Here is a 56,463-nt window from a genome sequence, read left to right as displayed (position 1 = left end):
TCCACAATGGTTTCGCGGTAGTACTTGCCCAGGCCGTCCAGCGTATGGCCGCGCTGCACGGTGATGCCGGTGTGAGGCACATCCGCAATCTTGATGGTGTTGTTCTCGCTGGCGCCGATGGCGTCGGCCAGATCCAGGCCCACCTTCTTGCTGTCCACGTCAAAGGCGGCCACAAACTGCACGTCATTGACGTGGTAGGGGCCAAACTCCACGTGCATCAGCCCGGGAACAGTCAGATCCGGGTCTGCATCGCGGTAGTACTGCACGCCCTGTACCAGGGACGCTGCGCAGTTGCCGACACCAACGATTGCCACCCGAATGGGGTTCTTAGCCACGGTTCTCCTTTGAAGAAAGTTTTCTTCTGCCGCACCTGATGCGGCAGGACCGGCCCAGTCTACGGCCTCAACCCGGATGCTTCGTGTGCTAGATCACACTGTCCCCGGCATGTATTCCGAAAATGGTGATGGGTGACAGACACGACTTCGACTCCGAATTCAGCCCCGGCCCCGTGCCCTCCCGGCCGGCCCGCTCTACCGTGGAAGGTACGGAACGGCAGGCCTAGCAGGGAGAGCAACGGATCAACCGGACCGGTGAGCGAGAGCAGCGGCTTGGCGTCGCCGTCGGCCTCCGCTGCCGCAGGCCTCAATGCAGCCGTCCTCGTCTCCAACGGGAGTCAACTGCTGCTCGAAGATGCGACACTCGACGCTTCTGGGACAGGAGCAGCTGGGGTGGACGGAGCCTCGGTCAAGAGTGTCTTCAACCTTGTCACTGGCCGACGAAGCGAAGCTTTCGGCCGGCTCCGGAACACTGGTGAGTGTCACCGGGAAAGGCGGGGCCGCGGCCAGATCAGCAACATCACCGGAAACGGCTTCCACCTGACATGCGACGCCTCAGCCGCCGCATATGCTTACCTGGCCGGGGACAGGTATTCCCTGATCGGAGGAGGAGACCTGACCCCGGAACAATGACGGGGGCCCGCAGGGCTGGGCGGCATACTGGTAACCATGGAGCCTAAGCCCAAGCCTCGACGCCTGCCGTTGCGGATAGTGGTGCCCAGCCGCAATGACCCGCTCCTCAAAAACCTGACCGAAGGCATCGGCGGTCCGCTGGGCCGGTACACCGCGCCGGGCCTCGTCACGCCGGGATTCTTCACGGTGGAGCGGGTCTTGATTCTGCTGACCACCGCCGCCGCGTTGCTGGCCGTCCTGGTGAAAACCCCGTGCCGGATTAACGGCTGGAGTGCCCCTGACCACTTTTATCAGGCCTGCTATTCGGACTGGCCGGTCCTTTTCGATTCCCGCGGGCTGGGGCAGGGCGTTTTCCCCTTCCTCACTCCGGACGCCGGCTTTGAGTATCCGGTGCTGCTGGGCCTGCTCGCCGGCGCCACCGCGCTCCTGGTGCCCGGTGACGGGGTGTCCGCGGAGCGGGCGCTGGGCTACTTTGATATCAACGCCGTCCTGGCCGTCCTGGCCTGGCTCGCCACAGTGCTGGCGACCATGCGCATGGCCAACCGCAGGCCGTGGGATGCGGCCATGGTTGCGCTGGCCCCGGCCCTGATCCTGTCCGTCTTCATCAACTGGGACATCTGGGCCGTCCTGCTGGCCGCTTTGGGCATGCTGGCGTTTGCCCGCAACCGCCCCGTCCTCGCCGGCGTGCTCCTGGGGCTGGGAACGGCCCTGAAGCTGTATCCGGTGCTGATCCTTGGCGCGGTCCTGGTCCTGGCCCTGCGGACGCTGCGTCTGCGTCCGGCGTGGCAGGCGGTCGGAGCGGCCGCCGCCGTCTGGCTGGCGGTGAACGTTCCCTTCATGATCGCCGACTTCACCGGCTGGAAGTATTTCCTCACCTTCACCGGTGAGCGCCCGGCGGGCTATTCCTCGGTGTGGTTTGCCTGGAATATTGTGGCCGACCGGTGGGGTCAGGCCGCAGCGGAGGCGCAGTTCATCAACTTCTGGGCTTATTTCCTCTTTGCCGCGGCCTGCGCGGGCATCGCCCTGCTGGGACTGGCCGCACCGCGGCGCCCCCGGCTGGCACAGCTGGCTTTCCTGATTGTGGCGGCGTTCATCCTGACGAACAAGGTCTATTCCCCCCAGTTTGTCCTGTGGCTGATTCCGCTGGTTGCCCTCGCCCGGCCCCGCTGGCGCGACTTCCTGGTGTGGCAGTTCTTCGAGGTGCTGCACTGGTGGGCCATCTGGATGTACCTGGGCGGGCTCACCTCCGGCGGCTCCGACCGGAACAACATTGATGCCGCCATCTACGTCTGGGCCGTGGCCGGTCATGTCCTGGCCACGGCGTGGCTGATGGCCAGGGTGGTTGGTGACATCCTGAACCCGGCCCGTGATCCGGTGCGCCGGCTCGACGTCGATGATCCCCAGGGCGGTCCCTTTGACCACGCGCCGGATCGGTTCCGGCTGCATCGCAAACTCTCAGGCACCGGCCGTTCCCGGCGCCCGGCACAGGAAGCAGAAACCCCATGACGGATGTTTCAGTGGTCGGCTCCGGACCCAACGGCCTGGCGGCCGCCGTCATTATGGCCCGGGCAGGGCTGTCGGTGCGTGTTTTTGAAGCGGCCGCCACGGCCGGCGGCGGCACCCGCACCAAGGAACTGCTGGAGCCCGGGTACCGCTACGACGTTTGCTCTGCCGTGCATCCGATGGCGCTGGCTTCTCCGTTTTTCCGCCGGTTTGGCCTGGCGGAGCGCATCACGCTCACCGTTCCGGAGATTTCCTACGCCCACCCGCTCGACGGCGGCGACGCCGGGCTGGCCTACCGGGACCTGGAACGCACCGTTCAGGGGCTCGGACCCGACGGTCCCGCCTTCCATGCGCTGATGTCCCCGCTGGTGCGGCGCAGCGAGGACATCACGGAGCTGCTGATGTCCCCGTTGATCCGCGGCTACCGCAAGCCGGCGGCGGCGCTGGCCTTCGGCCGGGCCGCCCTGGACCAGGGAACTCCACTGTGGAACCGGCGTTTCTCCACCGACAAGGCACCGGCCCTGCTGACCGGCGTCGCGGCTCATCCGGTGGGGACCATGCCGTCACTGCCCTCCGCCGGCGGCGGGCTGCTGCTGTCCCTGCTGGCGCATACCGTGGGATGGCCGGTGCCCGAGGGCGGTTCGCAGGCCATCGCCGATGCCATGGTCCGGGACCTGCAGGCGCATGGAGGTGAGCTGGTGACCGGCCACCGGGTGGCCTCCCTGGAGGAAGTCCGCAGCTCCAAGACGGTTCTGCTGGATGTGTCCCCGGCAACACTGCTGGACCTTGCCGGGCCCCGGCTGCCGGAATCCTACCGGAAGGCACTGGAACGGTTCCGGTACGGCAACGCGGCCTGCAAGGTGGACTTCATCCTCTCCGGCCCGGTGCCCTGGGCCAACAACGAGGTGAACCGGGCCGGAACCGTGCATCTGGGCGGACGCCGCGCCGAACTGGCCGCGGCCGAAGCGCAGGTGGCAGCCGGCCGGCATCCGGAGAAGCCCTATGTGCTGCTCTCGCAGCCGAGCAGCTTCGATGCCACCCGTGCCCCGGCGGGCCGCCACATCCTGTGGACCTACTGTCATGTTCCCGCCGGCTCCACGGTGGACATGACTGAAGCCGTCACTGCGCAGATCGAACGTTTTGCGCCCGGCTTCCGTGACGTCGTCGTCCGCTCACAGGTGACGACGGCGGCGGACCTGGAACGCTACAACGAAAACTATGTGGGTGGAGACTTTGGCGGCGGTGCCGTGAGCCTGTGGCAAATGGCGGCCCGGCCTGTGCCGGCCCTGAATTCGTGGCAGACTCCACTTCCCGGCGTCTATCTGTGCTCAGCGTCCACGCTGCCCGGGCCGGGTGTTCACGGCATGGGCGGATTCCATGCCGCCGGACTGGCGCTGCGCCGGGACCACGGACTGGGGATGCCGGAGCTGGGGGCAGGAAACTAGCCGGCGTCGGGGCCGCGGGCGGGGGAGGGCGCCGGAAGCTTGTATGTTGGAATCCGGCGCAACGCCGCTCACGCTCTGCAGGGGGAATGGACGATGCACAACCAGGACGGCGGTATGCCGGAAAATCCGGATACCCTTGTTCCGCCTGCCCGCCCCGCCCATCGCAATCCGCGGTGGTGGCTGGCAGCGCAGTCCGCACTGTTTGCCTACGGCCTGACCCTGGGCGCAGCACTGGTGATGATGGCGCTGCTGGTCCTGGGGTTCTTCCTGGGCGGCGCCGGTGCCCTCAACGGCATGAATGATTCCGCGTCCAGTATGGGTGCCAGGCTGGACGGCCCCTCCGCGCTGCTGATTTACCCGTTTTTCCTGGCCGCCATGGCGCTGGGCAGCACAACGGTCCTGACGGTCTCGCCGGCGGTGTTCAGCGACGCCGCACTGCCTCTGACCAGTGTGTGGATCGGCGTTCTCCCGCTTTTGCTCACGGTGGTGGCAGCCGGCGCGCTGTGGCACCTGGGCCGCCGGGCGGAGCGGAAGTCAGCGCTGGAGTCCGATGGGCTCCGCTGGCTGTATTCCGGCGGAACCGGGCTGGTGCTGGCCGTCGTGTCCGTGCTGCTGAGCCTGGCTTCTTCACTGCGTTCGGACACCGAAGCCGGCGCTGTGTTCCTGACCGCGGCATCACCGAGCCTGGTGGCAGGTTCGATCCTGCTGGGCACTGTGGCCAGCTGGGCGGGACGCAAGAAGGAATCGGGAACTGCCCTGCAGTGGTTCGGCCGAGTGGAGCGCATCCTGCCGGGATTACGTGCGGCCCTGCGCATTGCCGGCTGCCACTACCTCGCCTATACCGCCGTGGCCGGAACTGCACTGCTGGTCACCGCCCTGGTTCGAGGTGGAGCAGCCATTGCCTTCGCCTCCCCGCTCTGGCTGCCGACGGCGTCAGCCTGGGCCTACGCTGTGGGTCACCTGTCCCCGGTAACAGACCAGGGGCTGATGCTTTCCTGGCAGCTTCCGGCCTCCGTGGCCGACCTGAGCGGATGGGGAAGCGCGCTGATTGGCGGCTTGGGGCTGCTGCTGGCAGCAGCGGCCTCGGTGGCCTGGTCCCTGATTCGCAACCAAGATTCCCAAGCGGTCCCGGCGCCGTCCCTGCCGAAGGCCTCCTGGCTGACCCTGCCGGTGGTCTTTGGTCTGGCCGGCGCAGCCGTGTCGGTGTTGAGCCTGATCGCGGCAGGAGAGGGCGCAACCGGCGGCGGCATTGGGCCGGGAATCGGTACTTTGGGGCCGGCCTGGTGGACGTTCCTGGTGATGGCGGTGTGGGGTGCTGCGATCGAGTTGGGGGCGCGGACGCTGGCGCCGCATGTGGTGCACCTGGTGCCGGCGCGGGTGGGCGCGTTCTTCACCGGCAACGCTCCGAAGTAGCCCGGCGGGGCCGGGAGGAGACCTGCTTCCCTTGCGCTCCGCGCGTCGGCGTGGCGAACTGGAAACAGGAGGTGTGCCGATGACCGAGCACCTGAACAACCACCACCGGGACACGCTGGATCAGATCCTGCGCCATCCCACCAGTTCCAACATCGAGTGGAAGAGAGTGCGGTCCCTGCTTGAGGCAGTGGCCGACACCACCCGGGAACACAATGGGAAATACGAGGTCACCCTCGCCGGGCAAACGGACTATTTGGAGCCGCCGAAGGGTAAGGACATTGACGAACAGACCGTGGTGGACCTGCGGAAGATGCTGACCAGGGCCGGCTACACCCTGGACACCAAGTAACCCCGGACACCAAGTAAGCCGGACACCACGTAACACCGGGAAAAGCAAGGGGACCGGCATTCGCTGCCGGTCCCACCCCCTCGCCTACTCGACGGTGAGTTCACCCATGCGTGACCAGTCTTCGCCCTCGATGACCGTGTTGATGATCTTTGGAGTCTCCACCAGAGCCTGAACCATGTCCTTCATGGCCTGCTGGAAGTGATCGCTTTGCACATGGGCGCCAGCGGCGTCGTCCTTAAAGGCCTCCACGAGGACAAACTCATTGGGGTTCTCCAGACTGCGTGACCAGTCGAACCACAGATTGCCGGGCTCGGCGCGGGTGGCGGCGGTGAAGTCCGCGGTCAGTTCCGGCCAGCGCTCCACCCATTCCGGCTTGACGTTGAATTTGACGGTAATGAAGATCATGGTCGCTCCTTCTAAGCGGTATGGCTGCGGTGCCCCGGGCAGGGCAGGCGCGGCCTTCATCGTAGGCAGGTCCGGGCGGCGGCTGGTCATCCCGCCGGCTTTGATCCGGGCAGCAGACTATTGCTGTGGCCGGGCGGGCTTCAGCGGAAGCTGTGAGAGCGGAACGTCATCGACTTCCAGGGATTGAAGTGCATCTCGGCGTACCAGGTCAAGGTAGGACACATGGTTCTTAAGTGCTGCGCGCGCCGCAGCGGGGTCGGCATCGATAATCGCCTGAGTTATCGCGGAGTGCTGATCCAACACCTGCTGCCGGTCGAGAAGGTCAACAAAAACGGTATTCGTTGCCGGACGGCTCAGATGGACTGACATCATTGCGAGCTCAAGTATTGGGTTCTTTGCGGCACGCGAGATTGCTGTATGGAAGGCCAGATCCCAATCAAGCCACTCGTCGATGCTCATGGCTGGGTCCTGGGCGGCTTCCACCGCCGACTGGATGTCGCCGATATCCTCAGGAGTGCGCCTGCTGGCAGCTAAACCGGCACAGATCGTTTCGAGGACTTCACGCGCTTCATCCACGTTCTGGACGGTAACGTTGCCAGCGCGATACCAGAGCTGAATGGCCTCGCCGAGCTGGGTGGCCACCTGTTCGGCGACGGGCACGGATACAAAAGTACCGCCCTGGGCGCCGCGGGCGGATCGGACAAGTCCGGTCGCTGAAAGCAACTTGAGCGCTTCCCGCGCCGTGGCGCGTGAAACCTCGAAGGTATCGGCGAGGTCCTGCTCAGTGGGCAGCCGCTCCCCGGGGACCCAGACCCCTGCCGCAATCGCTTCACGAAGCTGACGGGCTATCTGACCCGAGGCATCCCGCCGAACCAGGGCGACGGGTTGGAACGGTGGGCGAGACATCCAGATGGTCCCCTCGTCTAGGTAACGCGGATGTGGAATTCTCCACACCTCTTCCATAGAACCACGTGTTCGAGTACATTCATTGTCTAACAATGAATGTTAGACAATCGATGACAGGTGAACGGTGAAGAACATGGGGCAGGTTTTTGAGATTCCTGAGACAACCATTGCAGCGGTGCAGCGCGCGTACCGCAATGGGGCACTCACGGTGCGCGACCTGGTGCAGGCGTACCTCGACCGGATCCAGGACCTGGACCGCAGCGGGCCTGAGCTGAATTCGGTTATCGCGCTCTCACCAGGAGTTCTGGAAGAGGCAGAGCGACTGGACCGGCATTTTGCTGAGCAGGGTGAATTGGTGGGCCCGCTCCACGGTGTGCCAGTGCTCGTCAAGGACCAGATTGAAGTGGGCGGGATGCCTACCAGCTACGGCAGTGAGATTGCCTCAGGCCACGTTCCGGATGAGGACTCGACCGTGGTTTCACAGCTTCGCAAGGCAGGTGCTGTCATTCTGGGAACCACCACGATGCCTGACTTCGCCACGTCATGGTTCAGCACCTCATCGCGGAGCGGGCTCACGAAAAACCCCTACGACCTTTCCCGGGACCCGGGCGGCTCGTCATCGGGAACGGCAGCTGCGGTCGCAGCGAACCTGGCTCTCGTTGGAATTGGCGGCGATACCGGTGGATCCATTCGGCTTCCGGCATCCTTCTGCAACCTTGTAGGAGTGCGCGTGACCCCGGGACTCATCAGCCGGGAAGGTATGTCGAGCCTGGTGACGCCGCAGGACACCCCCGGACCCATGACACGGACGGTTGAGGATGCTGCCCGGCTTCTCGATGTACTTGTGGGCTTCGATCCCAGCGATCCTTACACCGCCGTGAATCGCATTGCCCGGCACGAGGGATCATTCGTGGATGGCCTGGCCGAGGCTACTTTGGCTGGACGGCGCATCGGAGTGCTTCGCGAAGCATTCGGGGACCCCGCAGATCCGGACGGAGCACGCGTCAACGCGGTTCTGGAAGACGCACTTAGCAAGATCCGCGAGTCCGGTGCGGAGACAGTTGATGTTCACATCGATGAGCTCATGCATCTCGTCGGATTCACGTCGCTCTATAACACTCGTTCCCATGAGGATATGGACGCCTTTTTCGCATCCCGCCCCGGCAGCGGGGTGAAGGGTATGAGTGAAGTCATTTCGAGTGGCCGCTTCCACCCTAAGCTCGACCTCCTTGTGGGCATTGCGCAGTCTCCGGCTAGTCCAAGGGATGATCGAGACTACGCCGAACGGATACTCGTGCAACAGGACTTTCAGCGCAGCGTGATGAGCATGCTCGCCGACCTCAACCTCGATGCAGTTGTGTTCCCTGATGCCAAGCTTCCGGCACCGACGCATGAAGACGTTATGTCTGACAAATGGACGTGCCTGACCTATCCCACCAATACGGTCATTGCCTCCCAGCTGCATTTTCCCGCGGTTACTGTGCCAGCCGGTTTCACGGACAACGGTCTCCCCGTCGGGATCGAGATCATGAGCGCGCCCTATGATGAGAAACGCCTGCTGCTGGTTGCGTCGGCGATTGAGAGAGCCACCTCAGCGCGACGGAAGCCACAGTTCTGACATGGGGAAGCAGCGTCGCAATGTGCCGGTAACCCTGAACGCCGATATGGGCGAGGCCGTGGGAATCCACAGCTTCGGCCATGACGAGGTGCTTCTGGAATTTGTAGACACCATCAACGTGGCCGGCGGAATGCATGCCGGTGACCCTTCGGCGATTTCCCACATTGTCACCCAAGCGATTGGGCGCGGGGTTACTGTCGGTGCGCACCCCGGGCTTCCCGATATCGCCGGTTTTGGACGAAGGGAAATGGTGCTCAATGCCGAGGAAGTTCGAGACCTGATCAGATACCAGACTGGAGCCGTAGCAGCGTTTGTAGAAGCGGCTGGGAGCAGGCTTCATCACATCAAGCCGCACGGCGCTCTTTTTGGAATGCTCTCCCGCGATGAAGAACTGATGGACGCGGCGTGCGATGTTGCACTTCAGTATGAGGTACCCGTTTTTGGATTGCCGGGGACGGCACACGAACGCGTCGCGCTTCGACGCGGCGTTCCGTTTGTTTCCGAGTTTTACGTCGATTTGGACTACAACGATGACGGAACGATCATCGTGAACCGCAGCGGGAGGATGCGCGCGGTTGAAGAAGTTGAAGAACGGGCCAGGCAGGCGCTCATCGAAGGAACAACCTTCAGCATTACCGGCAAGGAAATCGAAGTGCGGCCAGAGAGCTTTTGCGTCCATTCGGATGTACCCAACGCACCGGAAGTCGCAGCTGTCATTCGTCGTGTAGTTCAGCTAGCTGAATAGGGGAGCGCGGACTGCGGCTGTCCCGCGAGGTTCGCCGCACCCCTTTCTCCCTGCATAGACTGCTCCTGTCGGATGGGAGGATGGATGCGTGGCACATCTCGACGTATCCAACATTGACTATTTCCTCTCCGACGGCCGGCAGCTGCTCAACGGCGTCAGCTTCAAAGTGGGCGACGGGCACAAGACCGCCCTGATCGGTCCCAACGGGACCGGAAAGACCACTCTGCTGCGCATCATTGCCGAGGACATCAAGGCTGATGAGGGCACCGTATCCAAGTCCGGGTCCATGGGCATCATGCGCCAGTTCGTGGGCCAGGTCCGTGACGACAGCACGGTCCGGGACCTGCTGGTTTCCGCCGCCCCGCCGGCGCTCGCCGCCGCCGCCAAAGCCGTGGACGACGCCGAGATGGCCATGATGGAGCACGACGACGAACCCACCCAGATGCGCTATGCCACCGCCATTGCGGACTGGGGTGATGCCGGCGGCTACGAGCAGGAGACCGTCTGGGACGAAGTCACCATGGCCGCGCTCGGCATGCCCTTTGACCGCGCCCAGTACCGCAGGGCCTCCACCCTTTCCGGCGGAGAGCAGAAGCGCCTGGTCCTGGAGGCACTGTTTTCCGGTCCCGACGAGCTGCTGCTGCTGGATGAACCGGATAACTACCTGGACGTGCCCGGAAAGCGCTGGCTGGAAGCCAAATTGGCCGAATCCAAGAAGTCGGTGCTGTTCGTCAGCCACGACCGGGAGCTGCTGGACAACGCCGCCACCCGCATCGTCACCCTGGAGCCGGGCATCAACGGTGCCTCCGCCTGGATCCACGGCGGCGGCTTCAGCAGCTACGTCACGGCGCGCGAGGACCGCAATGCCCGGTTCGAGGAACTGCGCCGCCGCTGGGACGAGGAGCACCTGAAGCTCAAGGAACTCGTCAACATGTACAAGAACAAGGCCGCCTTCCGCTCCGACATGGCCAACCGCTACCAGGCCGCCCAGACCCGCCTGGCGAAGTTCCTCGAGGCAGGTCCACCCGAGGCGCTGCCCATCGAACAGAACGTGAAGATGCGACTGCGCGGCGGGCGGACCGCCAAGCGCGCCGTCGTCGCGCAGAAGCTGGAGCTGACCGGCCTCATGAAGCCCTTCAGCACCGAAATCTGGTTCGGCGACCGGGTGGGAGTGCTCGGCTCCAACGGATCCGGAAAGTCCCACTTCCTGCGGCTGCTGGCAGCCGGCGGCACGGATCCGGAGAAGGAACACGAACCGGTGTCCGAGGTGGAGATCGCTCCGGTCCCGCACGAGGGATCGGTGAAGCTCGGCGCCCGGATCCGGCCCGGCTTCTTCGCGCAGACCATGATGCGCCCGGACCTGCTGGGCAAGACCCTGCTGGACATCCTGCACCGTGGGGATGACCACCGTTCCGGTCTGGGCCGCGAGGCAGCCGCCGGAGCCCTGGACCGCTACGGCCTGGCCGCGTCCTCGGAGCAGAAGTACGATTCGCTCTCGGGCGGGCAGCAGGCACGGCTGCAGATTCTCCTGCTGGAACTTTCCGGCGCCACACTGCTGCTGCTGGATGAGCCCACTGACAACCTGGACCTGCACTCCGCCGAAGCCCTGGAAAAAGCGATCGACGCGTTCGAGGGCACCGTCCTGGCCGTCACTCACGACCGCTGGTTTGCCCGCAGCTTCGACCGGTTCCTGGTGTTTGGCTCCGACGGCTTGGTCTATGAGTCCCAGACTCCGGTCTGGGACGAGAAACGTGTTGTGCGGGCGCGATAAGAGACAATGGTGCCGTGACCGAAAAGAACCCGACTGACGCTGCCCTGCAAGACACCGTACTCAGCAAGGCACTTATCGCCGTTTTTGTGGTTTTCGGCCTCAACGGCCTGGTCTTCGCCAGCTGGGCTGCCCGCATTCCGGCCGCAGCCCAGGACCTCGGCATCGGGGCCGCCGGTGTGGGACTGCTGCTGCTCTTTTCGGCCATCGGCTCCGTGGCGGCACTTCCGCTGGCCGGGTCGGTGGCACAGCGGATCGGCACCGCCGGGACCGTGCGCGCCGGGGGAGTCACGACGTCGGCCGCCTCCCTGATCATCGCCGCGGGCCTGTATCTGGGGTCGATTCCGCTGACCGCAGCTGGCCTGCTGGTCTTCGGCGTCGGCATTGCCGGCTGGGATGTCGCGATGAACCTCGAGGGCTCGGACGTGGAACGCCGGCTGGGCCGGAATATCATGCCCAAATTCCATGCTGCGTTCTCCGGTGGTTCCTTTGTGGGCGCCCTGATTGGCGCCGGACTGTCGTCGCTCGGCGTCTCGCTGTCCCTGCACCTGCTGGCCATCCTCACCATTGTCTGCATTGTGGTGCTCATAGTGCCGCGCAACTTCCTGCAGGTTTCCCACGCGGTTCACCGCACCGATGCCGCCGGCGCGCCCGTGAAGCCTTCCCGCTTTGGCGCCTGGAAGGAAGGACGCACGCTGCTGATCGGCGTTGTGGTCCTGGGCGCCGCACTGACCGAGGGCGCCGCCAACGACTGGGTGGCCAAAGCGACCGTGGACGGGCTGGGAACCAGCGAATCCGCCGGTGCCGTCATGTTTGCGGTCTTTGTGGCCGCTATGACCCTCACTCGCTGGTTCGGCGCCCGGCTGATCGACCGGGTGGGCCGGGTGCCGGCGCTGCGGATGTGCATGAGCGCCTCCCTAGTGGGGCTGCTGCTCTTTGTCCTGGCGCCCAACCTCCCGCTGGCCGCCGTCGGCGCCGTGCTGTGGGGAATCGGGGCGGCGCTGGGCTTCCCTACGGGAATGTCCGCCGCCGGAGAGGACCCGGCACACGCTGCCGCCCGGGTCTCCGTGGTCTCCACCATCGGCTACTCCGCCTTCTTTGTGGGTCCGCCGGTGCTGGGCTTCCTCGGCGAACACTGGGGGATCCGCAATTCCCTGCTGGTGGTGGGAGCTGCCATGCTGCTGTCGATCATTTTTGCCCCGGCTGCCGCAGAGCAAAAACACGTGCCGGCCAAAATGTCTTGACCCGGTCCGGGCCCACGGACCCGCGGACCGGAACTGTCCGCAATGGGGGTTCCGGTGGCTTGGCGCACGGTCTACGTTCGGACGATGTTCATTTCCTCAACTCCTCCTTCGGGGCGCCCTGCCCCCGCCTCCGCGCTGATCCAGGCGCAGGGGGTCACTAAGGTCTATAAGTCCAAGTCGGGGCCGGTGCGCGCGTTGGACGGCTTGGATATTGCCGTGCCGGAAGGCACCGTCATGGCGCTGCTGGGTCCCAACGGCGCCGGGAAAACCACGGCCGTTAAGGTCCTCACCACCCTGATCAGGCCGGATGCCGGCACGCTCATGATCGATGGCATCGATGTGCTGCAGGAGCCCAAGGAAGTGCGGCGGATCATCGGTGTCTCGGGCCAGTACGCCGCAGTCGATGAGAATCTCACCGGCCAGGAAAACCTCCGGATGGTGGGCCGGCTCTACCATCTGCCCGCCAGGCAGGCACGGACTCGCGCGGCGGAACTGATCGACATGTTCGAACTCACGGACGCCGGCAACCGCCCGGTCAAGGGGTACTCGGGCGGTATGCGCCGGCGCCTGGACCTGGCCGGCGCGCTGGTGAACAGCCCGCGGGTCCTGTTCCTGGATGAACCCACCACCGGTCTGGATCCGCGCAGCCGCCTGGCCCTGTGGCAGGTCATCAAGGACCTGGTGGCGGGCGGAACCACGCTGCTGCTGACCACCCAGTACCTGGAGGAAGCGGACCAGCTCGCGGACAGCGTTGCAGTCATTGACCACGGCGTCGTTATTGCCGAGGGCACCTCGGACCAGCTGAAGTCCCGGATTGGCGGCCACAGCGTTGCGGTGGCACTGATGGACGGGAACGACGCCGATTCGGCACGGCGGATTCTTGCCCGCCACGGTTCGGGTGCACCGCACACCGCCGACGACGGCCGGACGCTGGAGGTGGCCGTCCAGAACGGCCCGGCGTCCCTGCAGCTGATTCTGGCTGACCTGCAGGCCCAGGAGATAGCGCTGCACGACGCCGGGATCCGTCGGCCCACGCTCGATGACGTGTTCCTGCAGCTCACCGGCCGCCCCGCCGAGGAAGAGCCGGAGCCACAGGCAGCCAAGGACACTGAAGGAGCCCGCCGATGAGCGCCGCAGCCGTACGAATTCCCGCCGCCGCCGGCGGCACATCAACCGCAGCCAACTGGGCCGCTGACGGCTGGACCGTCACCAAGCGCAACCTGATCAAAATCAAGCGCTCTCCGGACATGATCATCTTTGCCGTCCTTCAGCCCATCATGTTTGTGCTGCTGTTCAGCCAGGTCTACGGCGGATCGATTAACGTGGCCGGCACCGACTACACCCAGTACCTGATGGCCGGTATCTTCGCCCAAACGGTTGTCTTCGGATCCACGTTCTCCGGCGCCGCCATGGCGCAGGATCTGAAGGAAGGCATCATCGACCGGTTCCGCACCCTGCCCATGAGCCCTTCGGCGGTGCTGATCGGGCGGACCAACTCGGACCTGGCCCTCAACGGCATCTCCATGCTGATCATGATGGGCACCGGCCTGCTGGTGGGCTGGCGGGTCACCACCAATTTCCCCTCCTTCATGGCCGCCGTTGGACTGCTGCTGCTTTTCTCCTACGCCTTCAGCTGGGTCATGGCCCTGCTGGGCATGAGCGTCCGGACGCCGGAAACCATCAACAACGCCTCCTTCATCATCCTGTTCCCCATCACCTTCATTTCCAACGCTTTTGTGCAGAGTTCCACGCTGCCGGAGCCGCTGCGCACCTTCGCGGACTGGAACCCCGTCTCCGCCCTGGTGCAGGCAGTGCGGGAATTGTTCGGCAACCTGGGTACCACTCCGGTGCCCGACACCTGGCCGATGCAGCACGCCATTGCTACCGTTCTGATCGGATCGGCGGTGATGCTGCTGGTCTTTGTTCCGTTTGCCGTGCGGAAGTTTGCGTCGGTGAGCTCCAGGTAGGCCCGTCCGTTCCCTTGTGAGGACATCCCATGATCGAGGCACACGAACTCACTAAACGCTTTGGTGAGAAAACCGCCGTCGACGGCATCACCTTTTCTGTTCAGCCGGGTAAGGTGACCGGATTCCTGGGGCCTAACGGTGCCGGAAAATCCACCACCATGAGAATGGTTGTCGGCCTGGACCACCCCTCCGCCGGCACGGTGATTGTCAACGGGAAACCGTACGCCCGACACCGGGCACCTCTGCATGAAGTGGGTGCCCTGCTGGAGGCCAAGGCTGTCCATCCCAAGCGGACCGCCTACAACCACCTGCGGGCACTGGGCGCCACCGAAGGCATCTCCACCGCCCGCATCAATGAGGTTATTGAGCTGACAGGTCTCGGGCCGGCGGCAAAGAAGCGGGTGGGTGGTTTCTCCCTGGGCATGGGCCAGCGGCTGGGCATTGCGGCAGCACTGCTGGGAGACCCGCAGACCCTGATCCTGGATGAACCGGTCAATGGGCTGGATCCGGAGGGAGTGAAGTGGGTGCGGTTCCTGGTCCGGGGCCTGGCGGCCGAAGGCCGCACCGTTTTCATCTCCTCGCATTTGATGAGCGAAATGGCTGTCATGGCGGACCACCTGATTGTGATCGGCCGCGGCAGGATCCTGGCTGACGCCCCGATTGAGCAGGTCCTTGCCGGCAGCAATCAGGAACGCGTCCTGGTGCGCGCGGACGACGCCGGGGGGCTGGCGGCCGCCATCGGGTCCCCCGGGGTGGACGTGGAGAGGGCAGGGCCGGACGTCCTGCAGGTGGTTGGCCTGGCCGCCCGCACCATTGCCGAAGCGGCGCAGGCCCGCGGCATTCTCATCACCGAGCTCACCCCGCAGCAGGTATCCCTCGAGGACGCGTACATGGAGCTGACCCGCGGCGAGGTTGAATACCAGTCGCAGCAGATGAACCAGCCCACCGGATCCGCGCCGGCGCCGGAAGGACGGACCGCATGAGCACCTCCGCAGCTTCCCCCGCACCCCCGGCCGACAGGCCGGAATCCGGCCGCGTGACATTTCCCCGGGTCCTGCACTCGGAGTGGATCAAAACGGTCACGGTGCCCTCCAGCGTCATCCTTTTGGCCGTGAGTTTTGTGGTGATGGTTGGCCTGGGTGCCCTGGTTGCCTGGGGTACGGCCCAGCTGGTGAGTGACCCCGCCGCGGGCCCGCCCGGGGGATTCGATTCCTCCGTGCAGAGCCTGGCCTATGACGTCCCGGCGTCAGGGCTGCCCTTCGGGCAGCTGCTGATTGCTGCCCTGGCCGTGGTGCTGATGGCAAGTGAATACACCACCGGAATGATCCGCACCACCATGGTGGCCGTGCCGACCCGCACTCCTGCCCTTCTGGCCAAAACTCTTGTGATTGCAGTGGTTTCTTTTGTTGTGGGAGCCCTCTCGGCGTTTGCCGCGTATCTGGTGGCCCAGCCGATCCTGAACACGCAGGATCTGGGCTTTGGGCTGGACACTGAGTGGGTCCTGCCGTCCATTGTGAACACCGGATCGGTCCTGGCGCTGACTGCGATTATGGGTGTGGCCATCGGTGCCCTGCTGCGCAGCACCGCCGGGGGAGTGGTGACGCTAGTGGGTGCGCTGTTTGTCCTTCCGATCATTGCCAGCCTGCTGTCCGGGCTTGCGGACTGGGTAGACGATGCTGCTCGTTTCCTGCCGAGCAATGCTGCCATCCAACTCGTCGCGACGCGGATCCAGCCGGGCCAGTTCAACCAGGGCGAAGGCGGGCTGATCCTCGCCGGCTGGGCGCTGGTGCTCCTGGCTGCCGCCGTCGTCGTCCTCAAAAAACGGGACGTCTAAGCGCTGCCGCGGATATGACAAACTCAGGGTCATCCCTGAGTCATCCCCAAGGGGGACCCCGGAAAAGTCCTGAAATCATCCTCTGGTAGGGTCCTTGCAACCCGGCGGTCCCCTAGGGTGGGAGAACCCCAGCATCCACTTCCGCCCCAATGTGAGGATCACCATGATCGAGGCACTCGGCCTCTCGAAACGCTACGGCGCCAAAACGGCCGTCGATGACGTTTCCTTTACCGTCCAGCCGGGCAAGGTCACCGGCTTTCTAGGTCCCAACGGGGCCGGAAAATCCACCACCATGCGCATGATCGTCGGCCTGGACCGCCCTACTCACGGCAAAGTCCTGGTCAACGGCAAGCCGTACGCCCAGCACCGAGCCCCCCTTCGCGAGGTTGGGGCCCTTCTGGACGCGAAGGCAGTGCACACCAAGCGAAGCGCGTACAACCACCTGCGGGCGATGGCCGCCACACATGGCATTTCCACCAACCGCGTCAACGAGGTTATTGAACTCACCGGCCTGACTCCGGTGGCGAAAAAGCGCGTGGGCGGCTTCTCGCTCGGTATGGGCCAGCGGCTGGGCATTGCAGTGGCGCTGCTGGGGGATCCGCACACGGTCATCCTGGATGAACCGGTCAACGGGCTGGATCCCGAGGGTGTGCTCTGGGTGCGCCATCTGGCCCGGGGACTGGCCGCTGAAGGCCGCACAGTCTTCCTTTCCTCGCATCTTATGAGCGAAATGGCGCAAACCGCGGACCACCTCATCGTTATCGGCCGCGGCCGCATCATTGCAGATGCTCCCATCACGGAGATCATTGACGGAGGCAACAGGCATCGGACCCTGGTTCGGACCGATCAGCCCGATGAGCTGCGCCGGGAACTGGAGAACCGCGAAACCACGTTCACACAGCTGGAACCGGACCTGCTGGAAGTCACCGGCAGGGATCCGCGCAGCATTGCCGAGGCCGCCCTGGCCCGGCAAATCCTGATTTATGAACTGACGCCCCGGCAGGTTTCCCTTGAGGATGCCTATATGGAACTGACCCGCCACGACGTCGAATACCGGTCCCAGGACCTGCCGCTGGATCCCGTTCCTGCGGGAACCGTCTCCGGGAAGGGGAACTAGAACCGTGAGCACCGCTACAACAACCCATAAGCACACCGCATCTCAGCAGGCCGCGGCGGCCGGCTCCGGACTGAACTTTTCCCGGATCCTGAAGTCCGAATGGATCAAGGTCACTACGGTCCCCTCCACCGTGATCCTCCTGGCGATCACCGTGGTGGTGATGGTTGGGCTGGCGGCCCTGGGCGCCTGGCAGATCGTTTCCATCCTGGACATGATTGGCTCCTCGGACTCGCCCGAGGATGCAATGGCCTTCGGTGATCCGCAGATCTTCCGTGAGATGGTGACCGAAATTCCTGCCAGCGGCCTGTTTTTCGGACAGCTGCTGATCGCCTCCCTGGCCGTGGTGCTGATCGCCTCGGAGTGGGGCACAGGCATGATCCGCTCCACTTTCAGCGCCGTACCCAAGCGAATCCCTGCACTGCTGGCCAAGGCCCTGATCCTTGCCGTGATCTCCTTTGTCATTGGGGCCGGCGCCGCGTTCATTTCCTTCTTCGTAGCTCAGCCGATCCTGAGCAGCGGCGACCTCAACCTCGCGATGGGCGACGAAGGTGTGCTCGCCAGCATCCTGAACACCGGCACTTGTCTGGCGCTGATAGCCGTGTTCTCCATGGCGATTGGCACGCTGCTGCGCAACACTGCCGGGGGAGTGGTGACCGCGATTGGCATCATCTTTGTGCTGCCGCTGGTGGTCCAGCTTGTCGGAGGTATCGCCGACTGGATTCCTGACGCTGCACGTTTCCTGCCGAGCAACGCCGGAACCCAGCTGGTGATGGCCAATGCCACCGCCGAGGGCGACCTGACCCAGCTCCAGGGCGGGCTCGTCCTAGCCGCCTGGGCCGCCGCGCTGCTCATCATCTCCCTGATCGTCACCAAGCGCCGCGACGTCTAGGGACCCCATCCTTCGGGCAGGGAGGCCGCGGAAGAACGGCCGCAGCCTCCTTCCCGGAACCCTTTGCGGGACATCGAAACTCCTCCACAGCGGGGAGTTTCCGTGTTTAACCGGCCGGTTTTGCATGGTTTCTGACAGCTATTACGCTCGCAGAGCCGGCTCTGGTTGAATCGGAGTATGTCTGATGCAGCGGATCACATCCATGACCTTGGCGCCTTTGTCAGCGCCTCCCCCTCCAGCTTCCATGCGGCCCGCGAGGGCGCGAGCCGCCTCACGGCGGCCGGTTTCACCGAACTCAGCGAGGACCGGCACTGGCCGGTCGAGCCCGGAAAGTACCTGGTGGTTCGGGACGGAGCTCTCATCGCCTGGGTCGTTCCGGCGGAGGCAGGCCGCGGAACGGGTTTCTCCATTCTGGGCACCCACACCGATTCGCCGTCCTTCAAGCTCAAGCCGCGTCCCACCACCGGGCGGCTGGGCTGGCTGCAGGCCGGTGTGGAGGTTTACGGCGGGCCGCTGCTGAACTCCTGGCTGGACCGTGAGCTGCAGCTGGCCGGCCGGCTGGTGACCCTCGACGGCGAGGAACACCTCGTGGAAACCGGCCCACTGATGCGTTTCCCGCAGCTGGCCATCCACCTGGACCGGGCCGTGAATGAGGGCCTAAAGCTGGATAAACAGCAGCACATGAACCCGGTCTGGGGGCTGGGGGACCCCTCGGCCGCTGACCTGCTGGAACTGCTGGCCGCCCGCGCCGGACTCTCCGCGGAGGACGTTGGCGGGTATGACATTGTCGCTGCGGATACCCAGGAGCCGCGGACCTTCGGCGCCGAGAATGAGTTCTTCGCCTCGGGACGGCTGGACAACCTGTCCTCGGTCCACGCCGGACTGGCGGCCCTGATCGCCGCCGCGGAGAAGAAGACGGACGGTTCCATCGCCGTGCTGGCTGCTTTTGACCACGAGGAGGTGGGCAGCGGAAGCCGCTCCGGAGCCGCGGGGCCGTTCCTGGAAGACGTCCTGAAGCGGATCTCCGGCGGGCTGGGTGCCTCGGACCTGGACCGGCAGCAGGCCTTCGCTGCGTCCTTCTGTATTTCCGCCGACGCCGGACACGCAGTCCATCCGAATTATGCCGAACGCCACGATCCGGCCAACCATCCGGTGCTCAACGGTGGTCCGCTGCTGAAGATCAATGCCAACCAGCGGTACACCACGGATGCCCCCGGTGCTGCCCGCTGGGCCCGGCTGTGCCGGCAGGCCGGCATTCCGTACCAGGAGTTCGTCTCGCACAACTCAATGCCCTGCGGCTCCACGATCGGGCCGCTGACGGCTACCCGCCTGGGTATCCGCACAGTGGACGTTGGCATTCCGCTGCTGTCCATGCATTCCGCCCGTGAGATGGCCGGCGTGCAGGATCCCTTCTACCTGGCCCGGGTGAGCGAAGTGTTCTTCACCGGGTAAAGGTTCGCCACGGACGGGATGCCGGTGCCGGCGGGAGCGTCAGAATCACCTGCCGGTGTCCGGTAGACTAGTTAAGTCTGTGCTGTCGGCCTTGCCGACGCTTTTCCTGCCCCCTGGTCACCCAGGGCCGGCGGGACGACAACGCAAAAGAACCTCCTGTTACGGAAATGCCGTGACCGTATAGCCCAAAGGAGGTGGGTTCACAAATGCGTGCTTATGAACTGATGGTTATCATCGACCCCGAGGTAGAAGAGCGTACAGTCGAGCCTTCGCTCGACAAGTTCCTCAATGTTGTCCGCAACGATGGTGGAACCATCGACAAGGTGGACATCTGGGGCCGTCGCCGCCTCGCCTACGAAATCCAGAAGAAGGCTGAAGGCATCTACGCAGTGGTTAACTTCACCGCGACGCCTGCTGCTGCTGCTGAGCTTGACCGCCAGCTGAGCCTGAACGAGACCATCATGCGCACCAAGATCATCCGCCCGGAAGAGCAGAAGATCTCGAAGAAGGATGCCAAGAAGGCCGCAAAGGCTGAAGCTGCAAAGGTTTCCGCAGAGTAGTTTCTGCAAACCAAACCGATATCAGGAGGCAACATGGCAGGCGAGACAACTATTACCGTCGTCGGCAACCTAACGAATGATCCGGAACTCCGGTTCACGCCGTCAGGTTCGGCAGTGGCTAACTTCACCATTGCCTCGACTCCGCGGACCTTCGACCGCACGTCAAATGACTGGAAGGACGGCGAAACGCTGTTCCTCCGCGCATCTGTCTGGCGCGAAGCTGCTGAGAACGTGGCCGAATCCCTGACCAAGGGGACGCGTGTTGTGTGCCAGGGCCGCCTGAAGTCGCGTTCGTATGAAACCAAAGAAGGCGAAAAGCGCACCGTGATGGAGCTTGAGGTCGATGAAATCGGCCCCTCGCTCCGGTACGCCTCCGCAAAGGTCACCCGCACCCAGCGCTCCGGCGGCGGTGGCGGCGGCTTTGGCGGTAACAGCGGAAACTCCGGGAATGGCGGCTTCGGCGGCAATTCCAACCCTGCATGGGGCGGAGGCCAGCAGCAGCCTCAGGCTGCACCGGCCGAAGATCCCTGGGGTGCTCCGGCAGGCGGCGGCAACGCCGGCGGTTGGGGTAACGGACCGGATTCCAACGATCCGCCCTTCTAAATCTCCACCGAAGAGCGGCGCCTCCCTTCACAGGGAACGTGCATCTCTTCACCCTGCGCCTCCGGGTGCAACCTCAGACGGCATTCGCCGTCGAGCCCATCCCGTGGAATGATCCACGGGCTCCACTAGACATAAGGAGCTCCACGATGGCTAAGGCTGAACTTCGCAAGCCCAAACCAAAGTCCAATCCCTTGAAGGCCGCTGACATCACTGTCATCGACTACAAGGACGTAGCATTGCTGCGCAAGTTCATTTCCGACCGCGGAAAGATCCGCGCTCGTCGCGTAACTGGCGTAACCGTGCAGGAACAGCGCAAAATTGCACAGGCAATCAAGAATGCCCGTGAAGTTGCTCTCCTGCCGTACTCCGGCGCTGGCCGCGGCTAAAGGAAAGGAACCTAACTCATGGCAAAGCTCATTCTGACCCACGAAGTAACCGGTCTCGGCGCTGCCGGCGACGTCATCGAGGTAAAGGACGGTTACGCACGTAACTTCCTGCTGCCCCGCGGTTTCGCTCTGACCTGGACCAAGGGTGGCGAGAAGCAGGTTGAGTCCATCAAGGCTGCCCGCGCCGCCCGCGAGCACGCTTCCTTGGAAGATGCTCAGAAGCAGGCTGCTGCACTCTCCGCCAAGCCGGTCACGCTGACCGTCAAGGCCGGCGAGTCCGGACGCCTCTTCGGTACCGTCAAGCCCGCCGATGTTGCCGCTGCTGTTGAAGCTGCCGGTCTCGGCGCCATCGACAAGCGCAAGGTTGAACTGCCGACGCACATCAAGTCGGTTGGTTCCTTCCAGGCCAACGTCCGTCTGCATGACGACGTCGCTGCTGTCATCGACCTCAACGTCGTAGCCAGCTAGCACGGTCACTGATACGCCTTTGAGCGTATCCGGCTGATGCGCCCTCCGCCCTTAGTGGCGGGGGGCGCTTTTGCGTCTCTGGAGGGCACACAAGCGGTTACAGCAGGTCCAGTGGGCTCCTTGTGGATATCAGCTGTGGAAAATCCCCCCAAACCCGGGGATAACTCCCCTCCATAGGCGTGTTTCCGGCATCTGTCAACCTGTAGGTATGGGCTGAATGTTGGGAAAAATTACTAGATATACACAGGTGTGGATGAACGTTTACGCACGTCAGAGCCATATTGGACTCAGAATCAATAGTTTATCCACACCCTTATACCCAACCTGTGCACAAGACACGCCCAGTTATGAACATCTTGTCCACAGGGGCTGTGGATAACTCGTTTGGGAGGAGGCGGATTCGCGACTACGGTTGCGGGTGAATCCCTTCTGCTCGACTCCGTGCCCGTTACCGGGCAGGTGTCGATGTACCGGCGGCCGCCGCACCTCAAAGTGTCACCGCGGCGGGATAGAACTGAATCAGCTGCCCACCGGGCAGGGATCGCACCACAGCAGTACCTTGGGAAAGGGATAAACAGTGTCGCTCACGCATACTGACTCACCGGTATCGAGCTCGGGCTCCGACTTCACACGGACGCCCCCGCAGGATTTGGTTGCCGAGCAGTCCGTCCTGGGCGGCATGATGCTTTCTAAGGACGCCATCGCCGACGTTGTCGAGGTGCTGCGTGGAATCGACTTCTACCGTCCGGCCCACGAATCCATTTTCGAAGCCATCATCGATCTTTACGGCCGCGGCGAACCGGCTGACGCCGTCACCGTCTCCGATGAACTGACCAAGCGCGGCGAGATCGGCCGCATCGGCGGCCCGGCCTATCTGCACACGCTGATCCAGTCGGTGCCCACCGCCGCAAACGCCGGCTTCTATGCGGAGATTGTCCGCGAACGCGCCGTCCTTCGCCGGCTCGTGGATGCCGGCACCAAGATTGTCCAGCTGGGCTACTCCAGCGACGGCATGGAAGTGGATGACATCGTCAACGCCGCTCAGGCCGAGGTGTACGCCGTGGCGGAACGCCGTACGGCAGAGGACTACGTTCCGCTGAAGGACATCATTGAGGGCACGGTGGATGAGATTGAATCCGCCGGCCACCGCGGCGAAGGCATGACCGGCGTGCCGACCGGCTTCTATGAACTCGACGAACTAACCCAGGGACTGCACCCCGGCCAGATGATCGTTATCGCCGCCCGTCCCGCCGTTGGAAAGTCCACCTTCGCCCTGGACTTTGCCCGCTCCGCGGCAATCAAGAACAATATGACCACTGTCTTTTTCTCGCTGGAAATGGGCCGCAACGAAATTGCCATGCGCCTGCTCTCCGCTGAGGCGACCATCGGACTGCAGGACCTTCGCAAGGGAACCATCAAGGACGAACAGTGGGGCAAGATCGCCACCACCATGGGGCGGATGAACGACGCTCCACTGTTCATTGACGACAGTCCGAACATGTCGCTGATGGAAATCCGGGCCAAGTGCCGGCGACTGAAGCAGCGTCACGGCCTCAAACTGGTGGTGTTGGATTACCTGCAGCTGATGTCCTCAGGCAAAAAGGTGGAGTCCCGCCAGCAGGAAGTCTCGGAGTTCTCCCGCGCCTTGAAACTACTCGCGAAGGAGCTTGAGGTTCCGGTTATTGCCCTCTCGCAGTTGAACCGTGGTTCCGAGCAGCGCACCGACAAAAAGCCCATGATCTCCGACCTGCGTGAATCAGGCTCTATTGAGCAGGACGCCGACATGGTGATCCTGCTGCACCGCGAGGACATCTATGACAAGGAATCCCCGCGCGCCGGCGAGGCCGATGTGATTGTGGCCAAGCACCGTAACGGCCCCACCAAGACCATCACCGTGGGATTCCAGGGACACTATTCCCGCTTCTCCAACATGGCGGTGGAGGGCGGCTCGGGCTTCTAGGTTCCCGGCGACTAGAATTGGTGCTGCCGGTCTGCGCCTTCATGGTCCGTCACGGCCGCTTCCCCTGAACAGCCGTATCCAAGGAGTCCCGTGCCCACGTCAAAGCCCCGCAAGAAGGCAGCCGCCAAGAAGAAGCAGGCCCGCCGCACCGAGCACGAGACCAACCTGCTCTTCGCCAACACTGAAAGCTTTGTCAGCGACGAAGGGGAGGCGCTGCTCACGGCCCGCGGCTGGATCAGCGAGCGGAGCCAGCCCGGCGGCGCCGACCAGGGCGATGCCTGGTACTGGATGCCCTCGCAGCTGTCCGCCTACCTGGAGGAAGGTGAGCCGGTGCCAACCTCCGTCTTCCCGCTGGAGACCGGATTCGTGAGCCAGCTGGCGACGCCGGACGGCTCCGTTCCGCCCGAGGCCCAGACCGAGTACGGGTCCCTCGAAGAACTGGAAGCGGACCTGGAACGGCTGGAGGCCTACCGTGTTCCGCAGGAGGCGTGGACCGTTCTCGGCGGCGGCCCCGGACCGGAGGAAACCCCCGCTGACCTCATTGACAGCATCGCCGAGGAATGGGAACTGGTCGCCGAGCTGATCCACTTCCCCTACAGCAGCGAACCGGGACCCCGCTCCTTTGAAGAAGTGGTTCGGGCCCGCGCTGAAGGCCGCCTTACGGACTACGCCTACCGGTCAGTCCTTGCTGGCCGCGGCCAGCCGTCCGACCCCGCACTGACCACCGAGGCCCGCACCGATCCGGACGGCTGATCCTTTGGGGTTGCTCCTGCATCGCCCGGCAGCATGGCCTTTGTAGCGGTGCCTGGCGCCGCTACAGCCCGGAACCCGGCGTGGGTGTGGCGTCCCGGTCCCTGCTGGAGGCCAGCTGCCAGGGAACGCTGGCCACCATGATGCCCGGCTCAAAGTGCAGGCGGGCCTTAATCCGCAGGGCTGTTTGGTTGTGCACCAGCTGCTCCCACCAGCGCCCCACCACGTACTCGGGGATATAGACCACAAAGAGCTCGCGGGGAGCGTGCCGCCGGGCCTCGCGCAGATACGTAAGCACGGGGGACACAGTCTCGCGGTACGGGGAAGACAGAACGGTCAGCGGTACCGGGATCTGCATCCGCTCCCACTGCTCCATCACCCGCTTGGTGTCCTCGGGGTCGATATCCACAATGATGGCGTTCAGGCTCGAAGGACGCGATGCCCGGGCATAGGCAAGCGCCCGGAGAGCCGGTTTGTGGACCTTGGACACCAGGATCACGGCATTGACCCGTGAGGGCAGCGCAAGGCCCTGCGCACCGTCATCCACGGCCAGCTCCCGGGCCACTGAGTCATAGTGCGAACGGATAGAGAACATCAGCAGATACAGCCCGGCCATGGCCAGCAGGGCAATCCAGGCGCCGTGGGTGAACTTCGTGACCAGGACGATGGCCAGGACCAGCGCCGTCATGCCGAATCCCACGGCATTGATGACCCGGGAACGTTTCATTCTGTGCCGCGCGTCGCGGTCTCGTTCCGTGCGCAGCCGTGCTGTCCAGTGCCGGATCATGCCGAACTGGCTGGCGGTGAATGAGACGAACACCCCCACAATGTAGAGCTGGATCAGGCGCGTGACGTCGGCATCAAAAACGAGAATCAGGACCAGCGCGCCCACGCCAAGGGCCACGATGCCGTTGCTGAACGCGAGCCGGTCCCCGCGGGTGCGCATCTGCCGCGGCAGGAAACCGTCCTTGGCAAGGATGGAGGCCAGCACGGGGAATCCGTTGAAAGCGGTGTTTGAGGCGAAGACCAGGATCAGGCCGGTGGCGGCGATCACGATGTAGAAGGGCAGGCTGCCGTCGCCAAAGATGGTCTCCGCGAGTTGGCTGATGACCGGGTGCTGCACATATTCAGGGCCCACCGGGCTGCCGTTGAAGGTCAGCTGGGTGGTCGGATCCTGGACCACACGGACATCGGTGGCGGTGGCCAGCGCCAGAATGCCCGCCAGCATCGCCGCGGATATTCCGCCCAGAAGCAGCAGTGTGCTGGCCGCGTTGGTGCTCTTGGGCTTGCGGAAGGTGGGAACTCCGTTGCTGATGGCTTCCACCCCGGTCAGGGCCGCCGCACCCGAGGAGAAGGCGCGCAGCAGCAGGAACGCTCCGGCCAATCCCACCAGCCCGCTGTCCAGTCCCGATTCCGGCACCAGATCAAAGCCGGCCGACGGGGCCTGGGCCAGGTTGCCGGTGGCCGCCTGGAAGGCGCCAATGGCACACATACCCAGCACCGAGGCCATGAAGACATAGGTGGGGACAGCAAACACTGCTCCGGCCTCCCGGATGCCGCGCAGGTTGACCAGGACCAGAACAGCCACGCCGACGGCGGCAACGGGTGCCTGCTGTCCGTTCAGGGCAGGAACCGCTGTCACTAAATAGTGGGAGGCGGAGGACATGGATACGGCGACCGTCAGCACGTAGTCCACCAGTAGCGCCGAAGCAACAGTCAGCCCGGCCGGCTTACCCAGATTGGTGCTGGCAATTTCATAGTCACCGCCGCCGGAAGGATAGGCATGCACGTTCTGCCGGTAGGAGGCCACCACTGTGAGGAGGACGACAATAACAGCCAGTCCGACCCAGGGTGAGAGCGTCACCGCAGTGACGCCGGCCAGCGCCAGGGTCAGCAGAATTTCGTCCGGGGCGTAAGCCGCAGACGAGAGGGCGTCGGAAGCGTAGACCGGCAGCGCGATGCGCTTGGGAAGCAGGGTGTGCGCCAGCCGTTCGTTGCCGTAGGGTCGCCCGACCAGAATGCGTTTGAGCGCATTGAAGAATGTGAGCACGAGGTCAAACCCTAGACCCGCCGGTGGGTGCTGTCCACAAGGGGTGCTGTCCGTGACCTCCGACACGGCTCTCTGCGCGTCCGGTGGGCAGGAGCCCCTCTATAGCAGGCATGTGACTGGATTTTGGGGGCCACGCCACACGATGGTGTGATCGATACCTATTTGTTATCTAGCGGGACTTGTTTTAGCGTGGTTAACGGTTCGGAAAACGGACCCCGCCGGGTATCGAACTCCCGGTATGGAGGCTAGCACCGTTCCAGGTGCAGCCGCAGAACGCTCGGTGCCTCGAGCCACCACACGTCGCCACATCGTCAGGCACCGGAACCATGACCTCTAAGTCAAGGGGTTGGCGACGGCGTTGCGAAGCCCTGGGAAGGGTGGAACGCAGGTGGGCCCTGGGAGCAGCTCATCCACATGACCAAGTCTAAGATCAGCCGAAACGTTCGCCGCGGACTCGCTATTGCAGCAATCTCCGGTGCGGGCGTTGCCCTGACCGCAGTACCGTCCCAGGCCGCTGACGCGAGCACCTGGGATGCACTTGCACAGTGTGAAAGCGGCGGTAACTGGAGCACCAGCACGGGGAACGGATTCTCCGGCGGGCTTCAGTTCACCCCGGAGACCTGGGCTGCCTTTGGCGGCACCGGCGATCCCACGTCCGCCAGCCGTGAACAGCAGATTGCTGTGGCCGAGAATGTACTCGCCGGCCAGGGCTGGGGCGCCTGGCCTGCCTGCTCCGCCAAGCTCGGCCTGTCCGGCGGTGCCACCGGTTCGGTGAGCACCCAGAGCCAGACCACCGTTCCGGAGCAGACCCAGCAGTACACCGCTCCGGAAACCACTCAGGAATACGTTGCTGAGGCTCCGGTACAGGAAGCTGAGGCTCCGGTACAGGAAATCGTTCCCGCCGAGACCTACACCGTGCCTGAAGCCCCGGCTGCCCCCGAGGTTACCGTGCCGCAGACGCAGGTGCTGCCCGAGGCGCAGGTCCAGCAGACCGCGCCTGTGCAGACCACTGCGCCAGCCGTGAGCGGTGAGACCTACACCATCCAGGCCGGCGACACGCTCTCCAGCATCGCGGAGAAGCTGGGCATTGAAGGCGGCTGGGAGGCCCTCTACAACGCCAATGTTGGCACGGTTATCCATCAGGATCTGATCTTCACCGGCCAGGTTCTGCAGCTGCCGGCCTAACGACGGGCTACAGCGGATCTGCAGCACAACCGCGGAACGGAAATTAAGTGTGCAGGCGCCCCGCCATCGGCGGGGCGCCTGCCGCGTTAACGCAGCTGCCGTTCAACCGCCGGCCACGGACTGCAAGACCAGGACTTCGCAGCCCGGGGGCACCGCGCTGGCCAGGCCGTCCAGGGTGCGCAGTTCCTCACCGTCGATGTACACGTTCACGTACCGGCGCAGCCGCCCCGCCTCGTCCCGGATCCGGCGCTCAAGCCGCGGATAGTCAGTGGCCAGCCCGTCCAGGAGCGCGCCGGCCGTCAGCCCCGGGTCCGCAGGGCGGACCAGCTCGCGGTGTCCTCCGGCTACGGCTGACAGCGCAGCGGGCAGAACCATGCGCACCGGGTCGGCGGCCATCAGAGTGCTCCGGCCGGCACAATGGCCGCCCGTACGCACAGCACGTCGGGGAGGTTGCCGGCAACCAAGGAAAAAGTGTTCCCCTCGTCTGCGCTGCCGAAGACCTGTCCACCCCGGGTACCGAAATACACACCGGCAGGCTCGGTGCTGTCCACCGCGGCGGCGTCGCGGAGCACGGCATTGAAATCCGTTTCGGGGAGCCCTTCGTCGAGCCGCGTCCACGAATCTCCGGCGTCTGTGCTGCGGTACACCGCCAGATGCCCCTCCGGGGCAATGCGCTCACCGTCGGCCTTCAGCGGGATGGTCCAAATGGTGCCGGAACGGGTGGGATGCGCCAGCATGACGAAACCAAAATCGGCTGGCAGCCCCTCGGCAATGGAGGTCCAGGAATCACCGGAGTCGTCGGTGCGGTACACGCCGTGGTGGTTTTGGGCATACAGGCGCCGGACGTCGCCGGCGTCCCGGGCCACCTTGTGCACGCACTGGCCGTACTCCGGGTTGGGGTCGGGCAGGAAGTACGCGCTGATGCCGGTGTTGCGCGGGGCCCAGGACTCTCCGCCGTCGTCCGTGCGGTAGACGCCGGCGGCGCTGATCGCCACGTGCACGGTGTCATCATCCGGACTGGGCAGCACGGTGTGCGCGGCGGCGCCGCCAAAACCGGCACCCCAGCCGCTGCGGTGCGGATGGTCCCAGAAAGGCTGGTTCATCTCGAAGTGCTCGCCGCCGTCGATGGACTTCCACACGGAGATGGGTTCGGCGCCGGCCCAGACCACCCCGGGCCGCCCGGTGCTGTCCGGCTGCAGCTGCCAGACCCGGGCGAGCGCCTCTCCGGTGTCTGCCGGAAACCGGACGGCGCCGTCCTCCGGCTCGCTCCAGGTCTGCCCCAGGTCATCGGAATGGACCACGCATGGTCCCCAGTGCCAGTTCATGATGCCGGCGAGAATCCGCGGAACTGCCCCCCTGGTGTCAATCGCCACAGAGGCAACTTCATCCATCAGGAAATGCGGCCCCTCAACGTTCCATGTGCGCCGTTCTGTGCTGGTCGCCAGCCACAGGCCCTTGCGCGTGCCGATGGCCAGGACAGCGGTGTCCCCTTCATTCATGCAGGTATTCGACCACGGGTACAAGGTGTAGGCAAGGTCCGCCGGAAATTTCCGGCGTGGAAATACCGGCTTCCGTCCGGTAGGTATGGAATATGTCTTTCGAGTTTCCGTTCGGGTGTGTGGCCCGATGATCTACATCGACCCGCCGCTGTGGCCGGCCCACGGCACGATGTTCTCCCACCTGGTCTCCGACACGTCGCTGGCCGAGCTGCATGGCTTTGCGGCTGCTGCAGGAATTGCGGCCCGCGCCTTCGACCTGGACCACTATGACGTGCCGGTGCGCCGCTACCGCGATCTGGTGGTCGGGGGAGCCGTGGAGGTTGACGGCGGTACGCTGGTGCGCCTGCTGATCCGCAGCGGCCTGCGGGTCAAGGCGCGCGAACGCAGCGCATCACTGGTGCATCCGCTGCTGGCGCGCTGGGAGGCGCTGCTGCCCGGCGCCCGCGGGATCGGGGCTGAGCTGCTCAACCGCTGGGGAGAACCGCACCGCCGGTATCACGACCGCCGCCACCTGCTTGCTGTCCTGGAGGCAGCGGAGCTGCTCTCGACGGGACCGCCGCCGAGAACGGTGCTGCTGGCCGCCTGGTTCCACGACGCCGTGTACCGCGGAACCGCCGACGACGAGGAGAGCTCTGCTGTGCTTGCCGGCACCCTGCTCGGCGAGGCCGGGAGTCCGGATCGTGAGATCCGCGAGGTCCAGCGCCTGGTCCGGCTGACGGCAGGACACCGGCCGGAGCCGGAAGACGCCGCCGGAGCACTGCTCTGCGACGCAGACCTGTCTGTTTTGGGCCGGAGCCCCGAAGCCTACCGCCGCTACCTCGCCGATGTCCGGCACGAGTACGCACATCTGGACGACGACTCCTTCGCCGCAGGCCGCCGCCGTGTGGTGGCACAGCTCCTGGCGTTGGACCCACTGTTTTCCTCCCCTGCCGCCCGCGACCGCTGGGGCGAGCAGGCGCGCAGTAATCTGCTGTCCGAAGTGGTGCTTCCACAACGGACCTGAGCCGGTTTGGGCCTAGAGTTTGAGGGTGCAAAAGGGGACAGCAGGAGCGGACGGCAACGCGGATCAGCCCTGGGCCGGGCATCCGAAGGGCAGCCGTGGCTACCGCGGCGTGCAGGTTGGCCTGGCCGCGGCGGGCATGGCAACCTTCGCGCAGCTCTACTCAGTGCAGGGTGTCCTGCCCGGGATGGCCAGGGACCTGGACATCAGCGCCTCGTCGGCCGCACTGGCGGTCTCGGCGGCAACTCTGGGCCTGGCCGCCGCCGTCATTCCCTGGTCCGCCGCAGCAGACCGTTTTGGCCGGCTGCCGGTGATGCGACTGGCAGTTATCGCCGCCGTCGTGCTGGGACTGCTGGTCCCGTTCAGTCCGGACCTGCCGGTGCTGCTGATACTGAGGTTCGCCGAAGGCGCAGCGATGGGCGGAATCCCCGCCGTCGCCCTGGCCTACCTCAGCCAGGAAGTTTCCCGGGTCCATGCCGCCGTCGCCGCCGGCAGCTACGTCTCGGGTACCACGATCGGCGGTTTGGCCGGGCGCATCGTCGCCGCCCCGGTGGCCGACGCCGCCAACTGGCGGATCGGCGTGGGCGCTGTCAGTCTCCTGGCCGCGGGAGCCGCCGTCGTCTTCATGCTGACCGCACCGAAACAGCAGGGTTTCTCGGCGCTGCGCCGCTCCGATCCGGGGCCCGGGCTTGGCGGGCGGCTGCTGCTGAACCTGCGCGATCCGCGGCAGGTCAGCCTATATCTGCAGGGGTTCCTGCTGATGGGCGGATTCGTGGCGGTGTACAACTACTTGGGCTTCCGGCTGGGCGGTGCGCCGTTCTGGCTGCCGCAAAGCGTGGCCAGCTTCCTGTTCCTGGCCTACCTTGCCGGCACCTGGTCCTCGCGGGCAGCGGGGACCCTGGCCGGCCGGCTGTCCGCTCGCGGGGGCCGCAGGACGGTGCTGCTGGTTTCGATCGCCGTCATGGCTGCAGGACTTGCCCTGACGCTCGCAACCTGGCTGCCCGCGGTGATCGCCGGGCTGGTGGTGTTCACGGCCGGATTCTTCGCTGCACACTCCATTGCCTCCGGCTGGGCTCCGTTTCTGGCGACGACGGGGCGGGCCCAGTCCTCGTCGCTGTACAACCTCTTCTACTATGTGGGCTCGAGCGTGCTGGGCTGGGTGGGCGGCATCTTTTTCCAGAACTGGGGATGGGCCGGGCTGAGTGCCTTTGTGGGGGTGCTGATGATTCTGGCTGCCGCCGTGGCCACAACCGTGCTGGCGTCGAACTCCGGCACGCTTCCGGCGCGGCTTACGCTCCGGCCGGACCGTAAGCTGTGAAGGTGGGCACTTCAGCACGAACTTCCGAGGCGGCCCTGGGCCGACGAATCCTGGCTCTGGCCGTCCCGGCACTGGGGGCGTTAATAGCCGAGCCGCTGTTCCTGATCGCGGATTCCGCCATTGTCGGCCACCTGGGTGTTAATGAACTGGCCGGCGTGGGGCTGGCCTCCACAGTGCTGCAGACCGCCGTCGGGCTCATGGTTTTCCTGGCCTACTCCACCACCGGAACTGTGGCCCGCCATCTGGGCGGGGACCGGCACGCCGAGGCCGTAGCCGCGGGGCGGGACGGCATTGGCCTGGCCCTGATTCCGGGCGTGCTCCTCTCCACTGCCGGCATTCTGGCCGCACCGGCCCTTGCCACGGCCATGGGAGCCACCGGCGAGGTGCACACCTTCGCCGTGGACTACCTGCAATATTCGATGCCCGGGCTGACGGCCATGCTGGTGGTGCTCGCGGCCACGGGTGTGCTCCGTGGACTGCAGGACACCCGGACACCACTGGCTGTGGCCGCCGTTGGTTTCGGGGTGAATATCGGTCTGAATTATCTGCTGGTGTACGGCTTCAACCTCTCAGTTGCGGGCTCGGCTCTTGGCACCAGCATCACCCAGTGGGGAATGGCCGCCGTCTATCTGGTGCTGGTGGGGCGCATGGCGCGGGAGGCGGGGATTCCGCTGCGTCCCGCAGTCCGCGGTATCCGCGCCACCGCGGGGGTGGGTTCCTGGCTGATGCTGCGTACGCTGAGCCTGCGTCTGGCGGTGCTGGCAGCGGTTTTGGTAGCCACCGCACAGGGGGCACAGTCCCTTGCCGCCCATCAGCTGGTCATGACCGTTTTCACTTTCCTCGCCTTCGCCCTGGATGCGCTGGCCATTGCCGCGCAGGCGCTCATCGGCAAGGAGCTCGGTGCCGGCAACCGGACCGTGGCGCGGGAACTCACCCGCCGGATGATCCGCTGGGGCGTGGGCTTTGGGGTCATCACCGGAGGGCTGCTGGCCGCCGCGGCTCCCTTCGCCGGCTGGATCTTTACGTCCGACGCCGGTGTGCAGTCCGCGCTGACCGCCGGATTGTGGGTGCTGGCGGCCTCGCAGCCGATCTGCGGACTGGTATTTGTGCTCGACGGCGTGCTCATTGGCGCCGGTGACGCACGGTACCTGGCCGTTACGGGCATGCTGAACCTGGCGGCCTATCTGCCGCTGTTGTGGTGGGTGCATGTTTCGGGACTGGAAGGTCCCGGCGGCATCGCCTGGCTGTGGGCCGCCTTCGCGCTGGCCTACATGAGCGCACGGGCGGTGACACTGTCCTGGCGTATCCGTCAGGATGTGTGGATGGTCACGGGGGCGGCGCCGGGCACCGCGAGCGACTAAGCTGGTGGGTGGCCAACCGGCCACACGATTTTCAGACACGAAAGCGGAGGCTCGGCAGTGGGCGATTCCAACCACGGCACCCCGTGGGTACCCATCCTCCTACGTTCCGCCACGGCGGCTGCGTTCGGCATCCTGACCGTTTTCTGGCAGTCGCCGGGCGTCGGCGTTCTTTCCGCGGCCGGCGGCCTGTACCTGCTGGTAACGGGCTTCGCCGTCTCACGGATGGCTGTCCTTGCGGGCACCGGCTCAGAAGCGCGGATCCGCAGCCTGCAGCTGCTGGAAGCCGCCGTCTACGCGGCAGCCGGTGTAGCAATCCTCGCCCTGCGGTCCGTTGAAGTCTTCTGCGTGGCAGCCGGCCTTGCCCTGGTGGTGGGCGGCGCCGTCGAACTCTATCTCTGGACCACGGCCCGCAAAACGTTCCTGCCAGCCCGGGACTGGCTGATCACGGGAGTTGTGAGCCTGGGAACCGCCATCATCCTAGTGGTGGTGCAGCTCATGGGCCTCGGTGCGCACGCCATGCTGGGAGTTACCGGCGGTTCAGCCATCATCATTGCCGTCATGCTGGCAACCTCGGGCCTCGGCGCCCGCTGGGACGCCCGTTCGCAGGGCCGGTCACAGCCGGCAGCGGCGGCCCGGCAAAAGCCGTAAACTGGAAAACTCCGGTTCTACCTACTGTAGAACTGGGAACAACAACGCAGCAGGAGGAAAATCAGTGGCGAACAGCTCATCCGGTGGGCCGCAGAAGCGGAACTCCGTGAAGGCCCCGCTCATTTTTTCTGCCGTGCTGGCTGTGATTGCGGGCGTTGCCACGATGATCTTCGCCACCGGCGGGGCCGAGAAGGAACTGCGGGTTGATCTGGCGCTGATAGCAGCCGGCATTGCGTTTATAGCTTCCGTCCTGATCTGCTCACTGCTCCTCATGACGGAAAAGCCCAATCCGGAACACCTCAGCGAAGGCTCCGGCATTCACCGCAGTTCGGCCAATATTCCCGGCGGTGCCGGCTCTGTAGGCGGCCGCAGCGCCGGTGCAGCCGCAGCATCCACGCCCGGGGAAGCTGCGGACCGTACCGTGAACACCTCGGACGCGGCCGACGGCGACTCCCTTCCCACCGACCCCCGCCCCACCGACCCCACGGTCTAGCCGTCCCCCCAGTGCGAACAGCTATCGGCGGCGTTTGCGGGATTTAGGTTTTGGTGGTGTTGGCTTCAATGATCTGGCCTCAGGAACCGGATGCGAGGGCATCTGGACCGGCTCCTGAACCGGGTTCGCCGGGTGCCGTCCGGGCTCAGCCGCGGCACCGGCGAGGTTTTCGGGATCGTCGAGTATGCGGGCGAGTCCTGCGAGCTGGTCGCGGCCGGCGTTGTCCGCCCCCGCCGGAGGCGCGGCAGCTAGGGCAACGGCCGGATTCCGCCGCCGCATGAGAAGCAGTGCGGCAGCGCAGACGGCGGCAACACCGGAGGCCAGGGCCAGCATCAGCATGGAGTAGAACCAGAGAAGTGACCAGTTGGGCGGAGCGGACACCGGTGGAGTTAAGCCCCCGGTGAGGCAGATAAGCCAGTACGCGATACTGCTGCCGATAATCACCCATGCGGTACGGGACGAGACTGAATACAGCAGGTTCTGCAGCTTCTGGTCCTGAATGGGTCCTAGGAAGAGGCCGTGGTGCCGTCTGCTCGACGTCCTCAAGTCTAGGTAGCCTGTTCCGGGGCCGGACAGCCCTTGGTGCGTTTAGGGTGCGTTTGTGGCCAAGGGGGTTGCCGGGCCGGTGGACTCCTCCACAATGACCTTCACTGAGCCTGTGGGCTGCTGATCGGCGATGGCATCGCTCAGGGGCTTTACCTGATCTCCAGGCACGCGGACCGTGATGCTGGCCGTACGCCCGCTGGTGCTGAGCCAATGAAGTTGAACCTGCGGAGCCGAATCGGAGCCGAGCCAGGCTTTGAATGCGTCCGTTGCGTCTCGGAGCTGCTGAGCAGTGAATTCTGCAGTGAAGGGAACGGCGCCTGCCGCAAGAACTGCGGCTTCGGCTTCGGGGGTGGTCACCGCCACGTGGAGTTGGTTGTTCTCGATCCAGGCATCGGAATAGGCGGGGCCGAGGTCGGTTTTTAACTGGGTATGCAGTTGCAGGAGCTGGGTCATGTTTTCATCCATAGCTGTGTCAGGGTCGGAGGGTGTGGCCGGAACAGCTCCGGTGGTTCCTGCGCCAGGGTTCTCCGGTCCGGCCGGTGCCTCAGGGGCGTCGGGGTTCGCTGACGACCCTGCCTCCGCAGATTCGGCGGTAAGCGGGGCAATTCCCGGCAGCTGCTGGTCCTGGCCGCAGGCACTCAGAACCAACAGGACAGCAGTTGCCAGAACGGCAACCGGTGCTGCGGTGTGCGTCTTCTTTGGGCTGGACATCAAGGCCTCCTGAGGTTGTTAAGCAGGTAATACCAAAGCGGGCCCCGGCACAAGGCTGGGACCCGCTTCGGTTTTTTACGCTAGCTGCAGATTAGGCATCCTGCATCTGGCGGCGACGGTTGATCAGCAGGGCGCTGATGCCACCGGCCGTGAGCAGTGCGCCTGCTCCGGCGAAGAGACCCATGCCGGCAACGCCGGTGTCGGGCAGGCCGTCACCATTGTTGTCCGGTGCCGGAGTCGGCGTCGGGGTGGGGTCGCCCGGCTGCGGTGCCGGCGTGGGGCCGGGCACAACGGGCGGTGCTTCGGGAGCAATCTCCACGGCGGTGACGCTGAAGACCAAGTATGTGTCCTCGGAAGTTGCTCCGCTGAGGGTCTGAGCGGCACGCAGCGAGTAAGAGCCCGGAGCCAGGGCGGGGGCCGCAACGCTCCAGCTGCCCTCGTCTGTCACCAAGGCGCTAAAGGGAGTCTCGCCGACAGTGAGGTTTACTGTGGCGCCGGCGGTGCCGGTGCCGGAGATCTTGTCAGGCGTGGAACCTTCGGCGAAGTCCTGTCCGTCTACAACCGAGGTGATGACCGGCTTGTTCAGGATGACCTTGAAAGCAGAGGCAGCCTCAGGGGACTTCGACTTGCCGGCAATGCCGTCCTGTGTTGCGGCCACGGAGTACTCGCCGTAGGACAGTGCGTCCTCGAGCTTGTATTCCCAGTTGCCCTTGTCATCGATAGTGGCGGTGCCGGTTTCTTCAACGGCAGCGGTTGCCTGCGCGGAGTCTGACGTATCAGCCGCAGAGGTACCTGTGATGTCCACAGTGACCTCGGCATTGGCAACGCCGGTGCCCTTGATGGTCTTGACGGAGTCAGCAATCTGCGCGCCGGCACCCGGGTTAGTAATGACCGGAGCGGCCAGGGGAGCTTCCTTCACAGACAGCTCGTAGGAGGAAGTCTTGGACTTATTGAAGCCGTTGACGGCCTGAACCGTGAACTCCAGCGTGCCGCCTTCCGGAATGGTGGACGGGGCCGTGAAGCTCCATGCACCGTCCACGACGTCAAGGTCGGTGGTCTCGCCGTTGCGGGTGAGCTTGACCGCGGTGCCGGCCGGAGCAGAGCCGCTGATGGCGGCGTCCGTCAGGACGGTTGCCTTGTTCTCGTGAGAGGTCAGCTTCGGTGCGTCGACGAACATTGCAACGGTGTAGCCGCCGGTGTGACTGAGACCGTCGGACAGCGAGGTGGAGAACATGAGCTCGTCGGTTCCACGGGTACCAATGGCACTGTTGATGCCAACGGCGATGGTTCCCGACACCGTGGGTCCACCGGAGTCGCCCGGTGCGGCGTTCCCCTTCATCGTGGATTCGAAACCCATGACGCCGCGCAGGTCCTTGGGATCCGCGGCTTGGTTGTGCCCGCCGACGGCGAACCAGCCTACTCCGGTCACCTCGCCACAGCTCCAGCCGGTGGTACGGCCGGACTTGCAGATTGCAGCACCAACAATGGCGTCCGCTGTGCCCGTGACCTGGACAGCATCCGCGGTGAGGTCCTTAGCATTCGTCCATTTGGTGACCTCTGGCAGAAGATCGAGATCCTCGTTTATTTTGTCGATAACAGCAATATCGGTGCCAGTGCCCTCAGGCGGGTTGTTGATGTCGTACTCAGCGGGAATATTCGGGATCGGCGCGTTGCTCGGGCCGCCGAACTGGGAAAAGCCCCAAGTGCCGAGTTCGGCCAGGAGGGACGGATTGTCGGTTCCGCTGGCCGGGTCACCGGTGGGATCGGTCAGGAGTGCTTCAGTGACTTCACCGTCCTGAGCACAGTGGCCGGCGGTGATCACAGCAGCGTCACCTTCGCTGTTGAAGCCGTTGAATCCAATGGAGCATAAGGCGGCGCCATTGGTAACGGGGCTGGCATAGCCCTGGCCGTTGACGACGTCCTCGACCGGAGTAGCCGCACCCGAAGAGTCGGCAACGGTAACGTTCGTGTACTTCTTGGCGATGGCCTCGGCCGGAGACCCGGCTACTTCGGCCAGGCTCTTTGAGAGCACGGAGCTGCCCAGTGTGGCGTCTTTGTCGACACTGATGACATAACCTGAACCATTCCACATGATGGACTGCAGGCCCGCAACACCGATGTTGGCGATGTAGTCAGCACGGATTTTGTCGATGTTGGCGCGGTAATCCCCGGTGAGGCTGAGCGGAGATGCGGTCCCTTCATCTGAAGCCGGTTCCTCGGTGGCTTCGGGTTCTTCGGAGGCTGTGGGTGCTTCGACACTCGGAGCGTCGGTTGCCTCTTCGGTGGCTTCGGCGGCGGGCTCGGAAGCCTCAACCTCAGCTTCTTCGGTCGCGGGAGCCACGAGGGTGGCGTCAAGCTCGAGCGCAAGAGCCTCAAGGGCCTCTCCCGAACCGGTGATGACAATCGTGTCGTCATCGATGGCAATGCCTACAAAGCCTTCGGTGGCCTGGAGCTCGGGAAGGGCATCTGCTGCCTTCTTGCCCAGCTCGCCGGCTGCTTCGAATTCCTCGACGGTCATGCCGAGGTCGCGCAGAAGGGCTTCAGCCAGGCCGGGAGCCAGGGTGCTTTCCTCTTCAGCGGGAGCAGTCTCGTCAGGGACGGTCTCTTCGACAACCGTTTCTTCAGCGGCAGTCTGATCAACCGGAGCTTCCGTGGTTGCGGTGGCTGGTGCGGTTGTGTCCGGCTCGGCTGCCGGTGAGGCGATGGCCGGCGAAGCGATAAACGCTCCGCTCACCGCCAATGCTGTTACGGCGCCCAGAGCGCCGACGCGTTTGTAAAACGCGCTCGAGTTGTCCTGCAATTGAAACCCCCATTTTGTGCTGGCACAGCCCGCGTCCCCGAAGCGGGCACAGGGGTAGCCCTGGCCGAAACAACGCGGAGTCGAGACTGAGTGGAATAGCCGCCCGCCGTTACGGCGGACGAAGCTCAAGGTGGGCATAACGGCAGGTGAGGAAACTAACAAGACCACTTAGCACTTTTGGGTCGGCATTCGCCGTAAGAAACACCGTGCACGCCGGCGTCGTTAGACGGCGGGGTCCTGCCTGGCCGCCAGGCGGCTGCGGTAGGAGCGGACATGGGCCCGGTTGCCGCAGTTCCCGGTGTCGCAGAAGCGCTTGGACCGATTGCGTGTCAGGTCCAGGATCACCGCGGAGCAGTCCGCGGCGGCGCACGTTCCAAGCCGGTCCAGCTCGCCGCCCCGCAGGACGTCCGCCAAGGCCATCGCCGCTTCCGTGGACATGCGCTCCTCCAACGGTGCCGCGGGCGAGGTGCAGTGCAGATGCCAGCCCCACTCGTCGTGCCGAACCACCTGCGGAAGGGCACGGGAGTTGCGCAGCAGCTGATTCACTCCGGTGGCCAGCACCGCTTCGTCCGCGGTCCACAGCAGGCGCAGCCCTGCCCGCAGATGCCGGACCGCACGCAGCTCGGCGGCCGCGTGGGTGCGGGAGCCGCTGAAACGCTCCTGTGCCAGAAATGCATCCAGGTCAGCGAGGGTCAGTAGGGCATCCTGACTGCCCGCTCCAGTGTTGATGAGAGCGGCCACGGTGCCGAGCGAATCCACCGTGTCATGTCCTAAGACCATCGTGAATCCTGACATCTTGGGGAAGGTCTTCCTAGTGTAATGACCTAAGGGGCAGAATGGACCTGACTGGTCCCAGGGGACATTGAAATCCGTGCTCTTGGAGGCACCATGAACCGTTACGTCGGAAAAAGGCCCGCTAAGGCGGGCGTCCTGCATGCCCCCGGCAGGCTGGGCAGCAACAGCAGCAGCACCGGTATTGCGGTGGCCCTTGTATCCTCGGCAGTCTTTGGGCTCTCGGGATCCTTCGCCAAGTCCCTGCTGGAAACCGGATGGACGTCCACCACGGCGGTGGCTGTGCGCATGGGCGGTGCCGCGCTGGTGCTCCTTGTTCCGGCGCTGGTGGCGCTGCACGGGCGCTGGTACCAGGTCCGGGAAAACTGGAAGACAATTCTCGCCTTTGGATTCATTGGCGTGGCCGGCTGCCAGTTTTTCTACTTCAATGCCGTGGAGCGGCTCTCAGTGGGGGTGGCGCTGCTACTGGAGTTCCTGGCACCTGTGATCATGGTGCTGTGGATCTGGGCCGCCACGCGGCGCCGGCCCGGCTTAAGGACCATTGGCGGAGCTGCGGCTGCCATCGCCGGACTGGTGCTTGTGCTGGATATTGGCGGCGCGGTCCACGTCGATCCCGTGGGTGTCCTCTGGGGTCTTGCAGCAGCGGTGTGCCTGGCGATCTACTTCTTTATTACCGCAAAGCAGAACGATTCCCTGCCGCCGCTGGTACTGGCCACAGGAGGGATGCTCGTAGGTGCCGTCACCATGGTGCTGCTCGGTGTCGTGGGCATACTTCCCACCGGTTTCAGCACCGGCGATGTGGTGCTGGCCGGCCGGGTGACGCCGTGGTGGGTGCCGCTGGCGGGTCTGGTCCTCTTCTCCACCGTGCTGGCCTATGTCACCGGAATTGTGGCGGCACGGACCCTCGGATCTCGAGTAGCCTCCTTTGTCTCCCTAACCGAAGTGCTCTTCGCGGTGCTGTGGGCCTGGCTGTTCCTGTCCGAGCTGCCCGGCACCGTGCAGCTCCTTGGTGGTGCGCTGATTGTCCTGGGGGTGGTGCTGGTGCGCTCGGACAAAACCGCCGGACTGCCCGGCGAGTTCATAAAAAGAGCCTGATCCTTGCGCGTAAGCTGGCCCGCCGCACTGCCGTACCTCGCTGCGGCGGGCCGCCCGCTAGACCTGCGGTTCGACCTGTGGCTCCCCCTGGTCCGCCGCGGCATCCACGCGGATTTCGCGCTTGAGGATCTTTCCGGTGGGCCCCTTGGGCAGGGCGTCCGTCAGGATCACGCGGCGCGGATACTTGTAGGCTGCCAGCCGGTCCTTGGTGAACTCGCGGATTTCCGATAGCAGTGCCTCGCGGGCCTCGTTGTCCGCAGGCTGGACATCTTCCTTCAGGCCCACCACAGCTACGATCTCCTCGCCGTGCAGTTCATCGGGCACTCCGATGACGGCGGCCTCGGCGACGGCGGGATGCTCATAGAGCACTTCCTCAACCTCGCGCGGATAAACGTTGTAACCGCCGCGCAGGATGACATCCTTCTTGCGGTCAACAATGTAGATGTTTCCGGCGTCGTCTACCCGGCCCAGGTCTCCGGTGCGGAACCAGCCGTCGGGAATGGCCGCCTGCGTTGCTTCCGGATTGTTCCAGTATTCCTTCATCACGCCGGTGCCCTGCACTGCCAGCTCTCCGACCTCGCCCTCCGGCAGGTCGTTGCCGTCCGGGTCCACCACCCGCACCAGCATCCCTGCCACCGCCTTGCCGATGGAGCCGGCCATGCGGTCCGGGCCCGGCAGATTGAAGGAGACCACGGGTGAGGTTTCGGAGAGGCCATAGCCCTCCAGCAGCTGGGTGCCGAAGACACGTTCAAACTCATGCAGTACTTCCAGCGGCATGGCTGAGCCGCCGGTGATGGCGCCGCGAAGTGTCGAGACGTCCGTGGCGGCAAGATGGGGATGGCGCAGCATGCCCACGTACATGGTGGGCACACCCTCAAAGATGGTGACACCGTCGCGCTCAATGATCTCCAGCGCCTTTCCGGCATCAAACCGGGGGAGCAGGCTGATCGAGGCGCCGGCCATGACCGCCGAGTTCAGTGCGGACGTCTGGCCGAACACGTGGAAGAACGGCAGCCCGCCAAAAATCACGTCTGATTCCACCGTATGCAGCAGATTCCGGGAGATTTCGGCATTGCTGACCAAGTTGTTGTGGGTCAGTGCGGCACCCTTGGGCCGCCCGGTGGTCCCGGAGGTGTAAAGAATGACGGCGATGTCCTCCCCGTCGACCTCCCGTACCTCAGTCACTGACTCAGCGCCGGCCAGCAGTTGCAGGAAGCCCCCCGCATCCACCGGAATGACCTCGACTCCGCCGGCCTCCTCCGCCCCGCCCAGGGCTTCGGCCAGAATCCCATCCCAGGCGAAGACCAGCCGTGCGCCGGAATCCTGCAGGTGGTAGGCCACTTCACGGGCCTTTAGGAGTGGATTCATGGGAACCACCACCGCCCCGTAGCGAAGCACCCCGTAGTACACAAAGGCCATCTGTGGAATGTTAGGCATGATCAGGGCTACGCGGTCTCCGGGTTCAATTCCGCGCGCCGCGAGGACGCCGGCCACTTTGGCGCTCATGGCATCGAGGGCTGCATAGGGGACCGTGGTGTCATCGAGCTTCAGGACCGCGCGGTCCGGAACCCGGGCGGCGGTTTCGGTAAGGATTCCGGCGAGGTTTTGCATGAAGATCTCCTTTGATCAGGCGTAGAGCTTCCAGGCGGTGGCGGTCAGTATGGTGGTCCGATTGCGGCGGTGAGCTGCATCACATACCGGCCGGTATGGAGCAGTCTAACGCCAGCCGGCCCCCTGCGGGGCTGCAGCGGGCAGATTTTTCTTCCGGGGAGCACGTGCTGGCAATCGGAGTGTCGGCGGCCCGGCGTAATCTGGATTCAGGGAAGGGCGCCGTTCGGCACCCCACCCCGGTCATCCAAGCCACCCTCACCAGAGCCCCGTCACCCGAGTCAAAGGAACACCGTGCCCACTTCCGCGGCGCCCGCCCCCACCCCTGCCGTCCGGCAGTCAGTGCTGGCCACCCTGAAGTCACCGCGGCTGCTCAAAACAGAGGTCCTGGCCGGCCTGGTGGTTGCCCTGGCACTGATCCCGGAGGCGATCGCGTTTTCCGTTATCGCCGGAGTGGACCCGCGGATGGGTCTGTTCGCCTCCTTCACCATGGCGGTCACCATCTCCTTTGTGGGCGGCCGCCCCGCCATGATCTCCGCCGCCACGGGCGCCGTCGCCCTGGTCATCGCCCCGGTGGTGGCCAGCCACGGCGTGCAGTACCTGGTGCCGACCGTGATCCTGGCCGGCGTCCTGCAGATCCTGCTCGCACTGGCCGGTGTGGCCAAGCTGATGCGCTTCATTCCGCGCTCCGTGATGGTGGGTTTCGTGAACGCCCTGGCGATTCTGGTGTTTTCCTCCCAGCTGCCCGAACTGATCGGTGTGCCGTGGCTGGTCTACCCGATTGTCGCCGTCGGGTTGGTCATTGTTTTTGGCCTGCCCCGGCTGACGACGGCGGTGCCCGCACCGTTGGTGGCGATTGTGGTCCTGACCGTTGCCGCCGTTGCCGCCGGTTGGAAGATCCCCACGGTGGGGGACAAGGGCGAGCTGCCCAACAGCCTGCCCGCCCTGTTGTTCCCGGATATTCCGCTCACCCTGGAAACCCTGCAGATCATTGCCCCGTACGCCGTGGCCATGGCCTTTGTGGGCCTGCTCGAATCCCTGCTGACCGCCAAGCTCGTGGATGACATCACCGATACCCGCTCCTCCAAGCCGCGCGAAGCCGCCGGGCAGGGCATCGCCAACATTGTCACTGGGTTCTTCGGCGGCATGGGGGGCTGCGCCGTGGTGGGGCAGACCATGATGAACGTGAAGGCCTCCGGCGCCCGCACCCGGATCTCCACCTTCCTGGCCGGTGTTTTCCTGCTCGTCCTGGTGGTCGTACTTGGCGACGTTGTGGCACTGATTCCCATGGCGGCGCTGGTGGCCGTGATGATTTTTGTGGCCTGGGCTGCCTTTGACTGGCACAGCATCCGGCCCTCCACCCTGAAGCGGATGCCCAGGTCCGAGACCGCAGTCATGCTCATCACGGTGCTGGCCACGGTGATCACGCACAACCTGGCAATCGGCGTGGGTGCCGGAGTGCTCGCGGCCATGGTGCTGTTCGCGAGGCGGGTGGCGCACTTTGTCACTGTGCAGCGGACCGTGGCGGACGATGGCGGGATGGTCACCTACGCGGTGCAGGGGGAGCTGTTCTTCGCCTCCTCCAATGACCTGTACACCCAGTTCGAGTACGCTCTGGACCCCGCGGAGGTGGTGATCGACATGAGTGCCTCGCACGTCTGGGATGCTTCGACGGTCGCAGCGCTGGACGCCATCGCGGAGAAGTACCGCAACCGCGGTAAAACCGTCAGCATCACGGGGCTCAACGACTCCTCCGACGCGATCCGCTCCCGGCTCAGCGGCCGGCTAGGCAGCTAAGCCGGTACGCTCGGCTCATGACTGCCGTCCACGCCGTGATTGCCTCGCCCATCGGGCTCCTCACCCTGGTGGCCGAGGGCGGGGCACTCACTGCGGTGTACATGGAGAACCACAAGCGCGGTCCGGCGGCTGAAACCCTCGGCACCCGGCTAATGCTGGATCCGCCCGCCAAGGAGGCTGCTGCGGGCACCACTGCAGGCGCCGTCGCCACAGTGGGGCACGACGGCGGCACCGTGGCCAACGCCGTCCTGCTGGCGCAGGCGCGAGACCAGCTGGGCGAGTATTTTGCCCGTGAGCGTCAGGAGTTCGACCTGCTGCTGGCCCCGGTAGGCAATCCGTTCCGGCAGCGGGTCTGGGCGCTCCTGCGCGATATTCCGTACGGCCAAACCCGCTCGTACGGTGCCCTGGCCCGTGAGCTGGGAGATAAGAACCTGGCGCAGGCCGTTGGCGCGGCGAACGCGCGCAACCCCGTCTCCATCATCATTCCGTGTCATCGGGTGGTGGGCGCTGCCGGTGCACTCACCGGCTACGCGGGCGGGTTGGACCGCAAGCATTTCCTGCTGGGCCTGGAGGATCCGCGGCGGGTCGAGGACACGCTGTTCTGACGCCGGGCCACGCCCGCCCACGCAGCGGACAGTGGAAGCCTGCAGAGTGAGATTATGGGAGCGTACGCCGGAGAGGGCTCACAAAAGCTGCTCCGGGAACGTCTACCGGGTGTGGAAGTGAAACCGTTCGAAGCCATAGTCAGGGAACACGGCCCGGCCGTGCTGCGCGTTTGCCGTGCCGTGCTGGGGCCGCAGGACGCTGATGACGCCTGGTCCGAGACGTTCCTGGCGGCGCTGCGGACCTACTCCGAGCTGCCGCCGGGCGCCAATATCCAGGCCTGGCTTGTGACCATCGCCAAACACAAGGCCATCGACGTCCATCGCGGCGCCGCCAGGCGGCCTCTTCCCGTGGGTGACCTGCCGGAACAGCAGGACCGTTCCGGAGCGGGCGCCGGCGCCGGGGGACCCCATAGATTCCCGGGCGGCAGCGATGACTATGATCCGCTCTGGACTGCGCTGAGAACCCTGCCGCAGCGCCAGCGGGAGGCACTGGCCTATCACCATCTGGCTGGCCTGCCGTACGCCGAAGTGGCAGTGATATTAGGCTCAACCGAGGCCGCGTGCCGCCGCTCGGCAGCGGACGGCATGAAAAAACTGCGCAGCTTGAACCTGGAGGATTCCCGATGATCCCGCCGCTCGAAGAAATGCCGCCGGAAGAGACCCCGCTCGAAGGAATGCCGCCGGAGCTGCAGCTGCAGCCCGGGGAGGAGGCCGCCGAGCACGCAACCCTGGCCCGCCTGCATCTGCGGTTGGCGGCAGCCGCCGAGCACACCGGTCTGCTGGACGTGGCGTATACGGTCATCGACACACCGGTGGGTGAACTGTTGCTGGCCGCCACGCCCGCCGGCCTGGTGCGGGTCTCCTTCGCCTGTGAGAACCATGACGCGGTGTTGTCGGCGCTCGCCGAACGGATCAGCCCCCGGATCCTGGCGTCCCCTGAGCGTCTGCAGGCCGCCACGGCCCAGATCGGCGAGTATTTCGCCGGCACACGGCACGGCTTCGACCTGCCCCTGGACCTGCGGCTGACCGCCGGCTTCCGCCGTTCCGTCGTAGAGCACCTCACGGACATTGGGTACGGATCCACCGCCACCTACGCCGCCGTCGCTGCACTGGCGGGCAGTCCCGGCGCGGTCCGTGCCGTCGGTACCGCCTGTGCACTGAACCCCCTGCCCGTGGTGGTGCCCTGTCACCGGGTGGTGCGCTCGGACGGCAGCACCGGCGGTTACCGTGGCGGCCCGGACGCCAAACGGCTGCTGCTGAACCTGGAGGCTGCCGCATGAGCAGTGCACTGTTCCCGCGGGACCGTGCCGAGTTAGGCCCTGGCGCCGTCCATATCCCCGGCTGGCTGGACCTGGCGGCCCAGCGCGGGATCGTGGAGGTTTGCCGGCAGTGGGCAATCGGGCCGGTTCCCATGCGCGCCGCCGTCCTGCCCGGCCGGCATCCGATGTCCGTACAGACGGTGTGTCTGGGCTGGCACTGGCAGCCGTACAAATACACCCGCACCGCCGACGACGCCGGCGGCGGGCGGGTGGCTGAGGTGCCCGACTGGTTGATCTCCCTGGGCCGGCAGGCCCTTGCCGAGGCCTACGGACAACCCGGGGAACCCGGATACGCGCCGGGCCTGTGGAGACCCGAGGACTATACGCCGGACACGGCGCTGATCAATTACTACGCCCACGGTGCACACATGGGCATGCATCAGGACAAGGATGAGAAGTCCAGTGCCCCGGTGGTGTCACTGAGTATCGGCGATACCTGTATATTCCGATTCGGTAATACTTCAACTCGAACCAAGCCCTACACCGACATTGAACTGAATTCCGGCGATTTGTTCGTGTTTGGCGGTCCGTCACGCTTCGCCTATCACGGCGTCCCCAAGACCCTCCCGGGCACCGCTGATCCCGGTTCCGGACTCGCCCGGGGCCGCATCAATATCACCCTTCGCATGACCGGGCTGGCCTGATGAGCCCGTCTGGAGGCCGGACTGTCCGGCACGAACTGCCCCGTGCCGAACCGTTTGCCTGGCAGCCGCTCTTTCGCGTCAGGTCCGGCCCTGATCCGAGTCCGGTTTGGCCGGCCGGGCGCCGTTGACGTGGAGCTTTCCCTGGCTCCGGAGGCCCACGCCGGAGGCTCGGCCCAGACACTGGTACGCGAGGAAGCCGCAGTGCTGTCGCTGCTTCGGTGCTGGCTGGACTTGGACGCGGACCCTGCCGTGGTTGACGACTTCCTCTCCGGCTTTGACCTGCTGGCTCCGCTGGAGGCCGCATCGCCGGGTCTGCGCGTGCCCGGGGCGGTGGATGGCTTTGACACCGCGGTTCAGACAGTCTTGGGCCAGCAGGTCTCGCTGGCTGCCGCCCGCACCTTCGGATCCCGGCTCGGGGCCTCCTTTGGTGGAGCCGAACGGGACGGGCTGCGCACCTTCCCGAGTCCGGAACAGCTGGCCGCCGTGCCGGCGTCGGAGCTCCAGTCGGCCGTAGGCCTAACGCACGCCCGGACCCGCACCGTGGCGGCGCTGGCTAAAACAGCGGCGGCTGGTCTGGTGATACGGGCCGGAGCTGACTCCGGGACTACCCGGGCCGCTTACGGCGCCACCCGGGGAATCAGGCCCCGAGAAGTGTAAACGCCAGGCAGACGGCCGCCGGTCCGCCCTGGATGAAGGCGGGACGGATCATCTTCGGATTGCTGAAGATCAGGACCAGAGCCGCCAGAAACATGGACGCGGAGGCGAAACTCATCAGGGTCAGCCCGGCCACCCTGCTGCCGGCACCGAGCAGCACCACGCCCAGCACGGCACCCACGGCCAGGAACAGGTTGTAAAAGCCCTGGTTGTAGGCCAGTGCCTGGGTGTAGGCCGCCTCCTGGGGGCTGGACACCTTGAAGATGGCCATCGTGGCCGGAGCCGTCCAGCGCAATGATTCCAGGATGAAGATGTACAGGTGGACAGCCGCGGCTATCACGGCAAAAACGGCGGCGGTTATGAGCACTGTGACTCCTCCTAGGCCGAAGACAGCGTCTGGGGGCCCGAGCCGTTAGCCGGCTGCAGGGCAGCGTCGCTGTTGCGGTGCCCTCATCTTTCCACCCGGTGGGGACCCGGCCAAGGCCGGAAGGTCTTTCGGTTAGCGGAGGAGTGGGAACGGCCGCTAGCCTTGAAGAGGCGCCCGGTTCCCCTCCGGGAGCTCCCTGGGCCGCCCCATTTAGCCCCACAGTTAGCAGATACAGTCCCCGGAAGGACAGCCTCCGTGCCCACACCCCGTCCCGCCCGCACCCTTGCCGTGCTTGCTGCCGCCGCGCTGGCCTTATCCGCCTGCGGCTCGGACTATCCCCTGGGCGATGCGCAGCGTGAGGCAGCGGAAAGCAGCACCTCAAAGCTCTCCGGTATTCTCTCCGGATCCGGGTCCAGCGCACAGGGCCCGGCCATGGACGCCTGGATCGCCGGTTTTGGGATCCTCCACCCGAAGGTTCAACTGCAGTATTCCCCGGATGGCTCCGGCGCCGGCCGCAGCGCCCTCTTGGCCGGTGCCGTGGACTTTGCCGGCTCGGACGCTTACCTGCAGGAAGGGGAAATGGATAAAGCAAGGGAGGTCTGCGGTCCCAGCGGTGCCCTGGATATTCCTACGTACATTTCACCGATCGCCGTGGCCTTCAACCTGCCGGGCATCGACGCCCTTAACCTGGATGCTGCAACGATTGCCGGGATCTTCCGCGGCGAGATCGATACCTGGAATGATCCGGCCGTCGCCGGACAGAATCCCGGAATTGACCTTCCGGATCTTCCCATCACGCCGGTGAGCCGGGCCGATGATTCGGGAACCACCGAGAACTTCACGGAATACCTGCACGAGGCGGCACCCGCTGCGTGGCAGGACAGTCCTTCGGGGACCTGGCCCGGAGGGCTGGAGGGCGAAAACGCGCAGGGCAACTCCGGAGTGGTTAGCACCGTGACCCGTACCGAGGGGGCCGTCACCTACGCCGACGATTCGGTCATTGACGACTCCATGGGCACCGTCAACCTGCTGGTCGGGGAAGAGTATATTCCGATCAGTGCCGCCGGTGCTTCCATCGCCGTGGAGCAGGCGAGCCGGGTTCCGGGCCGCGGACCGCATGACATTGCTCTCCATCTGGACCGCACCACCACTGCCCCCGGCGCCTATCCGCTGGTCCTGGTCTCCTACCAGATCTACTGCAGTGCCTATGAAGATGAGCACACCGTGGAGCTGGTGAAGACCTTTGGCCAGTACATCGTCAGCGACGAGGGACAGGCAGCGTCTGAGGATGCCGCCAAGAGTGCTCCGATTCCGGCCGCCCTGGCGGAGCAGGCCAGTGAGGCCATCGAGAGCATCACCACCCTGCCCTGACGTTTGCCGCCTCAGGCCGCGCCACGGGGCGGTTGGCACTTGCTCAACCCCCTTGCGCGGCCGGTGCCGCAGTGGCACCGTTGATTCACGGCAAGTTTAAAGGGGGCCGCAATGCAACCGATTCAGATTGAGCGCTGGTGGCCGTATCTAGACGGCTCGGCCAAGACATGGCTCCGGGAAAACCTCCGCGACGAGGGGATCCCGGGGAAAATCCAGGACCGCATCGCCGAAGCGGGCGGCCCTGTGATGGAGCCGCTTTTTGAGGAACGGGACTGGTTATTCATTGAAGCCCAGCCGCAGCTCGCGGAATAGTACCGCCGCCGGTTGAGGCAAGATGGAATGGTGACTGCGACCGATTCCTCAGCCTCCCCCTCAAGGCATGTGCCCACCGAAGAACCCTCTGCGCCAGAGTCTGACCGGCGCAGAGAGAACCTGAAGCCGCGCGGCACCTTTTCCCGCGGCCTCAAGGAATGCTCCGTCTGGGTTGCCCGGGGGCTTATTGTTCTGGCCGGCCTCGTAGTGATTTGGTTTGGCATCCGGTCGCTGTGGTCCGTTGCCTTGCCTGGCCTGTTGGCACTGCTTCTTTCGTCTATCCTGTGGCCGCTGAACCGGGTGCTGCGCCGGGTGCTGCCCAAAGCCCTCGCAGCTTTGCTTTCCCTTCTGGGATTGCTGGCGGCGATCGCAGCGGTGGCCATGGCGGTGCTTCCTTCTATTTCCTCCGGCTCAAAGGAGCTTGGCCGGATGGCAGGAGAGAACCTTCAGGATCTCAGTGACTTTGTGGCGGATCTTCCGTTTGCCATCCAGGAGGTAGATTTCAACGAACTGCTGGATGTTGGTCTGACCCAACTGCGGGAGCATAGCAGCGACATTGTTTCGGGTATCACAGCGGGGTTGGGCACCGTTACGTCCGTCACCGTGGTGTTCCTGCTGACACTGGTCTTCACTTTCTTCTGCCTCAAGGACGGGGACAAGTTCCTTCCCTGGGCCAGCCGATGGACCAACAACCGCTCCTTTATCCACGCAGTACGGGTCTCCGAGGAGGCCTGGCAGACACTCTCCGCCTACATCCTCGCCCAGGCAACTGTTGCCCTCGCCGACGCCGTTTTCATTGGAATAGGCCTTCTGTTCCTGGATGTTCCGCTGGCACCGGCCCTGATGGTCCTGATCTTCTTTGCCAGCTTCATTCCCATTGTGGGGGCAGTTGCCACCGGAATCCTGGCCACCGTGGTCACGTTGGTGGCCCACGGTTGGGTGACGGCGCTGGTGGTCCTGGGCGTGGTTCTGGTGGTCCAGCAGCTCGAGTCGAACATCCTGCAACCCTTGCTGGTAGGGAAGACCCTGAAGCTGCATCCCGCCGTCGTGCTTGGATCCGTGACCGTGGGCGGCACCCTCTTTGGGATTGTCGGCGCGTTCCTGGCGGTGCCGGCCACCGCCGTCGCCATTGTGGTGCTGAGGTACCTGCGGGACCAGTCACTGACTTCGGCCAATGCAGCGGTATCAGGGGAGGTGCCGGAAGCCAACGGTGCCGATGATCTACATGGGCCGGAACCGGAACCGCCGCATCGGGCTAAGACAGTAACAAACTAGACGGATTCCCGGCCTTCGGAGCGGGGCCCGGGGCTAGTGGCGAAAACTGTAGCCGGGATCATACTTGGTTGACCCCGAGAGGCGGTGAATCCGCTGGTCGCAAAACGGGTCATAGACTGCAATCTCCAAGCGGGCAGTTGCCGGATGGGGACGGTAGATGCAGGTACAGGAGTAGTGCACGCCCGGGACGCCTTTCCGATACTGGTCTGCTGTGAACACGCCATGCTGTTGCAGGCACACGCGGTTTCACCACTCTTATTTTGCCAAACCTGTGCCGGGACGAGGAAAGCGGCGGCCTGAGACAGGCAGCCGGCGGTTAAAAAGCGGGGCGCCTCCGGTGGTCTCACTTCCGGAAGCGCCCCTCGCGTTGCTCTATTAGTATTACCAATCGACCTGTGAAGAAACTGGATGCCGCCCCTTGGACGGACCCGCCCGGGCTAGAGTCCAGCGTCAAGAACCAAGGTCTTAGGGTGCCATTCGCAGGAAGTCCGCTTCCCGCTCCTTACTCCAGGACCGGGCGTACAGCCCCAGCCCCGCCTCGTCGCGGACGGAGATGCCAAGCCTGTTCAACATGAGCCGGCTTTGATACACGGTGAGCTGCTGCGCGCTGCGACTGGCCCTGACCTTGTCTGCCCGATACAGGTAGGTGTCGATCGCCCTGGACCAGCGTTTCCGCCAGTTGTCTACCGCCGGTTCCGATGCAGTGGCGGCCATCAGTCGGTGGGCCGGTAGGATCCGGGGCGCCAGCTGGGAAGTCAGGGCGTTGCGCATGTGCGCGGCTTGGGGGCCCGACGCCGCTGTGCAGCTGCGCAAGTGGCTGTCCCAGTAGTAGTCCCATGAGATCGCGCGGCGGTCGGCCCAAACGGGAGAGCGCGGTCCACGCATCATCGCGTAGCTGGCATCGAAGAGAAGCAGGGCGGCCAGTGATGAACGGCTGTTGGCCTTGGGGAAACGGGACGTGGCCCAGGCTGCGAGATCGGAGGACAGCTCAAATACTTCCTCTGCCAGCGCCAATCCGTCAGCACCGCCGTACTTCGCAAGGTCTGATTCGGCCTTGGGGGATACCGGACCGTACTCCCATCGGGTGGGTATTGGCTCCTCCCGGTACTCGGAGGTCTGCAGTTCACCCAAATTGGGCACTGCCTGGTCCACCAGAGCACGCATCAAGGACTCCAACCGGTCCAGAACGCGGGGCGAGCCGAGGATACGTACCTGAATAAACGGATGGGCCGGGTCCATGCACCGTGTGTGAAACCACCGCAGGGCCCCCCATGACCGCGCCTGCGCAGCCAGAGGTGTGACAACGTCACCGACGACAGCGTCACAGACATCCTTTCCCGTGGGCTGGATGGTCAGTGACCACCACTCGGCTCCGTTGGTTAGCGGCTTGGTTTGTTGTGCTGCAGCTAACTGACTCATTGGAGATGCCTCCCGTTGGTGTCATACCGGGGATGTCGCCCCGGCACTTAGAAAAAGAGAATTGATGTGCTGCGGCGCCCCAGTCCCGCGGCCCAGCGGGACATGTTCTCCCGGCGGTGAAGCTGCGGGAAGAATAACGGTGGGGTACAGGGCGGCATGATCTTGCGGCCTCGGAAGGTGGTGGGGGTTCTCCAACCTGGAGGGAGTCCGGCGTGCGCGCCCTTAAAAGTCTGGGTTCCGTTGCTTCGCTGCCCGGCGGGGTTGGAAACTGAAGAGGTGGATTTGTGTGCGTGTCCTGACCTTCTTCCCAGGAACTGAAGAAGTGATGCCGTCAGGCTCATATCCTTCCAGCAGCCACGCCGTGTCCACCAGAGATATTCGAAAAACCTCTCCGAAACCGAGAAACTAGTTGCACCTACAGAAATATCGGGTATTAGACGGGTGGATCCCCAACGCGGAGGACGCACGCCCACAAGGCTGCCGAGAAAAATTGGCTAAAATCGTTGAACACTCTGGCGCTCGAGGTGTTGGAGACCTTACTGTCCAGTAGGTTGCCAACGGCGACAAACCCAAACCTGTGGCGGGTCAGACCGGTCCGGGTGAATAGAATTACCTGTTCCCCGGCATGTCTAGGGTCAGGGAAGGGCACATGAAAGATCCCTTGTGGCCAACGGAAGTATCCGAGAGGCTCAGAGAGTATTTGTCCGGCACCTTTACCGGTGTGCAGTTCCAGACTGCTCCCTTGGCGGTGTACGACGTCGTCACGCTCGACGTGTCGTGGACGGACGGGCCGGCTCTGCATGAAGTGGACCTGGTTGCGCTGCAGATTGTTCTCCGCCTGCACCTGGACACCTGGGGCACATCCAATGAAGCGGGCTCCAGAATAGACAGGATCTCCAAGCGCCGGACCATGAGTCCGGTCGCCGAGGAGATGCTGTTGAAGGTCCTGGCCGCCGATTTGGGGACCGGCCCGGGGGAGCAGGACCTGGAGCGCTTTTATACGCTGCCGCCGGTCCTCGCCGCGTCGCGGTATCGTGCCGAAAAAGGGACCATCCCCGAATTCCTGGACCTGCTGTTTGAAGCAACAAGTTTCAGGGGCTCGGGGGTGGGGGACGGTGATATCGGCGGACCGGACACTCTTCTGTGCCGATGCGCGCTGTGCGCCTGAGTCTCGAGGTCCCTCAGACATTCGAATAGAGGCAGTGAAGCACTAGGAGACGGGCTGTCCGGCCTGCTCTGTCAGCACGTCGGCTCCGGGAGCGGATGCCGCGCTGGTCTTGCGCGTCAGAGTGATGAATGACACTGCCGAGAGAACTGCAAACGCGACCATGGCAATGCCCATCGGAACTGCGGTGTCTTCGCCGCCAAGGCCCACCAGCGGCGCCACGGCAGCTGCCAGCACATATTGCAGGCAGCCAAGGAACGCTGAGCCGGTTCCGGCGTGGTGGCCGGCTTCTTCAAGGGCCAGCGCCGTGGCATTGCCAAAAATAAAGCCGAGTGACCCCTGGAAGACCGCAAACAGGACCAGCATCGGAGCCGTTGGGGTTCCGGAGAGTGCGAAGATCAGCAGTCCGGCTGCGGCTAAGACCGCAACCACCAGGCCGATGGAGATCATCCGGCGGTAGGAAACCTTGCCGGCCAGCGCGGCGGCCACCACGCTGACAATCGTGATGCACAGGGCGTTCATGGCGAATATCAGCGAGAAGCGGGTCTCGGACAGTCCCATGATGTTCTGGATGATGAACGGGGACGCAGAGATGTAGGCAAACAGGCCGGCAAAGGCGAAGCAGAAGGTCAGCAGGTAGCCGGTGTAATTCCGGTTGCGCAGGACCACTCCGGCCACATGCAGCGTGGTCTTGACTCCGCCGTGGTTGCGGTCTTCAACCGCCAGAGTCTCCTTGGCGCCGAACACCGCCCAGACGAAGAGGGCCAGGACCAGTGTGGCCAGAATCCAGAACACCGCGCGCCATCCGGCCGCGGCAATGATGGCACCGCCGGCCAGGGGGGCAATAACGGGGGCGATGACACAGATGATGGTGAGCACACCCAGGAGCTTGGCGGCGGCAGCTCCGCGGGACGTGTCAGACACGATGGCGCGGGCCAGAACAACGCCGGCTGCACCGCCCAGGCCCTGCAGGAAGCGGGCGGAGGCCAGGATTTCCACATTGGGGGCGACGGCGCACGCGGCGCTGGCGACCGCACAGACGAAGGTACCCACCAGCATGGGCTTCCGCCGCCCAATGCCGTCGGACAGCGGACCGATGAACAGCTGGCCGAGGCCAAGCCCCACCAGGAAGGTTGTCATCGTCAGCTGGATGCCGGCAGCGGTGGTGTCCAGGTCTCCGGCCATGCCCGGGAAGGCAGGAAGGTAAAGATCAATGGAGAGGGGGCCCAGCGCGGTCAGCAGGGCCAGGAGGAGAATGAGTTGTCCGCTCGTGCGGCGCACGATCGAGGGAGGGGTGGCGCTGGAATCGGGCATGATGGCTTTCTGAGGTGCGGCGATGAAGTATTCAACTATATATATGTCAACATATATATGTCAAGATATGGGTTAGGATAGGTGGATGGCAGACAACACGGAGGCTGCGGCGCGACGGCGCGAAGTGGCCATGCTCCTGCGGGACCTCTCCTGGACCATTCACCGACGGGTTCCCGAGGTGACCGGGGTGGACCCCCTGACATCCACGGATCTCGCAGTGTTGAAACACGTGTTGGAAGCGCCGGGATTGACCGTGACTGAACTGTCCCGGCGCGTTGCGCTGAAGCAGAGCAATGCCAGTGCGGCAGTCCGGACCCTCACGGACCGCGGGCTGGTGACCAGGGAAAGCAGTCAGAGCGACCGCCGGATCAGCAGGCTTTTCCCCACAGACAGGGCCCTGGCTCAGGATGAGGCCATTAGCGACGCGTGGGCGGGGCCCATTAGGAAGGCGCTCGCCGGTTTGGATGAGCGGGAGTCAGCGGCCCTGGAGGAGGCGGCCCAGGCGCTCCAAGCCCTCAACTCCCTACTCCGGTCCGACCAGAGTTCCTGAGGCCGGCCCTACGTTGGGCCCCCGGACTCTGCGGTCCGGGACTTTTGGGACCCTCCTCCGCGGAACCTGCGGTAGCTATAAATAATCAGGCTTAGGGCGATGAGGCCTGAAGTGATTAATCCCGTTCCGGTGCCCCATCCGCCGGGGAGCCACAAACTGCTGTCGTAGGGCCACCACTGCGGAGCTGTTGCCCAGAGTCCCCAGGTGATGCCTACGGCCATGACGGCAAACGCACCGGCAACACTGGCGGTAATGCGGGGCCAGCTCTGCACTCCCTTTTCCGCCGTTTCGAAGGCCTTGGCCTTCACGGGCCGCAGGAACCGCTGAGCCCACCGGTATCTCAGTGACAGGACGGCCAGCCCCGCCACAAGGGCGAGGAGTCCGGGGCCCGGCAGGACCAGCGCCGCCAGTCCCAAAACGACCAGCGTCCATCCTGCCACCTCGATGCCGGTTCGCCGCAGCCACGGCGGGAACCTGTCACTTTTCACTCCTTTTGCCCTGTTTGCGGCCAGGGCTCCGGACGGCATGTCTGGCGCTCAGGCACCCAGACCAGCTTTAGCTATGCCGTGGGGGAAGCGCCGGCTACCCGTGGTTTCTGCTTCTGTGCTGGCACTCATGGGAGGGTTCCCTTCCGCGGCTCGGTCCCTGGGATCAGTGTCCCAGAAGAGGAAGAATGCATCCAAAACACAGGGTACCCACTTGCTAGTTCTTTGGCGGCCATCCTGGCGCTAGGACGAGGGCTTTGCTGGTGAAGCGGGGCTCTCTTTATCCACTTCCAGTGCGGGCTGCTCCTCCCGCTCCTCGCTCCGGTCCCTGCCGTTTTCCTCTGCTTTGGCCTCCTCGACGAGCCGAGCAGTCACCTCATCGTTAAACTCATCCGGTGTGCCGGCCAAATTGTTCTCCATGGCGTCGGCTCCGGGGTTGATGTTGCGATCCTGGTTACTCATGTTGTTCTCCTGCCGGTGGTGGGCTGTGAACTGCCGGTGCTGCTGTACTGAAGTGAAGGGGGGAAACCGGTCCTACCTTCCCAGCCTCGCATATCCTCTACCGGGCTGGACCCGGCCGGGCCCCAAGGATTATCGAAATTCCGCCAGCACCGGCGCATGAATAACAGGAACAGCAGCGGCACAGGCGAGGGCTGCCCATGCAAACAGCAGCGGCACCGGGCTGGCCAGCATCGGTTCCGCCCTGGGGATGTCCAGGCAATCCGCCTGGGAACGCTTTCGCTAAAGCCGGGCGCCGGGATCCGGCACCTGAAGGTTCAGGAGCCTAACGCCCGGCGACGGCGGCCAGATCGTGCCGTACGGCCGCCGGTTCCTGGTCCAGCGGCATGTTCCGGGCATCCCGAACGCCGTCCAAAGAGCCCTGCGGATCCCGTTCCAAAGGAGCGAAAAACTCGTCAAAGTCGATGGTGGCCGGGCCGGTCTCGGAGATCAGCTCAAGGGTCTTGTTCACTGCCTCATCGGAACCGACCGCATGCACCAGGACCTGGGCGATCTGGCGGCGGGCCACCGCGCCGTCGGCCGGCGTTCCCGTATGCCGCGGATCCCCCTGCAATGCCACGAGACGGTGCTGGCCGGCGTCGTTATAGTCAAACCAGCCCGGCCGCACAATGGTGTAAGGCTGGCCGCTGGCCCGAACCAGCCGCTCCGAACGCCTTTTCCAGTCGAGCAGCTGGCCGAAGCTCCCGGCTCGGCCGGTCAGCCCGACGGCGGTCATGAGGACTACGCGGACCCGCCGCCCGCCCAGGGCCGCAAGGACATTGCGGACCCCGCCGTAGTCAACGCGTTCGGCCTCCTCGGCGCGCTCCGACCCCAGGGTGAGGATAACGGCGTTGACCCCTTCCACGGCTGGCGGCAGGGTTTCGGGACGGGTCACATCTGCCACCACAACGTGGGCATCATCCGGCAGCAGCCGCGATGCCTTCGCGCGGTTCCGCACCAGGGCCCGGGTGGTGTAGCCCTCGCGCAGTGCTTCCGCGACAACCAGGTGGCCGATGCCGCCGGTACCACCGACAACCAGAATTGTGGTCATGGGGTTCTCTTTCGCTTTGGGCCTTTCGGCCGGACAGCTGCGGTAATTCGAGCGTCGCACACGGGATGCGGTGCCGGTACCCTAGGTGTACTCAGTCACCACGTTAATTACACGAAAATAGGGTGAAGACCTCTTAGATTTGGTGGTTACCACACACGCCGAACCTAAGAGGTCTTCATGT

57 protein-coding genes (1 of these 57 only partly in view) are annotated in these 56,463 nt (G+C 64.6%); 40 read left to right on the top strand and 17 right to left on the bottom strand.

What is annotated here, in order from left to right:
• On the bottom strand, positions 1-335 hold the beginning of the coding sequence (locus tag ABIB35_RS10090) for an inositol-3-phosphate synthase (RefSeq protein ID WP_354181069.1). Its footprint begins 751 nt before the window's first position; 335 of the gene's 1,086 nt are visible here — the first part of the coding sequence; it begins with the start codon at positions 333-335; the stop codon falls past the left edge of the window.
• A gap of 255 nt (positions 336-590) precedes the next feature.
• Here ABIB35_RS10090 and ABIB35_RS10085 point away from each other — a divergent pair, with 255 nt between their 5' ends.
• The 5 genes from ABIB35_RS10085 (at position 591) to ABIB35_RS10065 (ending at position 5,678) form a co-directional block, all read left to right on the top strand.
• Positions 591-968, top strand: a complete 378-nt coding sequence (locus ABIB35_RS10085) for a hypothetical protein (protein ID WP_354181067.1) — start codon at positions 591-593, stop codon at positions 966-968.
• A gap of 36 nt (positions 969-1,004) precedes the next feature.
• Complete coding sequence (locus ABIB35_RS10080) at positions 1,005-2,474, top strand: glycosyltransferase family 87 protein (protein ID WP_354181066.1); 1,470 nt, start codon at positions 1,005-1,007, stop codon at positions 2,472-2,474.
• Positions 2,471-3,916 carry a phytoene desaturase family protein gene (locus ABIB35_RS10075; protein ID WP_354181064.1) on the top strand — a complete coding sequence of 482 codons (1,446 nt, stop codon included), beginning with the start codon at positions 2,471-2,473 and terminating at the stop codon, positions 3,914-3,916. The genes ABIB35_RS10080 and ABIB35_RS10075 overlap by 4 nt, the downstream gene beginning before the upstream one ends.
• Positions 3,917-4,009: 93 nt before the next feature.
• A complete protein-coding gene (locus ABIB35_RS10070; RefSeq protein WP_354181063.1) occupies positions 4,010-5,329 on the top strand; it encodes a hypothetical protein in 1,320 nt (439 codons plus the stop codon).
• A 79-nt stretch (positions 5,330-5,408) separates the two neighbouring features.
• Positions 5,409-5,678 carry a hypothetical protein gene (locus ABIB35_RS10065; protein WP_354181062.1) on the top strand — a complete coding sequence of 90 codons (270 nt, stop codon included), beginning with the start codon at positions 5,409-5,411 and terminating at the stop codon, positions 5,676-5,678.
• A gap of 84 nt (positions 5,679-5,762) precedes the next feature.
• Here ABIB35_RS10065 and ABIB35_RS10060 read toward each other — a convergent pair whose 3' ends face one another.
• Entirely contained in the window at positions 5,763-6,083 is a 321-nt protein-coding gene (locus tag ABIB35_RS10060) for a putative quinol monooxygenase (RefSeq protein WP_354181061.1), read from the bottom strand.
• Between the two features lie 117 nt (positions 6,084-6,200).
• The gene (locus ABIB35_RS10055) at positions 6,201-6,989 is read right to left on the bottom strand and encodes a FadR/GntR family transcriptional regulator (protein WP_354181059.1); all 789 of its coding nucleotides are present in this window, start codon (positions 6,987-6,989) and stop codon (positions 6,201-6,203) included.
• 133 nt (positions 6,990-7,122) lie between these two features.
• On the opposite strand from ABIB35_RS10055, the gene ABIB35_RS10050 reads away from it, so the two are divergent.
• From ABIB35_RS10050 to ABIB35_RS09970, 17 genes are all read left to right on the top strand, one after another.
• Entirely contained in the window at positions 7,123-8,607 is a 1,485-nt protein-coding gene (locus ABIB35_RS10050) for an amidase (protein ID WP_354181058.1), read from the top strand.
• Position 8,608: 1 nt separating this feature from the next.
• Positions 8,609-9,352, top strand: a complete 744-nt coding sequence (locus ABIB35_RS10045; RefSeq protein ID WP_354181057.1) for a LamB/YcsF family protein — start codon at positions 8,609-8,611, stop codon at positions 9,350-9,352.
• An 88-nt stretch (positions 9,353-9,440) separates the two neighbouring features.
• A complete protein-coding gene (locus ABIB35_RS10040) occupies positions 9,441-11,123 on the top strand; it encodes an ABC-F family ATP-binding cassette domain-containing protein (protein ID WP_354181055.1) in 1,683 nt (560 codons plus the stop codon).
• 14 nt (positions 11,124-11,137) lie between these two features.
• Complete coding sequence (locus tag ABIB35_RS10035) at positions 11,138-12,364, top strand: MFS transporter (RefSeq protein ID WP_354181054.1); 1,227 nt, start codon at positions 11,138-11,140, stop codon at positions 12,362-12,364.
• Positions 12,365-12,448: 84 nt separating this feature from the next.
• Positions 12,449-13,492: an ATP-binding cassette domain-containing protein gene (locus ABIB35_RS10030; protein WP_354181052.1), complete on the top strand. Its 1,044-nt coding sequence runs from the start codon at positions 12,449-12,451 to the stop codon at positions 13,490-13,492.
• Positions 13,489-14,331, top strand: coding sequence for an ABC transporter permease (locus tag ABIB35_RS10025; RefSeq protein ID WP_354181050.1), 843 nt, complete (start codon positions 13,489-13,491; stop codon positions 14,329-14,331). The genes ABIB35_RS10030 and ABIB35_RS10025 overlap by 4 nt, the downstream gene beginning before the upstream one ends.
• A 29-nt stretch (positions 14,332-14,360) precedes the next feature.
• A complete protein-coding gene (locus ABIB35_RS10020; protein WP_354181049.1) occupies positions 14,361-15,314 on the top strand; it encodes an ABC transporter ATP-binding protein in 954 nt (317 codons plus the stop codon).
• Positions 15,311-16,165 (top strand): ABC-2 transporter permease, encoded by an 855-nt coding sequence (locus ABIB35_RS10015; RefSeq protein ID WP_354181047.1) that lies wholly within the window; start codon positions 15,311-15,313, stop codon positions 16,163-16,165. The genes ABIB35_RS10020 and ABIB35_RS10015 overlap by 4 nt, the downstream gene beginning before the upstream one ends.
• Positions 16,166-16,328: 163 nt before the next feature.
• Complete coding sequence (locus ABIB35_RS10010; RefSeq protein ID WP_354181045.1) at positions 16,329-17,282, top strand: ABC transporter ATP-binding protein; 954 nt, start codon at positions 16,329-16,331, stop codon at positions 17,280-17,282.
• A 4-nt stretch (positions 17,283-17,286) separates the two neighbouring features.
• Positions 17,287-18,171, top strand: a complete 885-nt coding sequence (locus ABIB35_RS10005) for an ABC transporter permease (protein WP_354181043.1) — start codon at positions 17,287-17,289, stop codon at positions 18,169-18,171.
• Between the two features lie 177 nt (positions 18,172-18,348).
• A complete protein-coding gene (locus ABIB35_RS10000) occupies positions 18,349-19,623 on the top strand; it encodes a M18 family aminopeptidase (protein WP_354181042.1) in 1,275 nt (424 codons plus the stop codon).
• Between the two features lie 206 nt (positions 19,624-19,829).
• Complete coding sequence (rpsF, locus tag ABIB35_RS09995) at positions 19,830-20,183, top strand: 30S ribosomal protein S6 (RefSeq protein WP_152220935.1); 354 nt, start codon at positions 19,830-19,832, stop codon at positions 20,181-20,183.
• Positions 20,184-20,216: 33 nt separating this feature from the next.
• The gene (locus ABIB35_RS09990) at positions 20,217-20,786 is read left to right on the top strand and encodes a single-stranded DNA-binding protein (protein ID WP_354181039.1); all 570 of its coding nucleotides are present in this window, start codon (positions 20,217-20,219) and stop codon (positions 20,784-20,786) included.
• 146 nt (positions 20,787-20,932) lie between these two features.
• Positions 20,933-21,172 carry a 30S ribosomal protein S18 gene (gene rpsR / locus ABIB35_RS09985; RefSeq protein WP_003800144.1) on the top strand — a complete coding sequence of 80 codons (240 nt, stop codon included), beginning with the start codon at positions 20,933-20,935 and terminating at the stop codon, positions 21,170-21,172.
• An 18-nt stretch (positions 21,173-21,190) separates the two neighbouring features.
• On the top strand, positions 21,191-21,640 hold the full coding sequence (gene rplI / locus ABIB35_RS09980; protein WP_354181038.1) for a 50S ribosomal protein L9: 450 nt from the start codon (positions 21,191-21,193) through the stop codon (positions 21,638-21,640).
• Positions 21,641-22,217: 577 nt separating this feature from the next.
• Positions 22,218-23,600, top strand: coding sequence for a replicative DNA helicase (dnaB, locus tag ABIB35_RS09975; RefSeq protein ID WP_354181037.1), 1,383 nt, complete (start codon positions 22,218-22,220; stop codon positions 23,598-23,600).
• A 90-nt stretch (positions 23,601-23,690) separates the two neighbouring features.
• Positions 23,691-24,353 carry a hypothetical protein gene (locus ABIB35_RS09970; RefSeq protein ID WP_354181035.1) on the top strand — a complete coding sequence of 221 codons (663 nt, stop codon included), beginning with the start codon at positions 23,691-23,693 and terminating at the stop codon, positions 24,351-24,353.
• Positions 24,354-24,414: 61 nt separating this feature from the next.
• On the opposite strand, the gene ABIB35_RS09965 is transcribed toward ABIB35_RS09970, so the two are convergent.
• Positions 24,415-26,400: an APC family permease gene (locus tag ABIB35_RS09965; RefSeq protein ID WP_354181033.1), complete on the bottom strand. Its 1,986-nt coding sequence runs from the start codon at positions 26,398-26,400 to the stop codon at positions 24,415-24,417.
• 414 nt (positions 26,401-26,814) lie between these two features.
• Between ABIB35_RS09965 and ABIB35_RS09960 the strand changes: the two genes are divergently transcribed.
• The gene (locus ABIB35_RS09960) at positions 26,815-27,585 is read left to right on the top strand and encodes a transglycosylase family protein (RefSeq protein WP_354181031.1); all 771 of its coding nucleotides are present in this window, start codon (positions 26,815-26,817) and stop codon (positions 27,583-27,585) included.
• Positions 27,586-27,687: 102 nt separating this feature from the next.
• Here ABIB35_RS09960 and ABIB35_RS09955 read toward each other — a convergent pair whose 3' ends face one another.
• Positions 27,688-27,981 (bottom strand): MoaD/ThiS family protein, encoded by a 294-nt coding sequence (locus tag ABIB35_RS09955; RefSeq protein WP_354181029.1) that lies wholly within the window; start codon positions 27,979-27,981, stop codon positions 27,688-27,690.
• Complete coding sequence (locus tag ABIB35_RS09950) at positions 27,981-29,084, bottom strand: WD40/YVTN/BNR-like repeat-containing protein (protein WP_354181027.1); 1,104 nt, start codon at positions 29,082-29,084, stop codon at positions 27,981-27,983. The genes ABIB35_RS09955 and ABIB35_RS09950 overlap by 1 nt, the downstream gene beginning before the upstream one ends.
• Before the next feature lie 127 nt (positions 29,085-29,211).
• Here ABIB35_RS09950 and ABIB35_RS09945 point away from each other — a divergent pair, with 127 nt between their 5' ends.
• The 5 genes from ABIB35_RS09945 (at position 29,212) to ABIB35_RS09925 (ending at position 33,904) form a co-directional block, all read left to right on the top strand.
• Positions 29,212-30,087 carry a DUF4031 domain-containing protein gene (locus ABIB35_RS09945; RefSeq protein ID WP_354181025.1) on the top strand — a complete coding sequence of 292 codons (876 nt, stop codon included), beginning with the start codon at positions 29,212-29,214 and terminating at the stop codon, positions 30,085-30,087.
• 25 nt (positions 30,088-30,112) lie between these two features.
• On the top strand, positions 30,113-31,402 hold the full coding sequence (locus ABIB35_RS09940; protein ID WP_354181023.1) for an MFS transporter: 1,290 nt from the start codon (positions 30,113-30,115) through the stop codon (positions 31,400-31,402).
• Positions 31,403-31,404: 2 nt separating this feature from the next.
• Positions 31,405-32,763, top strand: a complete 1,359-nt coding sequence (locus tag ABIB35_RS09935) for an MATE family efflux transporter (protein ID WP_354181021.1) — start codon at positions 31,405-31,407, stop codon at positions 32,761-32,763.
• Positions 32,764-32,820: 57 nt separating this feature from the next.
• Positions 32,821-33,411, top strand: coding sequence for a hypothetical protein (locus ABIB35_RS09930; protein ID WP_354181020.1), 591 nt, complete (start codon positions 32,821-32,823; stop codon positions 33,409-33,411).
• Between the two features lie 64 nt (positions 33,412-33,475).
• Entirely contained in the window at positions 33,476-33,904 is a 429-nt protein-coding gene (locus ABIB35_RS09925; RefSeq protein ID WP_354181018.1) for a hypothetical protein, read from the top strand.
• Between the two features lie 21 nt (positions 33,905-33,925).
• Here ABIB35_RS09925 and ABIB35_RS09920 read toward each other — a convergent pair whose 3' ends face one another.
• The 4 genes from ABIB35_RS09920 to ABIB35_RS09905 form a co-directional block, all read right to left on the bottom strand.
• Complete coding sequence (locus ABIB35_RS09920; RefSeq protein ID WP_354181016.1) at positions 33,926-34,285, bottom strand: hypothetical protein; 360 nt, start codon at positions 34,283-34,285, stop codon at positions 33,926-33,928.
• 207 nt (positions 34,286-34,492) lie between these two features.
• Positions 34,493-35,161 carry a hypothetical protein gene (locus ABIB35_RS09915; protein WP_354181015.1) on the bottom strand — a complete coding sequence of 223 codons (669 nt, stop codon included), beginning with the start codon at positions 35,159-35,161 and terminating at the stop codon, positions 34,493-34,495.
• Positions 35,162-35,252: 91 nt separating this feature from the next.
• Positions 35,253-37,961 (bottom strand): hypothetical protein, encoded by a 2,709-nt coding sequence (locus tag ABIB35_RS09910; RefSeq protein WP_354181013.1) that lies wholly within the window; start codon positions 37,959-37,961, stop codon positions 35,253-35,255.
• A 222-nt stretch (positions 37,962-38,183) separates the two neighbouring features.
• Positions 38,184-38,741 (bottom strand): CGNR zinc finger domain-containing protein, encoded by a 558-nt coding sequence (locus ABIB35_RS09905; protein WP_354181011.1) that lies wholly within the window; start codon positions 38,739-38,741, stop codon positions 38,184-38,186.
• Between the two features lie 108 nt (positions 38,742-38,849).
• Here ABIB35_RS09905 and ABIB35_RS09900 point away from each other — a divergent pair, with 108 nt between their 5' ends.
• Entirely contained in the window at positions 38,850-39,848 is a 999-nt protein-coding gene (locus ABIB35_RS09900; protein ID WP_354181009.1) for an EamA family transporter, read from the top strand.
• Between the two features lie 57 nt (positions 39,849-39,905).
• On the opposite strand, the gene ABIB35_RS09895 is transcribed toward ABIB35_RS09900, so the two are convergent.
• Positions 39,906-41,459 carry a long-chain-fatty-acid--CoA ligase gene (locus tag ABIB35_RS09895; protein ID WP_354181007.1) on the bottom strand — a complete coding sequence of 518 codons (1,554 nt, stop codon included), beginning with the start codon at positions 41,457-41,459 and terminating at the stop codon, positions 39,906-39,908.
• A gap of 291 nt (positions 41,460-41,750) precedes the next feature.
• Here ABIB35_RS09895 and ABIB35_RS09890 point away from each other — a divergent pair, with 291 nt between their 5' ends.
• From ABIB35_RS09890 to ABIB35_RS09865, 6 genes are read left to right on the top strand one after another with little or no spacing between them, the layout of a single operon-like run.
• Positions 41,751-43,253 (top strand): SulP family inorganic anion transporter, encoded by a 1,503-nt coding sequence (locus ABIB35_RS09890; RefSeq protein ID WP_354181005.1) that lies wholly within the window; start codon positions 41,751-41,753, stop codon positions 43,251-43,253.
• Between the two features lie 17 nt (positions 43,254-43,270).
• Complete coding sequence (locus tag ABIB35_RS09885) at positions 43,271-43,858, top strand: methylated-DNA--[protein]-cysteine S-methyltransferase (RefSeq protein WP_354181003.1); 588 nt, start codon at positions 43,271-43,273, stop codon at positions 43,856-43,858.
• A 54-nt stretch (positions 43,859-43,912) separates the two neighbouring features.
• Positions 43,913-44,485, top strand: a complete 573-nt coding sequence (locus ABIB35_RS09880; protein ID WP_354181001.1) for an RNA polymerase sigma factor — start codon at positions 43,913-43,915, stop codon at positions 44,483-44,485.
• A gap of 47 nt (positions 44,486-44,532) precedes the next feature.
• Entirely contained in the window at positions 44,533-45,138 is a 606-nt protein-coding gene (locus ABIB35_RS09875) for a methylated-DNA--[protein]-cysteine S-methyltransferase (RefSeq protein ID WP_354181163.1), read from the top strand.
• Complete coding sequence (locus ABIB35_RS09870; protein ID WP_354180999.1) at positions 45,135-45,821, top strand: alpha-ketoglutarate-dependent dioxygenase AlkB family protein; 687 nt, start codon at positions 45,135-45,137, stop codon at positions 45,819-45,821. The genes ABIB35_RS09875 and ABIB35_RS09870 overlap by 4 nt, the downstream gene beginning before the upstream one ends.
• Positions 45,822-45,863: 42 nt before the next feature.
• The gene (locus ABIB35_RS09865; RefSeq protein WP_354180997.1) at positions 45,864-46,478 is read left to right on the top strand and encodes a DNA-3-methyladenine glycosylase family protein; all 615 of its coding nucleotides are present in this window, start codon (positions 45,864-45,866) and stop codon (positions 46,476-46,478) included.
• On the opposite strand, the gene ABIB35_RS09860 is transcribed toward ABIB35_RS09865, so the two are convergent.
• Complete coding sequence (locus tag ABIB35_RS09860; protein ID WP_354180995.1) at positions 46,459-46,842, bottom strand: DUF1304 domain-containing protein; 384 nt, start codon at positions 46,840-46,842, stop codon at positions 46,459-46,461. The two genes, ABIB35_RS09865 and ABIB35_RS09860, sit on opposite strands and share 20 nt — an antisense overlap.
• A 255-nt stretch (positions 46,843-47,097) precedes the next feature.
• On the opposite strand from ABIB35_RS09860, the gene pstS reads away from it, so the two are divergent.
• The 3 genes from pstS (at position 47,098) to ABIB35_RS09845 (ending at position 49,800) form a co-directional block, all read left to right on the top strand.
• A complete protein-coding gene (pstS, locus tag ABIB35_RS09855) occupies positions 47,098-48,213 on the top strand; it encodes a phosphate ABC transporter substrate-binding protein PstS (RefSeq protein ID WP_354180993.1) in 1,116 nt (371 codons plus the stop codon).
• 111 nt (positions 48,214-48,324) lie between these two features.
• Positions 48,325-48,525, top strand: a complete 201-nt coding sequence (locus ABIB35_RS09850) for a hypothetical protein (RefSeq protein WP_354180992.1) — start codon at positions 48,325-48,327, stop codon at positions 48,523-48,525.
• A gap of 30 nt (positions 48,526-48,555) precedes the next feature.
• Positions 48,556-49,800, top strand: coding sequence for an AI-2E family transporter (locus ABIB35_RS09845; protein ID WP_354180990.1), 1,245 nt, complete (start codon positions 48,556-48,558; stop codon positions 49,798-49,800).
• 465 nt (positions 49,801-50,265) lie between these two features.
• Here ABIB35_RS09845 and ABIB35_RS09840 read toward each other — a convergent pair whose 3' ends face one another.
• Positions 50,266-51,219: a lantibiotic dehydratase C-terminal domain-containing protein gene (locus tag ABIB35_RS09840; protein WP_354180988.1), complete on the bottom strand. Its 954-nt coding sequence runs from the start codon at positions 51,217-51,219 to the stop codon at positions 50,266-50,268.
• Between the two features lie 649 nt (positions 51,220-51,868).
• Here ABIB35_RS09840 and ABIB35_RS09835 point away from each other — a divergent pair.
• Complete coding sequence (locus tag ABIB35_RS09835) at positions 51,869-52,387, top strand: hypothetical protein (RefSeq protein ID WP_354180986.1); 519 nt, start codon at positions 51,869-51,871, stop codon at positions 52,385-52,387.
• 42 nt (positions 52,388-52,429) lie between these two features.
• Here the strand turns inward: ABIB35_RS09835 and ABIB35_RS09830 are convergent, their stop codons facing one another.
• On the bottom strand, positions 52,430-53,698 hold the full coding sequence (locus ABIB35_RS09830; RefSeq protein WP_354180984.1) for a multidrug effflux MFS transporter: 1,269 nt from the start codon (positions 53,696-53,698) through the stop codon (positions 52,430-52,432).
• A gap of 85 nt (positions 53,699-53,783) precedes the next feature.
• Between ABIB35_RS09830 and ABIB35_RS09825 the strand changes: the two genes are divergently transcribed.
• Positions 53,784-54,248, top strand: a complete 465-nt coding sequence (locus ABIB35_RS09825; RefSeq protein ID WP_354180982.1) for a MarR family winged helix-turn-helix transcriptional regulator — start codon at positions 53,784-53,786, stop codon at positions 54,246-54,248.
• Between the two features lie 8 nt (positions 54,249-54,256).
• Here ABIB35_RS09825 and ABIB35_RS09820 read toward each other — a convergent pair whose 3' ends face one another.
• From ABIB35_RS09820 to ABIB35_RS09810, 3 genes are all read right to left on the bottom strand, one after another.
• Complete coding sequence (locus tag ABIB35_RS09820) at positions 54,257-54,736, bottom strand: PGPGW domain-containing protein (RefSeq protein WP_354180981.1); 480 nt, start codon at positions 54,734-54,736, stop codon at positions 54,257-54,259.
• A 240-nt stretch (positions 54,737-54,976) separates the two neighbouring features.
• The gene (locus ABIB35_RS09815; RefSeq protein ID WP_354180979.1) at positions 54,977-55,195 is read right to left on the bottom strand and encodes a hypothetical protein; all 219 of its coding nucleotides are present in this window, start codon (positions 55,193-55,195) and stop codon (positions 54,977-54,979) included.
• Between the two features lie 322 nt (positions 55,196-55,517).
• Complete coding sequence (locus ABIB35_RS09810; protein ID WP_354180978.1) at positions 55,518-56,282, bottom strand: SDR family oxidoreductase; 765 nt, start codon at positions 56,280-56,282, stop codon at positions 55,518-55,520.
• Between the last annotated feature and the right edge of the window lie 181 nt (positions 56,283-56,463).

It is taken from the genome of Arthrobacter sp. UYP6 (assembly GCF_040547315.1).
Taxonomy (GTDB): domain Bacteria; phylum Actinomycetota; class Actinomycetes; order Actinomycetales; family Micrococcaceae; genus Arthrobacter_B.
This window is presented reverse-complemented; position numbering and strand designations above follow the sequence as displayed.

Bases quoted from the DNA above. Each gene is read 5' to 3' on its own strand.
- ABIB35_RS10080 (WP_354181066.1), top strand. From the start codon at position 1,005: ATGGAGCCTAAGCCCAAGCCTCGACGCCTGCCGTTGCGGATAGTGGTG.
- ABIB35_RS10075 (WP_354181064.1), top strand. From the start codon at position 2,471: ATGACGGATGTTTCAGTGGTCGGCTCCGGACCCAACGGCCTGGCGGCC.
- ABIB35_RS10070 (WP_354181063.1), top strand. From the start codon at position 4,010: ATGCACAACCAGGACGGCGGTATGCCGGAAAATCCGGATACCCTTGTT.
- ABIB35_RS10065 (WP_354181062.1), top strand. From the start codon at position 5,409: ATGACCGAGCACCTGAACAACCACCACCGGGACACGCTGGATCAGATC.
- ABIB35_RS10060 (WP_354181061.1), bottom strand. From the start codon at position 6,083: ATGATCTTCATTACCGTCAAATTCAACGTCAAGCCGGAATGGGTGGAG.
- ABIB35_RS10055 (WP_354181059.1), bottom strand. From the start codon at position 6,989: ATGTCTCGCCCACCGTTCCAACCCGTCGCCCTGGTTCGGCGGGATGCC.
- ABIB35_RS10050 (WP_354181058.1), top strand. From the start codon at position 7,123: ATGGGGCAGGTTTTTGAGATTCCTGAGACAACCATTGCAGCGGTGCAG.
- ABIB35_RS10045 (WP_354181057.1), top strand. From the start codon at position 8,609: ATGGGGAAGCAGCGTCGCAATGTGCCGGTAACCCTGAACGCCGATATG.
- ABIB35_RS10030 (WP_354181052.1), top strand. From the start codon at position 12,449: ATGTTCATTTCCTCAACTCCTCCTTCGGGGCGCCCTGCCCCCGCCTCC.
- ABIB35_RS10025 (WP_354181050.1), top strand. From the start codon at position 13,489: ATGAGCGCCGCAGCCGTACGAATTCCCGCCGCCGCCGGCGGCACATCA.
- ABIB35_RS10020 (WP_354181049.1), top strand. From the start codon at position 14,361: ATGATCGAGGCACACGAACTCACTAAACGCTTTGGTGAGAAAACCGCC.
- ABIB35_RS10015 (WP_354181047.1), top strand. From the start codon at position 15,311: ATGAGCACCTCCGCAGCTTCCCCCGCACCCCCGGCCGACAGGCCGGAA.
- ABIB35_RS10010 (WP_354181045.1), top strand. From the start codon at position 16,329: ATGATCGAGGCACTCGGCCTCTCGAAACGCTACGGCGCCAAAACGGCC.
- ABIB35_RS10000 (WP_354181042.1), top strand. From the start codon at position 18,349: ATGTCTGATGCAGCGGATCACATCCATGACCTTGGCGCCTTTGTCAGC.
- rpsF (WP_152220935.1), top strand. From the start codon at position 19,830: ATGCGTGCTTATGAACTGATGGTTATCATCGACCCCGAGGTAGAAGAG.
- ABIB35_RS09990 (WP_354181039.1), top strand. From the start codon at position 20,217: ATGGCAGGCGAGACAACTATTACCGTCGTCGGCAACCTAACGAATGAT.
- rpsR (WP_003800144.1), top strand. From the start codon at position 20,933: ATGGCTAAGGCTGAACTTCGCAAGCCCAAACCAAAGTCCAATCCCTTG.
- rplI (WP_354181038.1), top strand. From the start codon at position 21,191: ATGGCAAAGCTCATTCTGACCCACGAAGTAACCGGTCTCGGCGCTGCC.
- ABIB35_RS09960 (WP_354181031.1), top strand. From the start codon at position 26,815: ATGACCAAGTCTAAGATCAGCCGAAACGTTCGCCGCGGACTCGCTATT.
- ABIB35_RS09955 (WP_354181029.1), bottom strand. From the start codon at position 27,981: ATGGCCGCCGACCCGGTGCGCATGGTTCTGCCCGCTGCGCTGTCAGCC.
- ABIB35_RS09950 (WP_354181027.1), bottom strand. From the start codon at position 29,084: ATGAATGAAGGGGACACCGCTGTCCTGGCCATCGGCACGCGCAAGGGC.
- ABIB35_RS09945 (WP_354181025.1), top strand. From the start codon at position 29,212: ATGATCTACATCGACCCGCCGCTGTGGCCGGCCCACGGCACGATGTTC.
- ABIB35_RS09915 (WP_354181015.1), bottom strand. From the start codon at position 35,161: ATGTCCAGCCCAAAGAAGACGCACACCGCAGCACCGGTTGCCGTTCTG.
- ABIB35_RS09905 (WP_354181011.1), bottom strand. From the start codon at position 38,741: ATGGTCTTAGGACATGACACGGTGGATTCGCTCGGCACCGTGGCCGCT.
- ABIB35_RS09900 (WP_354181009.1), top strand. From the start codon at position 38,850: ATGAACCGTTACGTCGGAAAAAGGCCCGCTAAGGCGGGCGTCCTGCAT.
- ABIB35_RS09895 (WP_354181007.1), bottom strand. From the start codon at position 41,459: ATGCAAAACCTCGCCGGAATCCTTACCGAAACCGCCGCCCGGGTTCCG.
- ABIB35_RS09885 (WP_354181003.1), top strand. From the start codon at position 43,271: ATGACTGCCGTCCACGCCGTGATTGCCTCGCCCATCGGGCTCCTCACC.
- ABIB35_RS09880 (WP_354181001.1), top strand. From the start codon at position 43,913: ATGGGAGCGTACGCCGGAGAGGGCTCACAAAAGCTGCTCCGGGAACGT.
- ABIB35_RS09875 (WP_354181163.1), top strand. From the start codon at position 44,533: ATGCCGCCGGAGCTGCAGCTGCAGCCCGGGGAGGAGGCCGCCGAGCAC.
- ABIB35_RS09870 (WP_354180999.1), top strand. From the start codon at position 45,135: ATGAGCAGTGCACTGTTCCCGCGGGACCGTGCCGAGTTAGGCCCTGGC.
- ABIB35_RS09850 (WP_354180992.1), top strand. From the start codon at position 48,325: ATGCAACCGATTCAGATTGAGCGCTGGTGGCCGTATCTAGACGGCTCG.
- ABIB35_RS09840 (WP_354180988.1), bottom strand. From the start codon at position 51,219: ATGAGTCAGTTAGCTGCAGCACAACAAACCAAGCCGCTAACCAACGGA.
- ABIB35_RS09835 (WP_354180986.1), top strand. From the start codon at position 51,869: ATGAAAGATCCCTTGTGGCCAACGGAAGTATCCGAGAGGCTCAGAGAG.
- ABIB35_RS09830 (WP_354180984.1), bottom strand. From the start codon at position 53,698: ATGCCCGATTCCAGCGCCACCCCTCCCTCGATCGTGCGCCGCACGAGC.
- ABIB35_RS09825 (WP_354180982.1), top strand. From the start codon at position 53,784: ATGGCAGACAACACGGAGGCTGCGGCGCGACGGCGCGAAGTGGCCATG.
- ABIB35_RS09815 (WP_354180979.1), bottom strand. From the start codon at position 55,195: ATGAGTAACCAGGATCGCAACATCAACCCCGGAGCCGACGCCATGGAG.
- ABIB35_RS09810 (WP_354180978.1), bottom strand. From the start codon at position 56,282: ATGACCACAATTCTGGTTGTCGGTGGTACCGGCGGCATCGGCCACCTG.